46 protein-coding genes (2 of these 46 cut by a window edge) are annotated in these 57671 nt (G+C 44.7%); 32 read left to right on the top strand and 14 right to left on the bottom strand.

Annotation, left to right across the window (positions count from 1 at the left end):
* Positions 1–606, bottom strand: partial view of a chorismate synthase gene (gene aroC, locus DN53_RS00555; protein WP_129652481.1) — the 5' portion only. It extends 459 nt beyond the left edge of the window; 606 of the gene's 1065 nt are visible here — the first part of the coding sequence; the start codon lies at positions 604–606; the stop codon falls past the left edge of the window.
* 193 nt (positions 607–799) lie between these two features.
* On the opposite strand from aroC, the gene DN53_RS00560 reads away from it, so the two are divergent.
* Entirely contained in the window at positions 800–1711 is a 912-nt protein-coding gene (locus tag DN53_RS00560) for a UDP-2,3-diacylglucosamine diphosphatase (RefSeq protein ID WP_129652482.1), read from the top strand.
* Here DN53_RS00560 and DN53_RS00565 read toward each other — a convergent pair.
* Positions 1682–4597 carry an FAD-binding and (Fe-S)-binding domain-containing protein gene (locus DN53_RS00565; protein ID WP_129652483.1) on the bottom strand — a complete coding sequence of 972 codons (2916 nt, stop codon included), beginning with the start codon at positions 4595–4597 and terminating at the stop codon, positions 1682–1684. The genes DN53_RS00560 and DN53_RS00565 overlap by 30 nt on opposite strands.
* A 91-nt stretch (positions 4598–4688) precedes the next feature.
* Between DN53_RS00565 and DN53_RS00570 the strand changes: the two genes are divergently transcribed.
* Entirely contained in the window at positions 4689–5186 is a 498-nt protein-coding gene (locus DN53_RS00570; protein WP_129652484.1) for a hypothetical protein, read from the top strand.
* A 101-nt stretch (positions 5187–5287) separates the two neighbouring features.
* Positions 5288–6403, top strand: coding sequence for a TlpA disulfide reductase family protein (locus tag DN53_RS00575; protein ID WP_129652485.1), 1116 nt, complete (start codon positions 5288–5290; stop codon positions 6401–6403).
* A 56-nt stretch (positions 6404–6459) separates the two neighbouring features.
* On the opposite strand, the gene DN53_RS00580 is transcribed toward DN53_RS00575, so the two are convergent.
* Positions 6460–7110 carry a rhomboid family intramembrane serine protease gene (locus DN53_RS00580; protein ID WP_129652486.1) on the bottom strand — a complete coding sequence of 217 codons (651 nt, stop codon included), beginning with the start codon at positions 7108–7110 and terminating at the stop codon, positions 6460–6462.
* A 53-nt stretch (positions 7111–7163) separates the two neighbouring features.
* Here DN53_RS00580 and DN53_RS00585 point away from each other — a divergent pair, with 53 nt between their 5' ends.
* The 3 genes from DN53_RS00585 to DN53_RS00595 all read left to right on the top strand — a co-directional run bounded on the left by DN53_RS00585 (position 7164) and on the right by DN53_RS00595 (position 9823).
* Positions 7164–8075: a lysophospholipid acyltransferase family protein gene (locus DN53_RS00585; protein WP_129652487.1), complete on the top strand. Its 912-nt coding sequence runs from the start codon at positions 7164–7166 to the stop codon at positions 8073–8075.
* A gap of 101 nt (positions 8076–8176) precedes the next feature.
* Positions 8177–9166: a sterol desaturase family protein gene (locus tag DN53_RS00590; protein WP_129652488.1), complete on the top strand. Its 990-nt coding sequence runs from the start codon at positions 8177–8179 to the stop codon at positions 9164–9166.
* Between the two features lie 117 nt (positions 9167–9283).
* Positions 9284–9823 carry a YybH family protein gene (locus tag DN53_RS00595; RefSeq protein ID WP_129652489.1) on the top strand — a complete coding sequence of 180 codons (540 nt, stop codon included), beginning with the start codon at positions 9284–9286 and terminating at the stop codon, positions 9821–9823.
* Here the strand turns inward: DN53_RS00595 and glmM are convergent.
* Entirely contained in the window at positions 9820–11211 is a 1392-nt protein-coding gene (gene glmM, locus DN53_RS00600) for a phosphoglucosamine mutase (RefSeq protein ID WP_129652490.1), read from the bottom strand. The genes DN53_RS00595 and glmM overlap by 4 nt on opposite strands.
* A gap of 90 nt (positions 11212–11301) precedes the next feature.
* Between glmM and DN53_RS00605 the strand changes: the two genes are divergently transcribed.
* The 3 genes from DN53_RS00605 to DN53_RS00615 are packed head-to-tail and all read left to right on the top strand — an operon-like array spanning position 11302 to position 14495.
* The gene (locus DN53_RS00605; RefSeq protein WP_129653323.1) at positions 11302–11895 is read left to right on the top strand and encodes an acyl carrier protein phosphodiesterase; all 594 of its coding nucleotides are present in this window, start codon (positions 11302–11304) and stop codon (positions 11893–11895) included.
* Positions 11883–13568: a gamma-glutamyltransferase gene (gene ggt / locus DN53_RS00610; RefSeq protein ID WP_129652491.1), complete on the top strand. Its 1686-nt coding sequence runs from the start codon at positions 11883–11885 to the stop codon at positions 13566–13568. The genes DN53_RS00605 and ggt overlap by 13 nt, the downstream gene beginning before the upstream one ends.
* A gap of 9 nt (positions 13569–13577) precedes the next feature.
* Positions 13578–14495, top strand: coding sequence for an ATP-grasp domain-containing protein (locus DN53_RS00615; protein ID WP_129652492.1), 918 nt, complete (start codon positions 13578–13580; stop codon positions 14493–14495).
* 3 nt (positions 14496–14498) lie between these two features.
* Here DN53_RS00615 and DN53_RS00620 read toward each other — a convergent pair whose 3' ends face one another.
* Positions 14499–15260, bottom strand: a complete 762-nt coding sequence (locus tag DN53_RS00620) for an XRE family transcriptional regulator (RefSeq protein ID WP_129652493.1) — start codon at positions 15258–15260, stop codon at positions 14499–14501.
* 216 nt (positions 15261–15476) lie between these two features.
* Between DN53_RS00620 and DN53_RS00625 the strand changes: the two genes are divergently transcribed.
* Together DN53_RS00625 and DN53_RS00630 are read left to right on the top strand one after the other, a co-directional pair.
* The gene (locus DN53_RS00625; RefSeq protein ID WP_129652494.1) at positions 15477–16739 is read left to right on the top strand and encodes a putative DNA modification/repair radical SAM protein; all 1263 of its coding nucleotides are present in this window, start codon (positions 15477–15479) and stop codon (positions 16737–16739) included.
* A 169-nt stretch (positions 16740–16908) separates the two neighbouring features.
* The gene (locus DN53_RS00630; RefSeq protein WP_129652495.1) at positions 16909–17685 is read left to right on the top strand and encodes a TIGR03915 family putative DNA repair protein; all 777 of its coding nucleotides are present in this window, start codon (positions 16909–16911) and stop codon (positions 17683–17685) included.
* 29 nt (positions 17686–17714) lie between these two features.
* On the opposite strand, the gene DN53_RS00635 is transcribed toward DN53_RS00630, so the two are convergent.
* Complete coding sequence (locus DN53_RS00635; protein ID WP_129652496.1) at positions 17715–18239, bottom strand: hypothetical protein; 525 nt, start codon at positions 18237–18239, stop codon at positions 17715–17717.
* 83 nt (positions 18240–18322) lie between these two features.
* Between DN53_RS00635 and DN53_RS00640 the strand changes: the two genes are divergently transcribed.
* From DN53_RS00640 to DN53_RS00665, 6 genes are all read left to right on the top strand, one after another.
* Entirely contained in the window at positions 18323–20071 is a 1749-nt protein-coding gene (locus DN53_RS00640) for an APC family permease (protein WP_129652497.1), read from the top strand.
* 105 nt (positions 20072–20176) lie between these two features.
* The gene (uvrA, locus tag DN53_RS00645) at positions 20177–23038 is read left to right on the top strand and encodes an excinuclease ABC subunit UvrA (protein ID WP_129653324.1); all 2862 of its coding nucleotides are present in this window, start codon (positions 20177–20179) and stop codon (positions 23036–23038) included.
* Positions 23039–23053: 15 nt separating this feature from the next.
* Entirely contained in the window at positions 23054–23740 is a 687-nt protein-coding gene (locus DN53_RS00650) for an LOG family protein (protein ID WP_129653325.1), read from the top strand.
* A 128-nt stretch (positions 23741–23868) separates the two neighbouring features.
* Positions 23869–26583, top strand: a complete 2715-nt coding sequence (locus tag DN53_RS00655) for a gluzincin family metallopeptidase (RefSeq protein WP_242502068.1) — start codon at positions 23869–23871, stop codon at positions 26581–26583.
* A gap of 159 nt (positions 26584–26742) precedes the next feature.
* A complete protein-coding gene (locus DN53_RS00660; RefSeq protein ID WP_129652499.1) occupies positions 26743–29154 on the top strand; it encodes an alpha-ketoacid dehydrogenase subunit alpha/beta in 2412 nt (803 codons plus the stop codon).
* A gap of 103 nt (positions 29155–29257) precedes the next feature.
* The gene (locus DN53_RS00665) at positions 29258–29635 is read left to right on the top strand and encodes a DoxX family protein (RefSeq protein WP_129652500.1); all 378 of its coding nucleotides are present in this window, start codon (positions 29258–29260) and stop codon (positions 29633–29635) included.
* A 2-nt stretch (positions 29636–29637) separates the two neighbouring features.
* Here the strand turns inward: DN53_RS00665 and holA are convergent, their stop codons facing one another.
* Entirely contained in the window at positions 29638–30639 is a 1002-nt protein-coding gene (gene holA, locus DN53_RS00670; RefSeq protein ID WP_129652501.1) for a DNA polymerase III subunit delta, read from the bottom strand.
* A gap of 27 nt (positions 30640–30666) precedes the next feature.
* Between holA and DN53_RS00675 the strand changes: the two genes are divergently transcribed.
* The 3 genes from DN53_RS00675 (at position 30667) to DN53_RS00685 (ending at position 33098) form a co-directional block, all read left to right on the top strand.
* Positions 30667–31113: a type I restriction enzyme HsdR N-terminal domain-containing protein gene (locus DN53_RS00675; protein WP_129652502.1), complete on the top strand. Its 447-nt coding sequence runs from the start codon at positions 30667–30669 to the stop codon at positions 31111–31113.
* Between the two features lie 12 nt (positions 31114–31125).
* Positions 31126–32127: a glycosyltransferase family 2 protein gene (locus DN53_RS00680; protein WP_129652503.1), complete on the top strand. Its 1002-nt coding sequence runs from the start codon at positions 31126–31128 to the stop codon at positions 32125–32127.
* A gap of 98 nt (positions 32128–32225) precedes the next feature.
* Positions 32226–33098 carry an OmpA/MotB family protein gene (locus DN53_RS00685; protein ID WP_116217782.1) on the top strand — a complete coding sequence of 291 codons (873 nt, stop codon included), beginning with the start codon at positions 32226–32228 and terminating at the stop codon, positions 33096–33098.
* A 52-nt stretch (positions 33099–33150) separates the two neighbouring features.
* On the opposite strand, the gene DN53_RS00690 is transcribed toward DN53_RS00685, so the two are convergent.
* Entirely contained in the window at positions 33151–33771 is a 621-nt protein-coding gene (locus DN53_RS00690) for an L-threonylcarbamoyladenylate synthase (protein ID WP_129652504.1), read from the bottom strand.
* A gap of 98 nt (positions 33772–33869) precedes the next feature.
* A complete protein-coding gene (locus tag DN53_RS00695; RefSeq protein ID WP_129652505.1) occupies positions 33870–36200 on the bottom strand; it encodes an ATP-dependent helicase in 2331 nt (776 codons plus the stop codon).
* Between the two features lie 132 nt (positions 36201–36332).
* On the opposite strand from DN53_RS00695, the gene DN53_RS00700 reads away from it, so the two are divergent.
* The 5 genes from DN53_RS00700 (at position 36333) to DN53_RS00720 (ending at position 41147) form a co-directional block, all read left to right on the top strand.
* Positions 36333–36872, top strand: a complete 540-nt coding sequence (locus DN53_RS00700) for a DsrE family protein (protein WP_129652506.1) — start codon at positions 36333–36335, stop codon at positions 36870–36872.
* 11 nt (positions 36873–36883) lie between these two features.
* Positions 36884–38158, top strand: a complete 1275-nt coding sequence (locus DN53_RS00705) for an amidohydrolase (RefSeq protein WP_129652507.1) — start codon at positions 36884–36886, stop codon at positions 38156–38158.
* A gap of 3 nt (positions 38159–38161) precedes the next feature.
* Entirely contained in the window at positions 38162–39736 is a 1575-nt protein-coding gene (locus DN53_RS00710) for an FMN-binding glutamate synthase family protein (protein ID WP_129652508.1), read from the top strand.
* A 40-nt stretch (positions 39737–39776) separates the two neighbouring features.
* Positions 39777–40550: a coiled-coil domain-containing protein gene (locus DN53_RS00715; protein ID WP_129652509.1), complete on the top strand. Its 774-nt coding sequence runs from the start codon at positions 39777–39779 to the stop codon at positions 40548–40550.
* Positions 40551–40625: 75 nt separating this feature from the next.
* Positions 40626–41147 (top strand): DUF7935 family protein, encoded by a 522-nt coding sequence (locus tag DN53_RS00720; protein WP_129652510.1) that lies wholly within the window; start codon positions 40626–40628, stop codon positions 41145–41147.
* Between the two features lies 1 nt (position 41148).
* Here the strand turns inward: DN53_RS00720 and DN53_RS00725 are convergent, their stop codons facing one another.
* Positions 41149–42063: a patatin-like phospholipase family protein gene (locus DN53_RS00725; protein WP_129652511.1), complete on the bottom strand. Its 915-nt coding sequence runs from the start codon at positions 42061–42063 to the stop codon at positions 41149–41151.
* A complete protein-coding gene (locus DN53_RS00730; protein WP_129652512.1) occupies positions 42060–44150 on the bottom strand; it encodes a M1 family metallopeptidase in 2091 nt (696 codons plus the stop codon). Before DN53_RS00730 ends, DN53_RS00725 begins: the two co-directional genes overlap by 4 nt.
* 46 nt (positions 44151–44196) lie before the next feature.
* On the opposite strand from DN53_RS00730, the gene recG reads away from it, so the two are divergent.
* Positions 44197–46302: an ATP-dependent DNA helicase RecG gene (gene recG / locus DN53_RS00735; RefSeq protein WP_129652513.1), complete on the top strand. Its 2106-nt coding sequence runs from the start codon at positions 44197–44199 to the stop codon at positions 46300–46302.
* A 46-nt stretch (positions 46303–46348) separates the two neighbouring features.
* On the opposite strand, the gene DN53_RS00740 is transcribed toward recG, so the two are convergent.
* Entirely contained in the window at positions 46349–47461 is a 1113-nt protein-coding gene (locus tag DN53_RS00740) for a DUF2911 domain-containing protein (RefSeq protein WP_129652514.1), read from the bottom strand.
* A 311-nt stretch (positions 47462–47772) separates the two neighbouring features.
* Between DN53_RS00740 and leuC the strand changes: the two genes are divergently transcribed.
* From leuC to DN53_RS00770, 6 genes are all read left to right on the top strand, one after another.
* Positions 47773–49182: a 3-isopropylmalate dehydratase large subunit gene (leuC, locus tag DN53_RS00745; RefSeq protein ID WP_129652515.1), complete on the top strand. Its 1410-nt coding sequence runs from the start codon at positions 47773–47775 to the stop codon at positions 49180–49182.
* Between the two features lie 95 nt (positions 49183–49277).
* Positions 49278–49874, top strand: coding sequence for a 3-isopropylmalate dehydratase small subunit (gene leuD, locus DN53_RS00750; protein ID WP_129652516.1), 597 nt, complete (start codon positions 49278–49280; stop codon positions 49872–49874).
* Positions 49875–49898: 24 nt separating this feature from the next.
* Complete coding sequence (locus DN53_RS00755; protein WP_129652517.1) at positions 49899–51416, top strand: alpha-isopropylmalate synthase regulatory domain-containing protein; 1518 nt, start codon at positions 49899–49901, stop codon at positions 51414–51416.
* Between the two features lie 35 nt (positions 51417–51451).
* The gene (leuB, locus tag DN53_RS00760; RefSeq protein WP_129652518.1) at positions 51452–52507 is read left to right on the top strand and encodes a 3-isopropylmalate dehydrogenase; all 1056 of its coding nucleotides are present in this window, start codon (positions 51452–51454) and stop codon (positions 52505–52507) included.
* Positions 52508–52701: 194 nt separating this feature from the next.
* Positions 52702–53460 (top strand): methyltransferase family protein, encoded by a 759-nt coding sequence (locus DN53_RS00765; RefSeq protein WP_129652519.1) that lies wholly within the window; start codon positions 52702–52704, stop codon positions 53458–53460.
* Positions 53461–53897: 437 nt separating this feature from the next.
* Positions 53898–54962, top strand: a complete 1065-nt coding sequence (locus DN53_RS00770; RefSeq protein ID WP_165357206.1) for a putative metal-binding motif-containing protein — start codon at positions 53898–53900, stop codon at positions 54960–54962.
* A 183-nt stretch (positions 54963–55145) separates the two neighbouring features.
* On the opposite strand, the gene DN53_RS00775 is transcribed toward DN53_RS00770, so the two are convergent.
* Both DN53_RS00775 and ilvA read right to left on the bottom strand, forming a co-directional pair.
* Entirely contained in the window at positions 55146–56738 is a 1593-nt protein-coding gene (locus DN53_RS00775) for an NADP-dependent glyceraldehyde-3-phosphate dehydrogenase (protein WP_129652521.1), read from the bottom strand.
* A gap of 147 nt (positions 56739–56885) precedes the next feature.
* Positions 56886–57671, bottom strand: the 3' portion of a protein-coding gene (gene ilvA, locus DN53_RS00780) for a threonine ammonia-lyase IlvA (RefSeq protein ID WP_129652522.1). 480 nt of this gene lie beyond the right edge of the window; 786 of the gene's 1266 nt are visible here — the last part of the coding sequence; the start codon falls outside the window, past its right edge; the stop codon is at positions 56886–56888.

Genomic DNA, 57671 nt, shown 5'->3' on the forward strand with positions numbered 1-57671 from the left:
ATCGCCTTCCTTTTTAATGGATTTAATATACTCTTCCATCTGCGTAGCCATTTCCATATCCGCACAACGAACAGGATTGGACTCGATTACGGAAAAATCGAGTTGATCGTAACTCTTCCCCAACTTGAGCGCACCTACTTGGGAAACATAGGCGGTTATTTTAATATCACTCAACAATTGCTTGGCAATGGCCCCGGCCACTACCCTGCTCGCTGTTTCCCTGGCCGAACTCCTACCTCCCCCGCGATAATCGCGAAAGCCGTATTTTTGATCATAGACATAATCGGCATGGGACGGGCGATATGAATCCTTGATATGGGAATAATCCTTGGATTTCTGGTTGGTGTTCCGAATGGCAAAACCAATAGGCGTTCCCGTGGTCTTTCCTTCAAAAACCCCCGAAAAAATCTCTACCGTATCAGGTTCTTTGCGTTGGGTAACTATGGCCGATTGTCCCGGCTTTCTCCTGTCCAGTTCTTCCTGGATCTTTTGAAGGTCCAGTTCAATTCCCGCAGGACAACCATCAATGACCCCGCCCAAGGCAACACCATGCGATTCCCCAAAAGTGGTCAGTCTAAAAAGTTGTCCAAAAGAATTTCCAGCCATCCGGTATAAAATTTAAGAAGTCCAAAGGTAAATGTTAAAAATCATATTCAAAAACAACCTGACCACTTAATGTTATTGTAACATATTGCCCTGGAGATTGATGTTTATTTAACGATATGCTCATGAAATATTGATTTGAATTTGATTTTAAGTTTATTCCTACATCCTTAATTTGTAATTAAACCCTATAGGATTGAAAAAAAGGAAGATAGAACTTGCAGTCATATCCGATGTACACTTGGGCACCTACGGTTGTCATGCCCACGAACTCATCGCTTACCTCAACAGCATACAGCCCAAGAAACTCATTTTAAATGGGGACATCATCGATATCTGGCAGTTTAAGAAACGGTATTTCCCGGCAGCCCACCTAAAGGTGCTCCGAAAAATAATTGGAATGGCTTCAAAAGGTACTGAAGTTTACTATATTACTGGAAATCACGATGAAATGCTCCGTAAGTTCAGTGATACTTCAATGGGGAATTTCAAAATTTCCAATAAATTAGTGCTGAACCTGGATGGGAAAAAAGCTTGGATTTTCCATGGCGATGTATTTGATGTTTCCATACAAAATGCCAAATGGTTGGCCAAACTGGGCGGGTACGGATACGACTTACTTATTCTCATCAACAGTTTTATCAATTGGGGCTTGGTGAGAATGGGCCGTGAAAAATATTCCCTTTCCAAAAAGATAAAAAACAGCGTAAAACAAGCTGTGAAGTACATCAATGACTTTGAGCGAACTGCAGCCGACCTCGCCATTGAAAATGACTACGATTATGTCATCTGCGGACACATCCATCAACCCAAAAAGGAACGCTACGAAAACAAAAAAGGAAGTTGTGTCTATCTAAATTCTGGGGATTGGGTGGAAAACCTCACCGCCTTGGAATATTCCTTTAAACGTTGGAAGGTCTATCATTACAACCATGACCGACTATCCCCTTTCTTTGCCGATGAGGACCTCAAGGAAATGGACATGAACGAACTCATTGCCTCCATTACCGACAAGGAAGTGGAGATTGAAAACGTTTCCGAAGAATACGAAGGCGAAAAACTGGAAAGTGAAAAATCCTTAAACGACCAAAGCTTGTCTCAAGATTGATACCGGATGCTGGGCATCCCGTTCCGTTCCATCCTTGATTTGATGCCTGCAGCTGGTTCCGTTGGCCGAAATCAATGTGTTGGAATCACTTTTCCGTACCGCTGGAAACAACTTTAAGCCCCCAACCTTCATACTGGTGTCATAATGCTCTTTCTCGTACCCAAAAGACCCCGCCATTCCACAACATCCTGATGCGATGATGGAAACCTTGTAGTTTTTGGGCAGATTAAGCACGTCAAACGTAACCTTTTGGTTACTCAATGCCTTTTGATGGCAATGGCTGTGAATTTTTACCGTTCGCTCATCTTGGGTGAAACTATCCGAGGTAATATGTCCTGTGGCAATTTCCGAAGCCAAGAATTCCTCTATCAAAAATGACTTGGATGCCAACTTCTCCACGAGCGGCTTGTCTTCGTAAAGTCGTTGGTACTCATCCCGGAAAGAAAGGATTGCCGAAGGCTCCAATCCCACAATAGGGATGTCCCGGTCCAAAATCCCTCTCAGTTCCTCCATATTTTTTGCCACCAACCTCTTGGCCTGCTTTAAAAAGCCCTTGGATAAATATGTTCTACCGCTTTCAGCAAAAAACAACTCCACATCATAGCCTAGTTTGCATAACAATTCTATGGCGTCCTTACCCACTTCAATATCCAGATACTTGGTAAACTCATCCAAATACAACACCACCTTCTTCTTGGAAAGGTCCGTATTTTTCAAGTTGAATTGCTTCAGGTGTTTCTCGAAATTGAATCGATATACTTTGGGTAAACTACGCTCTTGGGCCACTCCCGAAGTTTTCTTTATAAATCCTCCGATAAGCTTGGAATCGTACATAGCATTGGTCAAACCGGAAAGTTGACTTCCCAAGGCATTCAGTTTGGTGTTGTAGGCAAACAGCTTGCCGCGCAACGGATATCCGTTGCTTTCTTGATACTGATACAAAAATTCAGCCTTTAATGTTGCCACGTCCACATTGCTGGGACATTCGCTGGCACAAGCCTTACAGCTCAAGCAAAGGTCAAAAACTTCCTTGAGTTCTTTTTGATCAAACCGATTGGTTTTCTCCGTATTCGTCAAAAACTCACGTAACGCATTGGCCCTTCCCCGCGTGGTATCTTTTTCATTTTTGGTGGCGTGGAAACTGGGGCACATCCCTCCGGACATATGATGACTCTTTCGACAATCCCCACTTCCATTACATTTTTCGGCCGCCTTTAGGATGCCTTCACTATCTGAAAAGTCCATCAAGGTATCCACTTCAGGCTCCTTTCGGTCCACTTCATACCTCAGGGATTCATCCATGGGATAGGCATCCACAATTTTCCCTGGGTTGAAAATGTTATTAGGGTCAAACAACGACTTTACCCGTTTGAGCAATTCGTAATTTTGCTCCCCGATCATCAAAGGAATAAACTCGGCACGGACAATACCGTCTCCATGCTCCCCGCTGAAACTTCCTTTATATTTTTTGGTGAGTTTGGCCACATCGGTGGTGATGGAACGGAACAGCACCACATCCTCTGACTTTTTCAGATTGAGAATGGGCCTTAAATGCAGCTCCCCCGCTCCGGCATGGGCATAATACACCGCGTCTTGGTTGTACCCCTTCATGATTTGGGAAAATTCGCCAATGAAATCTTTCAAATCTTCCAAAGCCACGGCAGTATCCTCAATACACGCCACCGCTTTGCGGTCCCCCACCATATTCCCCAAAAGTCCCAAGCCCGCTTTGCGGAGCTCAATGGCCTTGTTGATATCATCTCCCATCAAAACGGGACTGGCATAGCTCAATCCTGATTTTTCTATGGTATCCAATAAACCTTTGAGTTGTTTTTGTAGCTCTTCCTCGGTATGGGCCCTCACCTCCAACATGAGGATACCTGCCGGGTCCCCATCCACAAAAAACCGATTGGCCAACTGCGCCCTGTTGTTTTTGGTGCAATCCAAAATAACCTTATCCATCATCTCGCAGGTATGCAGATTGTGCTGCATTACGGGAGCCACATCACTCAAACAGTCCTCCAAAGTACTATAGTGCGTCGCTACCATGGCTGACATTGGCGGAGGTAAGTCATCCACCTGCAGTGTAATCTCTGTAGTGAAGGCCAAAGTACCTTCACTCCCGGACAATAACTTGCACAAATTAAAGTCTTCCTTAAACTCACCGAACAAGTTGTTTTTCAACAATTCGTCCACTGCATATCCCGTATTTCTACGGTGAATACTGGCTTTTGGAAATTCTGCCTCAATGTTGTCCCGATTCTGTTTATTGGAAAGTTCTTTCTCCAGATTAGCATGGATGGTCCCTTCCAAAGAATCTTCCTGTTTTTTCTTGTCAAATGTTTCTTTTGAAATTTCCGCAAACGAAGCTTCACTACCATCGGATAAGATACAGTTCAAAGCTACCACCTTGTCCCGAGTAACCCCGTATTGAATGGAAGTTGTTCCGGAAGAGTTGTTTCCGACCATCCCTCCGATCATACATCGATTGGAGGTGGATGTGTTCGGCCCAAAAAACAAACCAAATGGTTTTAAAAATTGGTTGAGTTCGTCCCTAACCACCCCAGGCTGCACACGTACTTGCTTCTTTTCCTTGTCCAGATGAAGAATCTGTGTAAAATTCCGCGATACATCCACAACAATGCCTTCACCAACACATTGCCCCGCCAATGAGGTTCCTGCGGTTCGAGGAATCAAACCTACCTTGTTGGTATTGGCAAAATGAATCAAAGCCTTGATATCATCTGTATTTTTCGGGTAAGCCACCGCAGTGGGCAATTTTCGGTACACCGAAGCATCCGTGGCATACAAGGCCCTGCTAAGGTCGTCCATCAACAATTCTCCATCCAATTTATCCGACAGAGATTTTAACAAAGATTTATCCAATCTGGAACAATTTTTGGTGACTGAAAGAGTTTCAAAAGTGTCATATAGACACTACAAAATTATTTTAATTTTAATTAAAAAAGAGAACCTCATGAAAATTACCTCATTATTTGCTATGCTTTTTTTATTTGCCGCAACCGCAGTGAGTGCGCAAGATATTGCCAATCACGCCCTTGGACTCCGTTTAGGGGATAGCGATGGCTTTGGGGCAGAAATATCATATCAGAAATCCATTGCGCAGTACAATAGGGCGGAATTTAACTTAGGCTGGAGGGACAGCCGTCATTTTGACGCATTCAAACTCAGTGGTGTATACCAGTGGGTACACCAGTTAGACGGCAACTTTAACTGGTATTACGGTGTTGGTGGCGGACTTGGAAGTGTAGACTTTGACCCAGAACCCAACTTTGACAATGACAACGATGGCGTCTTTGTCTTCGCCGCCGGAGATATTGGGGTGGAATACAACTTTGACATTCCATTGCTCCTTTCCTTGGACTTTAGACCCGAAGTGGGCCTAGTGGGCTACGATGGGTTCAGTGACAACTTTGACTTTGACATTGCGCTAGGTATACGATACCAATTCTAAAAAAGAGAACTTTACATAAAAAAAACCTTGGCATTTGTAAAGTGCCAAGGGTTTTTTTATGCCATAAGGAATGAATACCTTAGCAGCTTAAACAACAAAACATGAGAAACGCATTAGCAATCTTCCTAGCAGTTTTATTTTTAGCCTCGTGCCAATCGAAACCTAAAGGATATACCCTAAATGTTACCGTAACCGGAGAACCTGAAAATGGCACCACCGTCTTTCTAAGAACCACGGACTCCCTTAACCAATTGGTGGACTTGGACACCACTACCATTGAAAATGGCGCCTTCAGCTTTACAGGAACACAAGCCGAACCCAGATTATCTTATATTTTTCTGGAATCTGGAAGAGGAAACGTTCCGTTGATTTTAGAGAATGGGGATATCAAAATCAGGTTTCCAAAAGACAGTATGACCCATGCCAAATTAGAAGGCACACATCAAAATGATCTTTTCATGAATTTTTTGGATGGTTCAAGAGTACTGACTGAAAAAGGCATGTCCATGCAAAATGATATGCGGATGGCCGCCCAACAGAGGGATACGGCAACGGTAACCGCCTTGCGTGAAGAGTTCATAGAATTTCAAGAAGAGGCCAAAAGTTTCAATGTGGAGTTCGCAAAAAACAATCCGGATGCTTTGATATCTGCATTGATCATTGGAAACCTTATGGCTGGCAAAGCATTGCCCCAAGAAGAAATAAAGGCCATGTTCGAAGGACTTTCCCCAGAAGTAAAAGCTTCTGAACCCGGAAAGCGAATTAAAGAACAATTGGACAGGATGAAATCCACCGAAGTTGGAGTGAAAGCGCCAAACTTTTCTGCTCCCACTCCAGATGGGGATGTGTTGGCTTTGAGTGATGTAACCACAAAGGGAAAACTAACCTTGGTCGATTTTTGGGCTGCATGGTGCAGACCTTGCCGTGCCGAAAACCCGAACATTGTTTCTGTATACAACAAGTACAAGGACAAAGGCTTTAATGTAATCGGGGTTTCCCTGGACAATCGTGCAGAAGACTGGAAACAAGCCATTGAGTCCGATGGATTGGCTTGGAACCATATCTCCAACCTAAAGCGGTTTCAAGACCCTATTGCCCAATTGTACAATATCAATGCCATTCCTGCTGCCTTCCTTTTGGATGAAAACGGGGTAATCATTGCCAAAGACCTTCGCGGACCTGCCTTGGAACAAAAAGTGGCCGAAGTTCTTAACTAAAGAAATACTCCACTCAGATAATAAAAAGGCCCCTGATCAGGGGCCTTTTTATTGGATTATATTTTTCCCAGTTTCTCCAAAATAAAGAGAATCACTATAGGCACGGCCAATAAAACCACGATGAAGGTATCAGTTACAAAAAGTTCGGGCATAAAGAGCAAGGTAACCAAATAGCCTCCTATGGCACCACCAAAGTGTGCAGTGTGTCCTATGTTCCCCAATCTACTTTTCATCCCATAGATGGAATACAAGAGATATCCGATCCCCAACACATAGGCCGGCAGTGGAATGGGAATGAACATAATGCCCAACTGCATGTCCGGGTTCAGCAAAATTGCGGAATATAGGATTCCTGTGACGGCGCCACTGGCCCCCACGGCACTGTAATAAGGTTCATCCTTATGAAAAAACATGGCCAACAGACTCCCTGCTATCAAACTGATAAAATAAATGATCAAAAATTTCCCTGGACCAAACCACCCTATCACCACATTGGCAAAAAAGTATAGGGTAAACATGTTAAAAAACAAATGGGAAAAGTCAACATGTAAAAAGCCAGAAGTCACAATTCTGTCGCGCTGTCCGGCCCGAATTCCACTGATATTGAACTTATATCGGTCAAAAAAGCCGATATCATTGAATCCCTTAAGGGAAACCATCACGTTGGCAGCCATGATGGCAATGGTGGCGATATGTAAATTGAACATGGTTATTAAGGTTTGGGTTCAAATATAGCTATATTTGCACACACGAATCGCCTATGCAGTTGACCATATTCATCCTTGCCTATCCCTTGCTCTGGTTGGTCTCCAGACTCCCCTTCAAACTGATTTACTTACTTTCAGATGGTGTGTATGTACTACTGTACCATGTTATTGGATATCGTAAAAAAGTGGTGCGCAGTAACTTAGCCTTGGTTTTTCCAGAAAAGACCCCAGCAGAACGCCTGGTGATAGAAAAAAAGTTCTACAAACATATGTGCGATATGTTTTTGGAAATGATAAAGACCTTGGGCATCAGTAAAAAAGAAATTCAAAAGCGATTTACAGTAAGTAATTTTGAGCTGATCCATGGCCTTGAAGAAAAAGGGACCAACACTATGCTTATGCTTCCCCACTATGCGAGCTGGGAATGGGTTTTGTCATTAAACCTTCAAATACAGTCCAAAGGCTACGGCATCTATCAAAAAATAGAGAATAAGTATTTTGATAGACTGATCCGTCAGATTAGGGGAAAATTCAACACCACTTTGATATCAACAAGGGAGTCCAGAAAAATCCTGAAAGCTGCAAAAGAGAGCAATGAGTTGTTGATGGTAGGCATAATCAGTGATCAATCCCCAATGGTCAGCAGGGCAAAGTATTGGACGGATTTCATGGGAATTGTGGTTCCTGCCCACGTTGGAGGTGAGGAAATCTGTAAAGCCAATGACATTGTTCCAGTATACCTTAAGGTTAAAAAGAAGAAAAGAGGATACTACGAGGGGACTTTCAAAATACTTTCCGAAAACCCTGCTGAAGTAGAGAACTACAAGATAACAGATGCTTTTTTGAGAGAGACTGAAAAATCCATACGGGAAGCTCCAGAGTACTATTTCTGGACGCATAAACGCTGGAAACATAGAAACAAGGTTCCCTTAGAGTTTCAGAATCAGAAGGTAAGGTCAAAATAGGCTTTTACTCGACGTAAGTGCGATGCAATTTGTTGTTGGTCGAAATTTTATAGAATATTTTTCCTAGTTTTCTACTTTCTAAACCAACTAAACAAACTTTCATGGAATTATTGCAAACACTATACAACGAGATTGTAGGCTTTCTGGGCATCTCACAGGCATGGGAAATTCTAAGTTCAGGTGATTATTCATCGTTCACGACCTATGATGGTATTGTTTCCCTGATCTATCCCATAATTCCCCTTCTGCTTATCCTTGAACTTATTTTGGGGTTGATCTATAAAAAACCCCAGGCCAAGGTGTACAAAGTGAATTTTCTGATCTACATCTTCAATCGGGTTGTAGGACGGTTCATTGCCATTGCCATGGTTGCCCTTTGTATTGGCTTGTTCCAGAAATATGCGCCTTTTCAGACCTCAATGACTTGGTATTGGTTCATTTACGGATATATCGTTTGGGAATTGGGTCATTTTGTCTATCACTATCTGGGTCATAAAGTTCGATTGTTCTGGTGCCTCCACTCTACGCACCACGCTCCGGAAGATATGAATCTGTCCGTGACCCATGCCCATTTTTTCTTGGAGGCACCCTATGCCGATACTATCCGGACCACCATCTGCATTCTATTGGGTGTACAACCCGAATTACTGTTCTTGATCATGTTCATTGATGGCACCTATGGCGCTTTCATCCATATTGGGGAGAATTTATTGAAGAATGGTCGATTGGGTTTTTTGAACAAAATCATCCTGACCCCTTCGCACCACAGGGTACACCACGCCAAAAACCCACTGTATATGGATACCAATTTTTGCAACCTGCTCAACATCTGGGACAAGGTATTCAAGACCTATCAGGAAGAACAACACGATATCCAAATTGAATATGGCATCACCCGTGAAATGGACTCAGGTAACTTTCTGGAAGTATATTTTGGTGAGATAGTGGCCTTGGCCAAGGATGTTTGGAATGCTCCGGGTATCCTCAACAAGTTTCGCTATCTGGTTATGCCTCCAGGATGGAGCCACACCGGCGACCACAAAACCGCCAAAGTGGTCAGAGGCGCCTATTTGGAGTCGGTACATAGCTAAATCATTCGGAGGCTTGCTCCTTTATTGGACAGCATCCAAAATCATATACTTTTCTTAAAAGAGAACCGCAAGTTGGTTCTCTTTTTTTATATTCAACAATCATTCAATCAACAAAAAATGAAACAGTTAACTGCTATGGTGCTCTTCTGCACTTTTGTGCTGTCTTATGGACAGCGACCTCCCAAAGACATTCCCCAGGAAGTTTTGGAAGCCATTAAAACAGAGGTTTGGATTCCTTTTATGGAAGCCTACGACCAATCTGACTCCCAAAAATTAAAGTCCATCCACACCCAGGATATTTTTAGGGTGACCCAAGATCAAAACCAAGTGGAGACCGGGGAAAGCTATTTGGAGGAATTTGGGGATTTTGTGGAAACCGTAAAGACCCGAGGTAGCCAAATAGGCATTGCCTTTGCCATTCGGTCCACGGCTCTCAACGATGCCGGGGACATGGCCTACCAAACCGGATATTATCGTTTCAGCTCCAAAAGAAGTGATGATGAAAGCCTAGTGGTAAGGGGGTATGGTGAATTCAATGTGGGATTACGCAAGGAAAACGGCACGTGGAAAATATGGCTGGATGCGGACAAGCACATCCAGCTATCGCCAGAAGATTTCAATGCGGAGGAAATCCTATACGAGTTGGGGAAATCCTAACTCAACCCTGCCACTTCCTTGATTTCATCAATGATCCTATCGGCAAGACCATCGGCTTCCGCTTGCGATTTGGCCTCCGTATAAATTCGAATAATAGGTTCTGTGTTGGATTTTCGCAAGTGTACCCAATTTTCAGGAAAGTCAATCTTTACCCCATCAATAGTGGATACTTCTTCGTCTTTGTACTTGTTGTGCATGGCATCCAGAAGCGCATCCACATCCAACTCGGGAGTAAGCTCTATTTTCTTTTTGCTCATGAAATAGCTAGGGTAACTGGCCCTAAGTTCGGCGACAGTACCTCCTCTTTCGGACATCAACATTAAAAAGAGAGCGGTGCCCACCAAGGCATCACGACCGTAATGGCTTTCAGGATAAATAATGCCTCCATTACCTTCACCGCCAATAATGGCATTATTGGCCTTCATTTTGGTCACCACATTCACCTCCCCTACTGCTGCTGCTTCATAGGTGCCATCGTGTTTCTCCGTAACATCACGCAAAGCCCGTGACGAGGATAGATTGGACACCGTATTTCCTTTGGTCTTTCCCAAAACATAATCGGCACAAGCCACCAAGGTATATTCCTCGCCAAACATTTCACCGTCATTGCTGATAAACGCCAAACGATCCACATCAGGGTCCACCACAATACCAAAATCGGCTTTTTCCTCCACTACTTTTTTACAGATGTCCCCCAAATGCTCCTTCAATGGCTCTGGATTGTGCGGAAAATGTCCTGTGGGGTCACAATACAATTTTACCACTTCAACCCCCAGTTCTTCCAACAATTTTGGAATGGCAATACCTCCAGTGGAGTTCACACCATCGACTACCACTTTGAATTTTTTTTCTCTGATGACATCGGCATCCACTAAGGAGAGTTCCAATACTTCATCAATGTGGATGTCGATATAGGAATCGTTTTTGGTGATGGTCCCCAAATCATCCACTTCAACAAAGTTGAAATCCTCTTTGTCGGCCAAGGTCAATATTTTGGCACCTTGTTCCGCATCCAAAAACTCACCCCGTTCGTTCAACAACTTTAAGGCGTTCCACTGCTTGGGATTATGACTGGCGGTCAAAATGATTCCTCCATCCGCTTTTTCAATAGGAACCGCAATTTCTACAGTAGGGGTTGTGGAAAGTCCCAAATCAATTACATCAATGCCCAATCCCACCAAGGTGGAGACCACCAAATTTTGGATCATCTCACCGGACAAACGGGCATCCCTGCCGATCACCACGGTCAATTTCTCTTTTTGGGAATACGCTTTCAACCAGGTACCATACGCTGCCGCAAATTTTACGGCATCCACCGGGGTCAGATTCTCATTGGTTCGTCCTCCTATAGTTCCTCGTATTCCAGAAATTGATTTGATCAGTGTCATATTGTTAAAAAAGTTTTTGCAAATATATAGGGCCCATCCGTATTCCATGTTTGGAATTTGTAAATTTCGATGGAAAAGAAATTTGCCCCGATGAACTTCCTCGCCCACATCTATCTGTCCTTTGATGACAAGGAAATTACCTTGGGAAATTTCTTTGCCGATCATATCCGAGGCAATAAATACAAACACTTTCCGGAACGAATCCAAAAAGGCATCTTGTTGCACCGGGAAATCGATACCTATACGGACTCCCACCCTATTCCCAAACAAAGCAGTAAGCGGTTACACAAGAATTACAGCCACTACAGCCGTGTTATCGTGGATATTTTTTACGACCACTTTTTGGCCAAAAACTGGAGCGATTATTCAGAAGTTCCCCTTGAAGACTATGTGGAAAACTTTTATGACCTATTGGAGGATAACTACAATCTGCTTCCACTGGGCACCAAACGGATGATGCCCTATATGATCACGGACAATTGGCTGCTCAATTATGCCAACTTAGCCGGTATTGGCAGAGTACTCAACGGAATGAACCGAAGGACGCAGAATAGGTCGAAAATGAATTTCGCCATTTTGGACCTCGAAGAACATTATGCTGACTTTGAAGCAGAGTTCACCGCTTTTTTTGAAGAATTGATTACCTTTTCCAAGCAAAAATTCATTTCCCTATGCGAAGAATAATACTCCTAGCCCCCCTCCTTTTCCTGTTCTTGAACTGTAAGCAGCAACCTGCGGTCCCTACGGGACTGGTCACGGAAAAAGCCATGGTGGTCTCGGCCCGTGAAGAAGCCTCAAAAATTGGAACGGACATCATGAAAAAAGGCGGAAATGCCTTTGACGCCATGGTGGCCACAGAACTGGCTCTCGCGGTTGCCTATCCCTTTGCCGGAAATCTCGGCGGCGGTGGTTTTATGGTCTATCGAAAGAACAACGGCGATATCGGTGGTATCGACTATCGTGAAAAAGCCCCGCTTGCCGCCCACAAGGATATGTATCTGGATTCCCTTGGGAATGTGATTCCGAATATGAGCATTGTTGGAGCCACTGCGGTTGGCATCCCCGGAACCGTGGCCGGCGTCATGGAAGTACATAAAAAATTTGGCTCCCTACCCCTGTCCGATATCATGGAACCTGTAATCGCTTTGGCCCAAAAAGGTGTGGTGGTTACCGCAAAACAAGCCAAACGATTGGAAGGTTACAAAGAACGGTTTATAGAAGTTAATGGGGATAGCACCAAATTTGCTGCCAATTTCAAGGAAGGAGACACCATAAAATATCCTGAACTCGCCAATACCCTAAAAAAGATTCTTGATAATGGAAAAGATGGCTTCTACAAAGGTGAAGTGGCCCAAAAACTGGCTGCCTTTGTGCAAGAAAAGGGAGGCTATATGACCGAAGAAGATTTAGCGCGGTATGAAGCCAAGTGGCGTGACCCAATTGTCTTCAACTATAAGGACCTACGCATCATTTCCATGAGCCCACCCAGTAGTGGTGGGGTCACCATTAATCAAATCTTTAAGATGATGGAACCCCATGACATTTCCAAATTTGGTCACAATTCCGTGCAGACGATTCAGCTCTTCACCGAAGCAGCGCGACGTGCCTACGCGGACCGAAATTATTTCTTGGGCGACCCTGATTTTGTGGATATTCCCTTGGAAACCTTGCTCAGTGATGCCTATTTACAGGAACGCATGTCCAATTTTTCATTTGACCAAGCCACTCCTTCTTCAGAGGTGAGCCATGGGGAGGTGGAAATTGTGGAAAGCTCCGAAACCACCCACTATTCCATTGTGGACAGCGAGGGAAATGCTATTTCGGCTACCACCACTTTGAATGGTGGGTTTGGCTCCAAACTCTATGTAGATGAATTAGGGTTCTTTTTGAACAATGAGATGGACGATTTCAGTGCAAAACCCGGAGTACCCAATATGTTTGGATTGATTGGTGCTGAAGCCAATAGCATTGCCCCTGAAAAACGTATGTTGAGCAGTATGACCCCTACCCTAGTGGAAAAGGACGGAAAGCTCTATATGGTCGTTGGCACACCAGGGGGCTCCACCATTATCACCGCAGTGGCCCAAACCATCCTCAATGTGTATGAGTTCAATCTGAGCATGCAAGAAGCGGTAAATGCTCCGCGGTTCCATCACCAATGGCTGCCCGACATGATTATCTTTGAACCCGAAGGGTTTCCCAAAACCCTTACGGACAAACTGAAATCGAAAGGATACCTCATCAATGAAGAAAGAACGCCCATTATTGGGAAAGTGGATGCCATCCGTGTGCTCCCTGATGGCCGATTGGAAGGCGGAGCCGACAAGAGAGGGGACGATACCTCTGTTGGATTTTAAGGTTTGCCTATGAGTTTTGATGTCGTTGTACTGACCGACCCAAGATATATCAATCCCAAAGAGGAAAGCACCTACATTCAGAATGTCCTTCTTGAGGACCGTTTGGTTTTGGAAGCACTGCAACGCCTTGGGTTGAATGCCACAAGAAAGTCGTGGGATGATCCACACTTTGATTGGTCGTCCACCAAATATGCGTTGTTCAGGACCACTTGGGATTATTTTGACCGATACCAAGAGTTCTCCAAATGGTTGGAATCTGCTTCAAAACAGACGAAATTTATCAATTCCAAGAGCCTCATTTATTGGAACATTGACAAACACTACCTAAAGGACTTATCGAATAAAGGGGTGAACGTCCCTAAAACCATTTTTATTGAAAAAGGGACCCAAACCACACTTGAAGACACCATTGAAGATGCGCTCAAAAGTCTAGGGTTCATGGATGACATATTTATCCTAAAACCTTGCGTTTCCGGAGCGGCCCGCCATACCTACAAAATCCTAAAGGAAGACATTCCAAAGTACGAAGACCTCTTTCAGAAGTTGATTGGCGGGGAGGCCATGATGCTCCAAGAATTTCAGGAAAACATTGTTAAGGAAGGAGAAATCTCCATGATGGTATTCAATGGGAAATTCACCCATGCGGTGCTCAAAATTGCCAAACCGGGGGATTTTAGGGTGCAGGATGATTTTGGTGGCACCGTACACGATTATATTCCCTCCAAAGAACAGATTGCCTTCGCCGAAAAAGCGGCTCACGCGGCACTGGAGCTTCCACTATATGCACGAGTGGATATTTTTAAGGACAACGACGGGGAATGGGCCTTGGCCGAGCTCGAAATTTTTGAACCGGAGCTTTGGTTCCGATTATATCCTGAAGCGGCCAACATTCTTGCCAAAGGTATCAAGGAAACCTATTTCGCGTAAGTCTTAGGTATTGACTTGCCCCATCTGGCGCTTGAGCTCTTCCATGGACTGCTGCAATTGCTTCAGCAAACCAGTTTCGGTAGTGGCATCCACGTTAAAGGTCAATTTGCTGCTCACTTCCCAAATTTCTTGGATTTGGAAGGGCTTAATATCGTAAGGCGGGTATGCTTCGTTCAAGGAAACCAAGGTGATGTTGTTGGAATTCGGGCGTTTCTCAATCTTTTTGACCATCACCGAATCCTGAAGCACCACCACGTACATTTTATTCGGGCTCACATGATCTATGTGTTCAATGGCACGGGCCAACACCCAATCATTGGGCTTTAGATTGGGCAACATACTGTCGCCTTCGACTTGAAAACCACGATAGGTGGCATTTCTAAACTCCGGAATGGGCAGGTCAAACGCTGGTAATTGTTGATACCAACTGGTATCTGCAATATTTTGGGGATACCCTGCCGCGGCCCGGGCATTCACCAACACCATATTATCCTGGTCTGAATTATCAACAGTGACCACTTTGGGGATCACACTGGTTTTGGAGGTGTCCAGATGTTTCTGATCACTTTCCCCAAACAGCCACATGGGATTGATCTTGAACTGTTTCAACAACTCCGTCACCACTTTCCCCGATAGCTTGGTCCTACCCCGTTCAATATCGGCCGTGGTATTCTTCACGCCCAACAATTGGGCAAACTCCGCTTGGGTAAATCCCAATTCGCGGCGGATATCCGTAAATCGCTTTAAGGTTAGTTCATTTTCCATGTCATCCGTACTTATATGAGATTGAGGCCTGAATTGTTCATTATTCAACTTAAAGAACAAAGACCTCTCGACTGCGCTCGAGGTGACCTTATAATTTCAAATATACATAATTTGGATTATTTCCAAAATATTTAATGGATTATATCCAATAATTGGAATATTTCCATATCTTTGATTGGAATATTTCCATATCTTTGATTGGAATATTTCCAAGTTATGAATTTTGAACGGATACGGGAAAAGTTGAACATTCTGGCGGATGCAGCCAAATATGATGTGTCCTGCGCCAGTAGTGGTAGTGACCGGACCAATAAAAGCCAAGGATTGGGCAATGCCTCTAAAATGGGCATTTGTCATAGCTACACGGAAGACGGCAGATGTATCTCTTTATTGAAAATCTTATTGACCAATCACTGTATTTTTGATTGCGCCTATTGCGTGACACGGAAAAGCAACGATGTGCAACGGGCCGCTTTCAAAATCCAAGAAGTGGTGGACCTCACCATTAATTTTTATCGCAGGAACTATATCGAGGGGCTGTTCTTGAGTTCCGGTATTTTTAAAGATGCGGATTACACCATGGAACGTTTGGTGGCCGTGGCCAAAAAGCTGCGGGAAGAGGAAAATTTCAACGGATACATCCATTTAAAATCCATTCCCGGGGCCAGTGATGAGCTTATGTACGAAGCGGGTCTGTATGCAGACCGACTTTCCGTGAACATTGAAGTACCAACCATTTCGGGATTAAAGTTATTGGCTCCCGACAAAAAACATGAGGATTTTACCAAACCCATGCTCAAGGTGAAAAATGAGATTGTCCGCTACAAAGCAGAACGAAAGATCATCAAGAGTACCCCAAAATATGCCCCTGCCGGCCAAAGCACCCAAATGATTGTGGGCGCTTCCGGGGAAACGGACAAGGACATCATGTATTCTGCCGTCCATTATTACAAGAATTACCAAATGCGCAGGGTCTATTATTCGGGCTATGTTCCCGTAGCGGATGATATGAGACTGCCCGCCATAGGTTCAAAAGTACCCATGTTGCGCGAAAACCGATTGTACCAAACGGATTGGCTCCTTCGGTTTTATGGCTTTGCCATTAACGAAATCCTGAACAAGGAACATCCCAATCTGGATATGGATGTAGACCCCAAACTCTCATGGGCGTTACGCAATCTGCACCATTTTCCAGTGGATGTGAACAGTGCAGACAGGACCTTATTGGCACGAATCCCGGGAATCGGGATGCGTTCCGTGGACAAGATTCTTAAGGCACGCCGCTTTCGAAGACTGAACTGGGACCACCTTAAAAAAATCGGGGTGGCCCTCAACCGTGCCCAATACTTTATGGTATGTGATTCCCGCCATTGGGAACGTAGGGATTTGGATGCGGAGAAAATCAAAGGCATGATCCTACAGACTTCCTCAGGGAAGTTTTGGAATCAGTATAGCACCCAATTGTCATTGTTCAATTAACAATGTGCAATTACTAACAGGAGTATGCCGGTACGAGTGCACAAAGAAATCTAGATTTCTCTGTCGTAAACTCACTCGAAATGACACTAAGTACAAATTGTCAGTTCGAGCGCAGTCGAGAACTTAAATTTGGAATTAAAAAAACAAAAATGAATTAACCGTGAACACTATGGAACCTTCAAAAACCCTAATTTACGATGGCAGCTTCAATGGTTTCCTTACTGCCGTCTTTGTCGCTTTCGATGAAAAAATCAATGTGGCCGATATCCAAAAAAACGGTCAAGGCCAAAACGGATTGTTTTCCGAATCAGAAACCATCTTTACCCATGTGGAAAAGGCCAAACGGGTCTGGAACGGAATCAGAAATAAGAGTCATAATGCCATTGCCAATGTGTACTTTGCTTTTTTGAGCGAAACCGAAGGGGTAGAATTGATGCTCTACACCTACATTCAAAAACTGATGGCCACCACCCTTGGAAAGCAAATGGATTATTCCGATGGGATTGTACTTTTCATTGACCAATTGGCCAAAAAAGTGGGTCGCGAGAAACACCGTATGGAAGCCTTTGTCCGCTTCCAACTGACCAAGGACGACATCTATTTTGCAAACATTGAACCTGATTTTGATGTATTGCCCCTGATTTCAAAACATTTTCGCAACCGCTACGCAGATCAACAATGGTTGATCTATGATGTGAAACGCAACTACGGCATCTACTACAATCTGGACCACGTGGAAATGGTTTCTCTCAATCTCAAAGAAATCCATTTTAATAAAATCCATAAAAGTGATGCCTTTGTGAGCGAAGAATACGATTACCAGACCCTATGGAACGATTATTTCAAAAGTACCGGTATCAAATCCCGCATCAATCCAAAATTGCACACGCAGCATGTACCCAAACGCTATTGGAAATACCTGAGTGAGAAAAAGCAGGCGGTTTAATACGGCTAAGAGATCTCTCTAAACCAATATCACTTGCTCTTCTCCCCTACAAAATGGTCGGTTTTGTTTTTGAACAGCACATTAAAGCTGGTCAAACTACCATAAACACGGGTGATGTATTGTTGCAGGTCTACTTTCTCCTGATCGTCCAGATTTTTACTGCTGTTGATCTTTTGTTCCATCACACGGATGCGGTCGCGCACCATCACGATTTTGTGGAAAAAGGTCTCAATGGGCATTTCCTTGTTCTGGGTGGCATCATCAGGTTGCAAAATCAACTTTCCGCCCTTCCATTTATCGGCAATGGCCACTTTCTCATGGGTATCACTCCATTTTTCCAAAATCTTCACCAAGGAACGCTCCACATCAAAAAAACTCACCGTATCCACTTCATTCTCTACTGCTTCAATCACCTCAAATTCGGAATCCAAATCAATCGTTTCCAATCCATTTTCCAAAAAAGTGACCCAATAGTGCTTGGATGATACGTTGGTCACCACCCCTTTTCCGTATTCAGGGTGGTCTATGCGGGAACCAATACCCAATAATTTCATAAATCCGGTTTTTTATTGCCCACAAATTTAGAATTTTTGAAACTTTGCCCTACTTTCATCCTTGGTTTTATAAACCATCTTTCATGGAACCACAAAAACTTAGGGTAAAACTCGGGGAGTTGGCCTCTACTTCCATCAGTGGTAACGACATCAGTTCTTCCTGTCTGTACGTATCCGCTCTGGCTGTACTCCACGCCGGACAATATGCTTGGATTTCCCTATTGATTGTTGGGGTAGTCCTTTTCCTTTTCAGAAAAATCTACGGAGAGGTTGTAGGAGCGCTTCCCATGAATGGCGGCGCCTATAATGCCCTTTTGAACACCACCAGTAAAGGAATGGCATCGTTGGCCGCTTCGCTTACCCTGCTTTCGTATATGGCCACGGCAGTAATTTCCGCCAATGAGGCTATGGCCTATCTAAAAAACATCGTACCGCATTTACCTGTTATTTTGGCCACCGTTGGTCTTTTGGCCATTTTTATGGGGTTGGTCATTATCGGAATCGGGGAATCTTCCAAAGTAGCCATTGGGATTTTTATTTTCCATTTGTCCTCTTTGGTGTTGCTTTCCTCATTTGCAGGAATCTATCTCTTTGAGCACGGATGGCAGGTGTTTACCGAAAATAATGCGCTTCCAGTAAAACACGGAGCGTTGCCCATGGCCCTGTTCTTTGGTTTTTCGGCGGCCATGCTGGGAATCAGCGGATTTGAGAGTTCCGCCAATTTTGTAGAAGAACAGAAAAAAGGCGTTTTCCCAAAGACCCTCAGAAATATGTGGGTGGTGGTCACCATTTTCAATCCATTGATTGCGTTTTTGGCTCTGGCCGTTCTCCCTATTCCCGAAATTGAAGGTAACCGGGAAGCCCTGTTGTCCATCATGGGCAATCAGGTCAGTGGTTCATGGCTTTCCTTTTTGGTTTCCATAGATGCCGTTTTGGTACTTAGCGGTGCCGTGCTTACCTCCTTTGTTGGGGTTTCCGGTCTTGTGGAACGGATAACCTTGGACCGTATCCTTCCTCCATTTCTTTTAAAACGGAATAAGAATGGAAGCACCTACCGAATCGCCATTGTATTTTTTCTGCTGTGTGTTTCCATCTTATTGATCACCGAAGGAAACCTGGAAGCACTTGCCGGAGTCTATACCATTGCCTTTCTAGCCGTGATGGCCTTATTTGGAATAGGCAATATTCTACTGAAGGTCCGACGCAAACATCTACCCCGGCCCGAACGCTCCGGTTGGTTGTCGCTCTTTATCGCCATCGTTGCCGTAATAACGGCCTTGGCGGGGAACATCATCCTCAATCCGGATTACTTGGCCGTATTCATGGAATATTTTATCCCCACGATTTCCGTGATTCTCATCATGCTTAATCGTACCGCACTTTTGAAATTACTCCTCCGTTTGATTCGCTATTTTTTAGACCCCATCAACCGCGTTTTGGTAAAATCGTATAGGGATATCAACCGAACCATAGACCGTATCAACGCCCAAGAGTTTGTGTACTTTACCAAAAAAGATGATGTGGCGGCCCTCAATAAAGTATTGCTCTACATCCGAAACAACGAGCATACCCGAAAGCTTAAAATTGTGTCCGTTTTTCCCGAAGGCGAACAGGCCACTCCAAATTTTGTATCAGACTTGGATGTGCTGGATCGGGAGTACCCTGAAATCAAAGTGGAGTACATCCAACTCCACGGAACCTTCACCCCTTCCTTGATCAAAAAACTCTCCATGGAATGGGATATTCCCATTAATTTTATGTTCATTGGAAGCCCCAGTGAAAAGTTTCCCTATCCGCTTCAGGAACTTGGAGGCGTGCGGTTGATCATCTAATTGGGATTGAATTGGTGAGCGTGTCTGTATTTAACAGAAACGAAACCTACACCTCTTTCTTTTTTACAGGTCAAATCGCTACTTTTGAAGCTTTGCTATGATTTTATGGTTAACTACGAAGAACATATTGAGGTTAAAGGCGCCAGGGTCCATAACCTGAAAAATATTGACGTTACCATTCCCCGTGAAAAACTCGTAGTGATCACCGGTCTTTCGGGTAGTGGAAAGTCCTCTTTGGCCTTTGATACCATTTACGCCGAAGGCCAGCGACGCTACATAGAAACCTTCTCGGCCTATGCCCGACAGTTCTTGGGTGGATTGGAACGCCCTGATGTGGACAAAATTGATGGTCTATCACCTGTGATTGCCATTGAACAGAAAACCACTTCAAAATCACCCCGCTCAACCGTGGGGACCATTACCGAGGTATACGACTTTCTCCGGTTGCTTTTTGCAAGGGCAGGTGATGCCTACAGTTACAATACCGGCGAAAAGATGGTGAGCTATAGTGATGAGCAAATCAAGGATTTGATCATTGAGGCCTATCTTGATAAAAAAATCAACGTATTGGCCCCCGTGGTCAAATCCAGGAAGGGACATTATCGAGAATTGTTTGAGCAGATCGGCAAACAGGGATTTGTAAAAGTGCGGGTTGATGGGGATATCCTGGACATCACCAAGGGAATGAAGGTGGATCGTTACAAGACCCATGATATCGAGATTGTCATTGACCGCTTGAAAGTTTCGGAAAGTGAAGATTTCCATAAACGTTTGGGCGAGACCATCAACACGGCCATGTACAGTGGCGACAATGTACTCATGGTCTTGGAAGAAGGGGAAACCGTACCCCGCTATTTCAGTCGGGACCTTATGTGTCCCTCCACGGGCATCTCCTACCCCACTCCGGAGCCCAACACCTTTTCCTTCAATTCCCCAAAAGGCATGTGCCCAGAATGCAATGGTTTGGGACATGTTCATGAAATCAACGAACAAAAAATCATCCCCAATCCAAAACTGTCCATTAAAGCAGGTGGATTGGCACCACTGGGCGAATACAAGAAATCTTGGGCCTTCAAGCAATTGGAGACCATTGCGCAGCGCTATGGTTTTGACCTGACCGACCCCATTGAAAAAATCCCTTCAGAAGCCATGGAAATCATTTTGAATGGCGGAAAGGAAAGTTTTGAGATAGATTCCAAGACCTTGGGGGTAAAACGGCAATACAAAATTGATTACGAAGGCATTTCCAACTTTATAAAGACCCAGTTCGAAGAGGCCAACTCCACATCCATCAGGCGATGGGCCAAAGAGTATATGGACAAGGTCCAATGCCCTTCCTGTGAAGGGGCACGACTACGGAAAGAATCGCTTTATTTTAAGATTGGGGAGAAAAACATTGCCGAACTGGCCCAAATGGACATTGCCGAACTGGCCACTTTTTTTGAAAAGCTTGAAAGTTCCCTGGAGGGCAACCAAAAGATAATCGCCGAGGAAATCATCAAGGAAATCAAGACCCGGGTGCAATTTTTATTGGATGTGGGCTTGGATTACCTTTCCTTGAACCGAAGCTCCAAATCGCTTTCTGGTGGTGAGGCACAGCGAATCCGTTTGGCCACACAGATCGGCTCGCAGTTGGTTGGCGTCCTCTACATTTTGGACGAACCCAGTATTGGTCTGCACCAACGCGACAACGAACGGTTGATCCATTCCTTGGAATCCCTTCGGGATATTGGAAATTCCGTAATCGTGGTGGAGCACGACCGGGACATGATCGAACATGCGGACCACGTCATCGATATTGGTCCAAAAGCGGGTCGTCATGGAGGGGAGATCATTTCTGAAGGCACTCCTGCAGAACTTAGAAACCACCATACCCTTACCGCACAATACATTACCGGGGAGCAAGAAATTCCCGTTCCGGCAGAACGCAGGAAAGGAACCGGGAAAAAGATTGTGCTTTCCGGGTGCACGGGCAACAACTTAAAAAATGTCACTGCCGAGTTCCCTTTGGGAAAACTGATAGGCGTTACGGGGGTATCGGGCAGTGGAAAGTCCACCTTGATCAACGAGACCCTCTACCCCATCATGAACGCCCACTACTTCAACGGAGTCAAAAAACCTATGCCCTATAAAAAAATTACAGGGCTCCAGCATATCGACAAGGTCATTGATATCAATCAATCTCCCATTGGGCGTACACCACGCTCCAATCCAGCTACTTATACGGGTGTTTTTAGTGAGATTCGAGCCCTCTTTGCCAAGACCACTGAAGCCACTATCCGAGGATACAAACCAGGACGGTTTAGCTTTAATGTGGCCGGGGGACGATGTGAAACCTGCCAAGGTGGCGGCCTAAAGGTGATTGAAATGAATTTTTTGCCCGATGTCTATGTGGAATGCGAAACCTGCAATGGGAAGCGTTTTAACCGGGAAACCTTGGAAATTCGATATAAAGGCAAGTCCATTGCCGATGTTTTGGATATGACCATCAATGAAGCTGTTGATTTCTTTGAAAACATCCCCAAAATTTATCGTAAACTAAAGACAATAAAAGATGTAGGATTGGGTTATATATCTCTGGGACAACAGTCCACCACCCTTTCCGGTGGAGAGGCACAACGGGTAAAGTTGGCCACAGAGCTTTCCAAGCGCGATACCGGAAACACATTTTATATCCTCGACGAACCTACAACTGGATTACATTTTGAAGACATCCGGGTGCTCATGGAAGTACTTGACCAATTGGTGGACAAAGGAAACACCATTTTGGTCATTGAACATAACATGGATGTAATCAAAATGATGGACCACATCATAGACATTGGCTATGAAGGTGGTCGCGGTGGAGGAATGGTCGTAGCCACCGGAACTCCAGAGGAAGTGGCCAAGGATACGAAAAGCTATACAGCCAAGTTTTTGAAGAAAGAACTGGAAAATACAAAACAGAAGATTGCACGGGCAGTTTAAATTATTAGTATGCAGATGCGAAAAGAACAACACACCAAAGGGTGGAACGAGATAAAGACAAACGATTCATGGGCCATATTCAAGATTATGGGCGAGTTTGTCAACGGATTTGAGAAAATGAGCCAGATAGGTCCCTGTGTGTCCATATTCGGCTCCGCTAGAACCCGTCCGGGTCAACCATATTACGACTTGGCCGTCAAAATCTCCCAAAAAGTGGCCGAATCCGGATACGGCATCATTACTGGAGGTGGTCCCGGTATCATGGAGGCTGGAAACAAAGGAGCCAACATGGCAGGAGGAACTTCCGTGGGATTGAACATTGACCTGCCCTTTGAGCAACATGACAATCCGTTTATCGATGAAGACAAGAGCTTGGATTTTGACTATTTCTTCGTAAGGAAAGTAATGTTCGTAAAATACTCTCAAGGGTTTGTGGTCATGCCAGGGGGCTTTGGCACCTTGGATGAGCTTTTTGAGGCCATCACACTAATCCAGACGCATAAAATACAGAAGTTTCCCATTATTTTGGTGGGCACGGAATTTTGGAAGGGATTACTGGATTGGATCAAGAATACCATGCTGGAAGCGGGCAATATTAGTCCAACCGATCTAGATCTCATCCAACTGGTGGACTCCGAGGAAGAGGTCGTTGAAATCCTCGATGCATTTTACAAAGGGCACGATCTTAGCCCCAACTTCTAAAAAATTCCTACTTGACGGCGCGTTTCTCTTTCATCCGGATTTCTTTGCTGTTCTTTTCAGTATGTTCCTCTTTATGGGGGCAACATACCAATGACATTACGGCAATTCTGGAGAATGAAACCCAAGAGATGCATATACGGCAAGAGTTCACCTACGTCAATACTTCCCAAAATGGGGTTTCCACCCTCTATTTCAATGATTGGAACCATGCTTACGCCAATAAAAATACCGCATTGGCCAAGCGCTTTGCCGAAGAATTCAACCGAAGCCTACATTTGGCCAAGGACAAAGAGCGTGGCTTTACCAACATAAAAACCATTGTTGGCAATGACTATTCCGGACTGGATTGGGAACGTGTTAAAAACAAGGATGTCATCGCCGTTAAATTGGACCGTGATTTAAAGCCTGGGGAATCCATTCAATTGTTCTTCACCTATACCGTACAACTGCCCAGTGCCAAATTCACTTCTTATGGATTTACAGGTCTGGGGTACAACCTTAAGGATTGGTATTTAACTCCTGCGGTTTTGAATGGGGAATGGCATTTATACGACAACATCAATCTGGATGATTTGTACACGGATGTCACCAATACCACAATCAACTTTACCTATTCGGATAAATTGTTTTTGGCCACCAATTTTGATGAATCAAACGCAACCAAATTTCCCGGAGGCCAATACGTGACCCTATCCGGAAAAAATCGGAAAAGCTGCGAAATCATTTTAAGTCCCTACAAAAAATTCACCAAACATATCACACCCTACCTCACAGTGACTTCGGATTTGGAGTCCAACAAATATGATGAGATATCCCAAGGTATTTCCATAAACAAGGTGGCCCAATTTCTGGAAGAAAATCTAGGAAAATATCCCCATGGCAATTTATTGGTGAGTGAGTTTGATTACAACAAGGCCCCTTTGTACGGCATCAATCAACTTCCCTCTTTCATAAGACCGTATGAAGAGCGCTTCCAGTTTGAAATGAAGTTTCTCAAAACGGCCATTAACAGCTATCTCAAAGAGACGTTGTTCCTCGACCCCAGAAAAGAACGCTGGGTAAACGATGCCATTGCATATTACCTCATGATTAAATACGTGGAGGACCATTACCCCAAACAAAAACTGGCCGGTAAACTGTCCAAAGTATGGGGAATTCGAGGTTTTCATCTGGCGCAAATGGACTTTAACGAACAATATGCTTTGTTAAGTATGTTGCCCATCCGCAAAAACATTGATCAAGCCTTGACCGTTCGTAATGATTCCTTGATCAAGTTCAACCAAAAAATCGCCAACGGGTATAAAGCTGGTTTGGGCATGTCCTACCTATCAGAATATTTGGGAGGGAAAAAGGTAGACAGCAGTATCATTGAATTCTACAAGCAACATCGTCTTGAGTCCAAAGTGGACGCCAAGGATTTCAGAAAAACCTTGGAACAGTTTGCGGACAAGGACATACAATGGTTTTTTGATGAATATGTGGGTACGGACAAAAAGATTGATTTTAAGATCAAAAGCGTGGACAAGACCGAAGATTCCATCTCTTTGGTCCTAAAGAACAAGAGAGGCACCAATGTTCCCATTTCCTTGTTCGGCCTTCAAAAAGATTCTGTTGTTTCGGAATATTGGTTCACGGACATCGACTCCACCAAGACCGTGACCATTCCCAGAAATGGGGAGGATCGGATGGTGCTGAACTACGACCAAAAAATACCGGAATTCAACCAACGGGACAATTGGAAAACCCTCAATGGCTTTTTCTCCAGCAACAAAAAGCTGAAATTCCAATTTTTCAAGGATACCGAAGATCCCTATTACAATCAGGTTTTTTATGTACCCATAGCCAATTTCAACATTTATGATGGGATTACTCCTGGAATGCGCATCTACAACAAAACCTTTTTGGAGCGCCCCTTTCAGTACGATATTTCTCCCACCTATTCCTTTTTGGAACGCACCATGGTAGGAAAGGCAACCTTCCATTACAGAAAATATCATCAAAAAACAGGGCTGTACGTGACCAATTATTCCATTACCGGTTCCACTTCCCATTTTCAGGTAAACTCTAGGTTCTCTACCCTTACCCCAGCAGTAAGTTTTGGGTGGCGACCCAATGACCTGCTTTCCAATCGTAGACAAAGTTTGCTTTTTAGATATAGGAATGTCTTTAGGAGTATCGATGACAATATTGCAGATCAAATTGATACCGAGCCTGATTATAGCGTGATGAACGTCCGCTTCATTGATGTGGACAACAATATCCTGAACTATAATTCTTGGTTTTTGGATGCCCAGCACTCCAGTGATTTCACCAAGCTTGCTTTTGAAATGGAGTATCGGAAACTTTTTCAGAGCAACAGACAATTGAACCTAAGGCTGTATGCCGGAAAGTTTTTACGCAACACAACCGAATCCAATTTCTTCAGCTTTGCCTTGGACCGACCAACCGATTATATGTTCGATCTAAGTTATTTGGGACGATCCGAAAGCACTGGGCTGTATAGTCAGCAAATCATCATATCCGAAGGAGGATTTAAATCAAAGCTGGACAACCCCTTTGCCAACGACTGGATCGTGACCACCAATGCCAGTACCAACATTTGGAGATGGATTGAAGCCTATGGCGATTTGGGTTATCTTAAAAACAAAGGGGAGGACGCCCGCTTTGTCTATGACTCCGGGATACGACTCAATTTGGTCACGGATTATTTTGAACTCTATTTCCCTGTTTACTCCAATAGAGGCTGGGAAATTGCCCAAAACAACTATGAGGAACGTATCCGTTTTATAGTTACCATCAGTCCCAAGACTCTTGTGGGCCTCTTTACCCGTAAATGGTTTTAATTTTATCAAATTCCCAAAAAATACCTTAAAAAAAAGGCTAATTTTAATATATGTTTATTTTTTAAACATATATTTATGGAATTGTCATTTTATTAACAGGGTTTCATATTGCTGTTTTGATTGTATTTTAGTACTTTCGCAGAAATCTTCAGATTGCCCATGAAACCTGACCCAAGCACAAGCAACGATATTTCTTTTGATGACTTTCAAACCCAAATCCTTCAGGATTATGAGGTTGCGGTCACCAGCAGGGAATGTAGCTTGCTCGGAAGACGGGAAGTATTATCTGGAAAAGCCAAATTTGGCATATTTGGGGACGGCAAAGAGCTGCCGCAGCTTGCCATGGCAAGGGCCTTTCAGGATGGGGATTTTAGAAGTGGGTATTACCGGGACCAAACCTTTATGATGGCTCTCGGATACCTCAATCCAAAGGAATTCTTCCACGGTCTTTATGCCACCACTGATTTGGAAAAGGAACCCATGAGTGCCGGAAGACAAATGGGAGGACATTTTGTGACCCACAGCCTTAACGAGGATGGCTCCTGGAAAGACCTCACCAAACAAAAGAACAGCAGTGCCGATATTTCCTGTACGGCCGGACAAATGCCCCGTCTGTTGGGGTTGGCGCAGGCCTCAAAGATGTATCGCAATGTCAAGGAAATGGACCAGACCAACTTTTCCAACAACGGGAATGAGGTCGCTTGGGGCACCATTGGAAATGCAAGCACCAGTGAAGGTCACTTCTTTGAGACCGTAAACGCCGCCGGGGTAATGCAAGTTCCCATGGTCATCTGTATTTGGGATGATGAATATGGTATTTCCGTACCCTCGGAATTCCATACGACCAAAGGAGATATTTCCGAAATGCTAAAAGGTCTGCAGCGCGATGAACATACGGCAGGATATGAAATATTGAAAGTAAAGGGATGGGATTATACTGCCTTGACCCATACTTTTGAAAATGCTTCGGACATAGCCCGTGACAACCACGTTCCCGTGCTTATCCATGTTACCGAACTCACCCAACCCCAAGGACACTCCACTTCCGGTTCCCATGAACGATACAAGTCTGCAGAACGCTTGCAATGGGAACGCGAAAATGATTGCAACAAGCGGTTCAGGGAGTGGATCTTGGAAAATGGAATCAGTACCGAGGAAGCGCTCAAAAAAATGGAGCGGGAAATAAAGCAGAAAGTCCGCGCCGCAAAAAAAGAAGCTTGGACCGAGTTTTTAAAACCGCATTTGATTGCCAAAAAACAGCTTGTACAATTACTGGCCAACGCTGCGGAGAAGAGTCCAAACCGCGTTTTCATCAACAAGATCAAAAACGACCTGATTGCCGTTGATGAACCGCTCAAAAAAGATTTGGCCTCCAAGTCCAGAACGGCTCTCCGTTATCTTTTGGGAGAGAACACTCCGGAAAGACAACAACTTCTACAGTGGGTACAAAGCTTTTTGGACGACTCCCAACCCAAGTACAGCTCACATTTATATAGTGAGCTTGGCAGCAATGCCACCCAAATTGAATCCGTGGCCCCCACCTACCCTGAAAAGGCGGAAGAAGTGGACGGCCGTATCATTTTACGGGACAATTTTGATGCCCTGTTCACCAAATACCCCAAAACCATGGTCTTTGGGGAAGACACCGGAAACATTGGTGATGTAAACCAAGGACTGGAAGGTCTACAGAAAAAATTCGGGGAACTTCGTGTAGCCGATACGGGTATTCGGGAAACTTCTATTATCGGACAAGGTATTGGACTGGCATTGAGAGGTTTAAGACCCATTGCCGAAATACAATATTTAGACTATATCCTTTACGGAATCCAGACCTTAAGCGATGATTTGGCATCTTTGATGTACAGAACCGTGGGAAAACAAAAAGCACCATTGATTGTCCGCACCAGGGGACACAGACTGGAAGGTATTTGGCATTCCGGGTCCCCAATGGGAGGTTTGATCCACTTGCTTAGAGGCATGTACATTTTAACCCCAAGAAACATGACCCAAGCGGCAGGATTCTATAACACCTTGCTAAAAAGTGACGAACCCGCGTTGATTATAGAAAGTCTCAATGGATATCGCCTCAAGGAAAAGAAACCTTCCAATTTAGGGGAGTTTTGCACGCCAATCGGCCAGGTAGAAACCCTAAAAGAAGGAACAGACATTACGCTATTGTCTTATGGCTCCACTTTACGAATTGTTGAAAAAGTAGCGAAGGAACTACTGGAAGTGGGTATAGATGCCGAAGTGATCGATGCGCAATCCCTACTCCCGTTTGACTTGAACCATGATGTTGTGAAAAGCCTTGAGAAAACCAATCGCTTGTTGATTATCGATGAAGATGTGCCTGGAGGGTGCTCTGCCTATTTATTGCAAGAGATTTTGGAGAAACAGGAAGGATATCGCTATTTGGACAGCGCCCCCCAAACCTTGACCTCAAAAGCACATAGACCAGCCTACGCATCGGACGGGGATTATTTTTCCAAACCCAATGCGGAGGACATTTTTGAAAAGGTCTACCAAATCATGCATGAAGCTGACCCCACCTCCTTTCCAAGCCTTAGGTAAATCGGTTTTTGTCGAAAATATCGAGTAAGGACGTATATTTATGCATCATTGTTGCATCGATTAAAAACATAATTAATATTTTCACGTCTGTAAAAACCCCCAAATGAAAAACAACACCTTAGTCCACTTGGGATTGGCACTGCTCCGAATAGTACCTTCAGTGTTCATGATTACCCATGGGTATCCAAAACTTTTAAAGCTTATCAATGGCAATACAGAATTTGCCAACCCTTTTGGTATTGGCGAGGCACCTTCCCTGTTTTTGGCCGTGATCGGTGAATTTATTTGTCCACTTTTAATGATCATTGGTTTTAAAACCAGATGGGCTGCCATCCCGACTGCGATTACCATGGCAGTGGCCGGCTTTTTCATCCATAGTGCCGATCCTTTTGGCACCAAGGAAAAAGCCCTACTCTATTTCGTGGTCTTTTTGGTGATTTTTCTTTTAGGGCCCGGCAAGTATAGCGTAGATAAGAAATAGCACTAGATGATTTCCGAAAGGAGTTCTTTCAATAAGTCGGCCTGATCCATATTATTGGCGCCGACTCCTTTGCCTTTTAAATCCAATTCACGAAGGCTGGACACGATACCACTTACCCGTTTCATGGGATAGTTTTTGGCAGCAACGGTATATTCCCTCACAAAATAAGGGTTCACACCCAATACCTTGGCCACATTCCCGGGGGAATGGTCGCTCAAACCATGGTATTGCAACAATTGGGTGAAAAAGGTGTTCAAGAGGGTCACGGTAACCACAAAAGGGTTGTCCTTGGGATTTTGCGCAAAATAATCCACGATTCGGGAAGCTTTGGCCACATCCCTTTCCCCAATGGCCTTCTTTAACTCAAAGTTGTTGAAATCCTTACTGATTCCGATATGTTCTTCGATGACTTCTGGGGTAATCTCCACACTTGGGGGTACCACCAAGGTCAATTTGTCCAATTCGTTATTGATTTTTCCCAAATCGGTCCCCAGAAACTCCACCAACAAGATACAGGCCTTGGGTGAAATCTTGTATTTTTTGCTGGCCAAGGTCCTCCGTATCCATTCCGATACTTGGTTTTCATAAAGTTTTTTGCTCTCGAAAAGCTCGCCTTTCTTTTGAATGGCTTTGTAAAGCTTCTTTCGCTTGTCCAATTTCTTGTACTTGTAGCAAAGCACCAATATGGTGGTGGGTTGTGGATTTTCGGCATAGGAAACCAAATTCTCTATGGTGCGGGACAGGTGCTGGGCCTCTTTTACGATCACCACTTGGTATTCCGCCATCATGGGGAAACGTTTGGCATTCGCAACCACCTCGTCCACACTGGTGTCCTTTCCATACAGAACCATCTGATTGAAACCTTTTTCATCTTCGGTAAGAACATTGTCCGATATGTACTTTGAAATCCTATCGATATAATAGGGCTCCTCCCCCATCAAAAAATAGATGGGCTTGGGGTTTCCCGCATCAATCTCAGCTACAATTTCCTTTATTCCGTCCATTCAGAAAAAAATCATCAAATTTGCCCAATGCAGTCATTGAACTTCCCAGCGTATTCATTCCGAATCAAAAATAGCCAAAATAGACACTACATTTTTGACGGTATCCGTAAAAAATTTGTGGTGCTCCAACCTGAGGAATGGGTCCGCCAGCATGTACTCCATTTTTTGGTCTTCACCAAAAATTACCCCAAAAGCCTCATCAATGTAGAGAAACAACTGACCGTGAACCAATTAAAAAAACGGTATGACGTGGTGGTCTTTAATCCGGATGGATCCATATTCCTGCTTGTAGAGTGTAAAGCACCGGAAGTAGCCATTGACCAGTCCACCTTTGACCAAATAGCCCGATATAATCTTCAATTACAATCCGATTACCTCATGGTGACCAACGGACTGGAGCATTACTATTGCGAAATGGACCATACTGAGGAAAAATACAGGTTTTTAAAGGAAATTCCTGATTTTAGCCGTTAATTTGCTGCCGTTTTGAAAGTCGCCGTAGTCATACTCAATTGGAATGGGGAAACCTTGTTGGAAAGGTTCCTTCCCTCTGTTGTAAGCTACTCGGAAGGAGCGGACATTTATGTTGTGGACAATGCCAGTTCGGACGGTTCCGTAGCCTTTTTAAAAGATGCCTACCCAAACATCCGTGTCATCCAGAATGAAGAGAATGGAGGATTTGCCAAAGGGTACAATGATGGTCTGCAGACCGTGGATGCCGATATCTTTTGCCTGTTAAATTCAGATGTGGAAGTGACCCCCGGTTGGTTGGAACCTATTATGGACTTGTTCCAATCCCATTCCGACATAGCCATTGTTCAGCCCAAAATTTTGGATTTGAACCAAAAAGACCATTTTGAGTACGCAGGTGCGGCCGGAGGGTACATTGATATGTTGGGGTATCCCTTCTGCCGCGGCAGAATATTCCAGGCCCTGGAAAGGGACGAAGGCCAATATAACGACACCAAGGAAATCTTTTGGGCCACGGGCGCCTGTATGTTTATTCGACGAAACGTGTTTGAATCACTTCATGGCTTTGATGAGGACTACTTTGCCCATCAAGAAGAAGTGGACCTCTGTTGGCGTGCCAAAAATGCTGGTCATAAAGTGTATTATGTGGGGCATAGCCATGTGTACCATTTGGGAGGTTCCACTTTGAAGAACATGAATCCCAAAAAAACCTTCCTCAATTTCAGGAACTCTTTGTATTCCATTACCAAAAACCTTCCCCGAAAAAAAGCGTTTCCCATTATCTTCTTGCGCTTGATCTTGGATGGCATTGCAGCCCTACGTTTTATCTTTCAATTAAAATTTGACCATTGTTGGGCCATTCTGCGTGCACATGTCAGTTTTTATGGTAACTTTATAAAAATGTACAAAAAGCGGGAAAAAGCTAATTTTTTATTAAAGTATCATACTACGACATCCATTGTATGGTCGCATTTCGTAAATCATATAAAGAATTTTAACATTTTAGTAAAAGATTAACTATACCTCAATGTAGAAAATTTGCATTTTATCTAATTTTGGTCGAGTTCTATTACTATGAAATATCTAACAATCCTTAAATTATACTCTGAACTATTATGAAAAAAGTTTTTCTAGGAACATTGGCGATGACTGTTCTACTATCATCTTGTGTATCATCAAAGAAATATGCGGATCTGGAAGCCAAACAAAAAGAAACCCAAGATTTATTAAACTCTGCCACTGTTAAGTTAAACGACTGCTTGGAAGAAAAAGCAACGGCAGACTCAAGACTTCAGACCCTCGAAGATCAAAACGCCTTCCTTAAGGCCAATAACCAAGAGCTCATCAACAACATGGGCAACTTGACCACCCTTACCACAAAAGGTGCCGAGAACCTTGAAAAATCTTTGGAAAGCCTGCGCGAAAAAGACCTTACCATCAGAAAATTGCAAGATGCCGTTACAAGAAGGGATTCTGTTAACCTTTCTTTGGTACAGAGCTTGAAAGGTGTATTGGGCAATTTGGATGACGAAGACATCGAAATCAGTGTTGAGAAAGGTGTTGTATTTGTTTCCATTTCTGACAAACTATTGTTCAGAAGCGGTAGCTACAACGTAACCAGCGCTGCCAAGGAAGTATTGGGCAAAGTGGCCAAGGTTGTAAACAACAAGCCTGACTTTGAATTTATGGTAGAAGGTCACACAGACAACGTACCTTACAGAAGCGGTGTTCTATTGGACAACTGGGATTTGAGTGCCAAAAGAGCAACTTCAGTTGTTCGTATCCTACAAAACGATTTTGGTGTTGACCCAGCTAGGATGACTGCTGCCGGACGTAGCTACTACATTCCTTTGGTAAGCAACGAAACCTCTGCCAACAGAGCCAAAAACAGAAGAACCCGTATTGTGGTACTTCCAAAAATCGATCAGTTCTACAGCATGATCGAAGAAGGCATGAAAGATCCTGCCATCGGTGGAAGTGGAAAATAAGAAATCAGTTTTTGACTGAATCAAAAAGCGGCCCAATGGGCCGCTTTTTATTTTAAAATATATCCAGCTCCCCCTTACCTTCCCGAACCACTTCAGGAACACCAGTGGATACATCAATGACCGTGGAAGCCACATTGTCCCCGTAGCCCCCATCAATGACCACATCCACCAAGTTCTGCCATTTCTCAAAAATGAGCTCTGGATCTGTGGTATATTCCAAGATATCATCCTCATCGTGAATGGAGGTGGAAACAATAGGATTGCCCAATTCCGTGACCAGTGCCCGGGCAATGTTGTTATCAGGCACCCGTATCCCCACGGTTTTCTTTTTTTTGAAATCCTTGGGCAGGTTATTGTTTCCCGGCAAAATAAAGGTATAAGGCCCTGGAAGCGCTCTTTTTAATATCTTGAAGGTAGCGGAGTCTATCTGCCGCACGTAATCCGATAAGTTGCTCAAATCTGCACAAACAAACGACCAGTTGGCCTTTTCCAATTTTATACCCTTGATGCGGGCAATGCGTTGCAATGCCTTGGAGTTGGTAATGTCACAGCCAAGGCCATATACCGTATCCGTAGGATAGATGATCAACCCTCCTTTCCTGAGTACGTTGCCAATTTTCTCGACTTGCCTCGGGTTGGGGTTTTCTTCATAAAGTTTGATGAACTCTGCCATATACCTCTAAAAATGGCTCCAATGCCAATCACAATGCAAGGTAACAAAGTTTACATTGAAAACATAAGCCTGAAAAAATGGGTGATGGATTATGGACATCAGTCCTTAATCACCTCTAGCTTGGCAAAACGGAGCAGTAGTTTTTTGATTCCGCCCTGGTCAAAAAGGATTTCCGCTTTCTTATCGTTCCCCACCCCTTCAATTTTAACCACCTTGCCCCTTCCAAAACGAGTATGGTTTACCAAAGCACCTTCGGCCAGATCAGAATCCGCTACCGGATTGATTGACGAAGGAGAAGCCAAATCAGGTTTCAGCTTTCTAAGTTTACGCAATTGATTCTCATTGGGGCGTTGTGTACTGGGAGGTGTTCCATTGCTTGGTTTCACCTGCCGCAGTTTACTCTTGTCCACTTCGCCGAAAATATTGGCGTTGATCATGGATTTATATCGATAGCCATCATTGACCGGGGTAAGGTTTTCCACATACTGTTCATCTATCTCCTCCAAAAACCTACTGGGTTCGGCATCGATCAATTTCCCCCATCGGTATCTATTCTGGGTGTAGGTAAGGAAAGCTTGCTTTTCAGCACGGGTCAACGCCACATAAAACAATCGTCTTTCTTCTTCCAGTTCGCTGCGGGTGTTCATGCTCATGGCCGATGGGAAAAGGTCTTCTTCCATTCCCACAACGTAGACATAAGGAAACTCAAGCCCTTTGGCCAAGTGGATGGTCATCAACGCCACCCGGTCATCGTCTCCCACATCTTTGTCCATATCCGTAGCAAGGGCCACATCTTCCAAAAACTCGGTCAAGCTTCCCGTGGCGTCCGCCAGTTCCTTTTGTCCTTCCACAAAATCCTTGATACCGTTCAAGAGCTCTTCAATGTTTTCCATTTTGGCAATTCCCTCTGGGGTTCCATCTTTTTTGAATTCCAACAGCAAACCGGTCTTCTTGGACACATGTTCCGCCAAAGTAAACGCATCGGAACCTTCATTCATAATCTGGAAGCTCTTGATCATGGTCACAAAATCCTGCAACTTACGCTTGGTCCCGGCATTAATACTCAGGTTGAGTTTTTCCAAATGCTCCATGACCTCATAGATGGAACGACCGTAATGATTGGCCGCAACAATGAGTTTGTCAATAGTGGTCTGCCCAATACCCCTGGCCGGAAAGTTGATGACCCGCTTCAGGGCCTCCTCATCCTTGGGATTCACGATCAACCGCAAATAGGCTAATACATCCTTGATTTCCTTGCGCTGATAAAATGAAAGTCCTCCATAAATCCGGTAAGGGATGTCACGTTTACGCAGTGCATCCTCAATGGCCCTGGATTGCGAATTGGTACGGTACAACACGGCAAATTCCCCATTCTGCATCTGATGTTGCATCTTGTTCTCGAAAATGGAACCTGCCACATACCGGCCCTCCTCTGCATCGGTAATGCTACGATGGATGATTATCTTATTGCCCGCATCATTGGAAGTCCACACCACCTTTTCCAACTGATCCTTGTTTTTTTCGATGATGGAGTTGGCTGCATTGACAATGTTCTTGGTGGATCGGTAGTTTTGCTCCAATCGATAGACCGCCACATCATCATAATCCCTTTGGAAATTAAGGATGTTGCTGATGTTGGCCCCACGGAACGAATAGATACTCTGGGCATCGTCCCCTACCACACAAATATTTTGGTAACGGTCCGATAAAGCTTTTACAATCAAATATTGCGAGTGGTTGGTATCTTGGTACTCATCCACCAAAATATAGCGAAACCGGTCTTGGTACTTCATCAGAACCTCTGGGAAACGCGTCAACAACTCATTGGTACGAAGTAAAAGATCATCAAAATCCATGGCCCCCGCCTTAAAACAACGGTCCACATAATTCTTATAGATTTCCCCCAAGCGCGGGCGTTTGGCCATGGCATCGGCCTCTACCAGTTCCGGGTTCTGGAAATAGGCCTTTACCGTAATCAAACTGTTCTTATACGAGGATATCCTGTTCTGAATCTGCTTGTATTTGTAGATATCCTTATCCAATCCCATCTCCTTGATAATGGAAGCGATCAAACGTTGGGAATCTTGGGTGTCATAAATGGTAAAATTGCTCGGGTATCCCAATTTATCCCCATCAAACCGCAGTAACTTCGCAAAAACCGAGTGGAAGGTTCCCATCCAAAGGTTTTTGGCCTCTGAGGTGCCCACAATATCCGAAATCCGCTTTTTCATTTCACGGGCGGCCTTATTGGTAAAGGTCAAGGCCAGAATATTGAACGAATCCACCCCCTGGTTCATCAAATGGGCTATGCGAAAGGTAAGTACACGGGTCTTTCCCGATCCAGCACCGGCAATGACCATCAACGGACCGTCCTTGTGCAATACAGGAGCCCGTTGCGCATCATTCAATTCATCCAAAAAATCACTCAAAAGCTCAGAAATTTAAAAGTAGGCGTGAAATTAGCCAATAATGCCCTCATGCTAAAATCAACCTATCAATATTTATAAACACGAAGGAGTTTTGAATTGAATTGAATATATTTAGCAACTCAACTTTTACTAATGAAATATTCCTTCTTGTTAACCATTTCCCTTATGGCCATGGTATCCCTAGGATTCTCCCAAGAAAAAAAAGCAGGACCTGTACTTGAAAATCACGGCGAAGTCTGGACCGTGGAAAATCCAGATTTCAAGACCGATACAAGCGCTGAATTCAAATTGGTGTTCGATATAATGGACAGTCCCGAATCCCACACCGAAATCAACAAAAAAATAGAAACAGCGGCACGTTTTCTGAACATGCATGCCCAAAGTGGGGTCCCGGTATCCCAACTTAAGGCGGCCTTGGTATTGCATGGAACAGCTGCCAAGGACATTATACACAATGAGGCTTACCAAGCTCGTTTTGGAACGGTCAACCCCAATTATGACCTGGTCAAGGAGTTGCTGAATGCCGGAGTGGAGGTCATTTTGTGCGGGCAGTCCTCAAAATCGCGCAACTACCCCAAAGAAGACCTTATTCCGGGCAGTAAGATTGCCCTTTCGGCCATGACGGCCCTTATTCAATTGCAAAACCAAGGATATCGACTAATAAAATTTTAAACTGATTTCTTATGAACAAAATGATCACCTTCGTGTTTTTGGTGTCCGGTCTAGGCCTTTGGGCACAGGACGCCAAATTGGAAAAAGACTATCAAGCCATTGAAAGCAAAGTCATTGAATGGCGGCGTGATATCCACCAAAATCCGGAGCTCAGCAACCGAGAGTTCAAAACAGCTGAAAAAATTGCAGCTCACCTTAAATCCTTGGGGATTGAAGTACAAACTGGCGTGGCCCACACGGGAGTGGTAGGTCTGCTGAAAGGAAAAAAACCAGGCAAGGTAGTCGCCCTTAGGGCAGATATTGATGCCCTTCCTGTGACCGAACGCAACGACCTTCCGTTCAAGTCTATCGTAAAATCAGAATTTTTGGGTACGGAAGTCGGGGTGATGCATGCATGCGGCCACGATACCCACACTGCCATTTTAATGGGTGTTGCCGAAGTACTTTCCAAAAACAAGGATAAAATAAAGGGTACGGTAAAGTTCATCTTCCAACCTGCTGAGGAAGGAGCGCCTCCAGGTGAAGAAGGCGGTGCCAAACTCATGGTCAAGGAAGGCGTACTTCAAAATCCGGATGTGGATGCCATTTTTGGACTTCATATCAACTCCCAAACACCCATCAACACCATCAAGTACAAGCCAGGAGGGGCTTTGGCTTCCGCCCAGCGCTTTGTAATCAATGTGAAAGGAAAGCAAACCCATGGATCGCAACCTTGGGCAGGGATTGACCCCATCATGATCAGCGCCAAAATTATCGATGGCCTACAAACGATTATCAGCCGCGAGACCAACCTTACCAACGAAGCTGCGGTCATTTCCGTGGGCAAGATTACCAGTGGGGTCCGGTTCAACATCATTCCCGAGAGTGCCGAAATGATCGGTACTATTCGAACCTTGGATTACGAGATGCAGAAACACATCAATACGCGTATGGAAGAAATGGTTCCAGCCATTGCCAAGGCTTATGGTGCTGAAGCAACCATAGAGATCACCACATCCACTGCCATTACATTCAATGATTTGGATTTGACCGCGCAAATGGCCCCTACCCTTGAAAAAGTGGCAGGAAAGGAGAATGTTACCATTCACAAAGCCATTACGGGTGCCGAGGATTTCAGCTACTTCCAAGAGAAAGTGCCCGGTATGTTTTTCCTTTTGGGAGGGATGACCCCAGGGACCACGGAATCCTTTCCGCACCATACCCCCGATTTCAAAATTGATGACAGTGGACTACTCTTGGGTGTAAAAACCATGACCCAATTGACTTTGGATTATTTGAACAAGTAAAACATGGAACCAATATTGGATTTTCTTGGAAGCATCCCATGGTGGGGATGGATTCTCATCTTTCTATTGCTGGTTGCCCTTAGGGATATCTTTTTTCAAAGAGCGCATACCATTAGCCATAATTTCCCCGTAGTGGGTCATTTGCGATACTGGTTGGAGAGCATTGGCCCGGAAATGCGACAGTATTTTGTGGCCAACAACCGAGAGGAACTCCCCTTCAACCGGATTGAACGGGGCTGGATCTATGCATCGGCCAAAAAGGAGAACAATTATGAAGGTTTTGGTACGGAAAGGGATATCTATGCCCATCAGCATATTTTTGTGAAGAACGCCATGATGGCCTACCAAATGCCACAAGGTCACCCCAATATCGACAATCCTTATTTCTTGCCCTGCGCCAAGGTCATTGGCGGCTACAACAAACGCAGAAAACCTTTTCGCCCGGCTTCCATCATCAATATTTCCGCCATGAGTTTTGGCTCCCTTTCCGCTGCGGCGGTAACAGCCATGAACCAAGGGGTGGAAAAATGTGACGCCTATCACAATACCGGGGAAGGTGGGCTATCCCCCTATCACAAACAAGGTGGGGACGTTATTTTTCACTTTGGGACCGGCTATTTTGGGGTGCGATCCCGGGACGGCAACTTTTCCATGGATAAACTAAAAATATTGGTGGATGAAAATCCTGCCATAAAAGGAGTCGAAATCAAACTTTCGCAGGGGGCCAAACCTGGAAAGGGCGGTGTTTTGCCCGGCGCCAAAATTACCCATGAAATTGCGGAGATACGGGGTGTTGAAGTAGGAAAGGATGTACTCTCCCCTTCAACACACAAAGCATTTAGTTCTATTCCCGAGCTTTTGGAACTTATTGAATCCATCGCAGAGGAAACCGGATTGCCCGTGGGCATCAAGGGTGCCATAGGAAAGCTGGACCAATGGGAAGAGCTGGCCGACTTAATGAAAAAATCAGGCAAAGGCCCTGATTTCATTACCATAGACGGTGGTGAAGGCGGCACAGGAGCAGCTCCACCCAGTTTTGCAGACCATGTTTCCCTACCATGGACCTACGGTTTTTCATCGGTTTATAAAGTTTTTGCGGACCGGGGGCTCACAGAAAGGATCGTATTCATTGGAAGTGGAAAATTGGGCTTCCCCGCCAAAGCGGCCATGGCCTTTGCCATGGGTGTGGACTGTATCAATGTGGCCCGGGAGGCCATGATGAGCATTGGTTGCATCCAAGCCCAGGTATGCCATACCAACCGTTGTCCCGCTGGTGTGGCCACCCAGAGCAAATGGCTGCAAAAAGGTATTGACGTGCCCCTAAAGTCAGATAGATTGGCCCAATACTTTAAAACATTCCGAAAAGAATTTTTGGAAATAACACATGCGGCCGGTTACGAACACCCTTGTCAATTTACCATGAACGACATCCAACTAAACGTGGATCATGACTATCTGAGCAGTGACCTTGAAGCCATTTATCGCTATAAAAAAATGCAGGTCCCTTTCGAGTCCATGCAAAACCTATATGATTGCGTACATTTGGGCGGAAAGCCAGTTCTAAAAAAAACATCATAATTTAGCAATCCATAAATAAACGACCATATATACACCACACATGAGAAAAAAGTTACCCCTAATTGTATTCTTAGCCTTGACCACCACCATGTTTTCCCAAAGAAAAAGTGACCTTTTGGCTGAGATTGACAACCTAAAATCGCAAATTTCAAGCGTTGAGCAGGATTTGGCCAAAGCCAAGCGCGAAATATCCTCCAGCAATGCCAAGGCTGAAACCTTGGAAGTGGAGAATGCCGGGCTTCGGGATGCCAATGCCACCCTTTTGGGCAACTTGAGCAACTTCTCGGAACTTTCCAAGCAAAATTCGGAGAATGTGAACCGGGCCATGGCCGCTTTGGCCAGAAAAGAAAAACAGCTCAGTGGTATCAACGATATGATATCGGCAAATGATTCCACGGCCATTGTTTCCCTGACCCGTATTAAACAAACCTTGGGTGAGAATGCAAAAGTAGCCGTTGGTGATGGAGTGATCGTTATCTCCAATAGCCTAAGCAGCCTTTTTGGTTCTGACACCTCCACTACCCTGACCGATGCCGGAAAGGAATGGCTTGCAAACGTTTCAAAGGTCATTTTGACCAACCCGAATTTCACCACAGAAGTTGAGGGACTCAATATTACGGGAGAGTTTGGCCCTACCTATGATCAAGCCGCGGCGGTTTCCAAAGAATTGGTGACTGTTCTGGGGGTGCCCAGTGGCAGTGTGTCCATCTCTGCCAAGGATGGCAATTTCAAGGAAGGGATAAACATTAAGTTGCAACCGGATTTTAAAGCATTTTACGCCAAGGCCAAGGAAAGTGCCAAAGCGGTCCAATAATCTCATGGGATAAATACTTTTTAAAAGTTTGGTTCGTTCTTGTTGTGTAAAATCAATAAAAAACCAAACTATCCCATGACTGGAGACAATATCCTTCAACTTTTCGCCTATTTGTTGCCCGCTGTTGTAACCGGGGCCGTTGCTTTTTATTTTTTTAGACTGCATACCCGGAACGAAGATGGTAGACGACGATTTCTTTTACATAAAGATTCCCAAAAAGACACCTTACCTGTCCGTTTGCAGGCGTATGAGCGAATGGTGCTTTTCTTGGAGCGGATTGCCATCAATAGCCTAGTGGTTCGTGTGGCACCCAAGGGAAAAAGCAAGAGTGATTACGAGAATTTGCTCATCAAACAGATTGAAACCGAATTTGAGCACAATCTTTCCCAGCAGATATACATGAGCGATGAATGCTGGAACATCATCAAAGCGGCCAAAAATGCCACCATACAGATTATCCGTTCCGCTGGCATGAGCGAAACCGATTCTCCGGACAAGTTACGGGAAGACATCCTTAACCAAACCATGGAAAAGCAATCACCTTCCAATACGGCCTTGGCCTATGTAAAAAAAGAGGTGAGCGAACTTTGGGATTGATCTATTCCTGATGCTCGGGATCTATAGGGCTTGTTTCCTCATTTTTATTCTTGGCATACAAATATCCCCGCTTCCACCACAAGGTCATACGCTCTTTATTGAATACCAATGAATTGGTGGTCAATACCGTAGGGGTGTAGTAAAAGTTGATGATGGCATCTTTCTGACCAGCTACCAGTTTTCCGATCCTAATGTTCTGGTTCTCTATCCGATCTAGCATAAAACTGAAGATGGTGGTGATCAAATCGAATGGATTTTTGGAGGACATTCGGTTGAGATAGTTCACTTCAGTATGCAGAACCACTACATCCACTTCGGTGGCACCACGGTTTAGGGCCTCCTCAATGGGTACGAGAGTTCCCAGCCCCCCATCGGCATACTCACAGCCTTCTTTTTTGACCAAGCTCATAAAGGGCGTGTAATTGGATGAAATCCAAATCCAATCACAAAACTCATCATAGGTACAATCGTTGATGGATTTATACTCCACCTGGTTCAAGGAGAGGTTGGATACCGTGACCACGACATCCATTTCACTTTCCTTCAATTCTTCAAATTCCTCAACGGTAATGGATTCCCTGATCAATTTTCGAAGGTTCTCACTTTCCCCGAATGTCTTTTTACCCTTGATAAAGTTTTTCACCACATTCCAGTGGTTGATGGCAATGATCTCTACTCCGTGCTTTTTTTTAATGAGAAAAGGGCAATTGTTGAAGATACTATCCTGGTTAACCGAAGAATAAATTTCCTTGATTTTGTCCAGCTTGTTGAGCGCCAAATGGGAAATCAGTAAACTTCCTGTGGATGTGCCCACAAAAATGTCGTATTTGTGTTGGGCCTCTTGGATCAGAAACTGTGCAACACCTCCTGCAAAAGCACCCTTGCTTCCTCCTCCCGAAATGACCAATGCCCTCATTTGCCCAAAGTTTTGTCCAAATATTGCTGTTCTTCTTGGTTTAACAAAGGATAAATCGCTTTTAATCGTGCGGTACTGCCTTCGCTTTTCAAGAATTCTTTCAACATGTTCCGGGATGTCTTTTTAAAATGCCATACATGATGGCTGCAGGACTCAATCAGGTTACGCAAGGTTTCATCATTGAAACCGCCAATGTTCTTCAAATATTGAAACGCCAACAACCGAACCTCAAAATGATGGTTGGAACTGGTATAAGAGCTCAATTCCTTAAAAAGCGCCGGTTTTGAATCCATTCGGTATTCTGGGGTCACCAAGGCCAATGTCAACCATAGCAAGCGAATGTTTTTGTTGGGAAACCCAATGATACCGTCTGTTTTGTCCAGATACGCTGCCCGCTTTTCGGGAAAATCTGTCCAAAGCCGGTACAATGCGGGTTCCAAGGTCGCATAACTCTTGTCCTGAAGCAACGTCTCAAAATCCATTTGAAGCCCTTGTGGCACCTTGGGCAAGGTAAGTGCCAACGCCTGACGGGCCTTTCCATCCTCTGTTTTTAGGACTTTTGCAATAAAACTTATAGGCAATACATCCCCATAATCCAACAATAAGCGATGTTTCAGTTTGCTGGAATGCCATGCGCTCCAGTTATTCTTCAATATGGTTTGGGCACTATCCTTGGACTCCCCTATGGTTTCCTTGATCTCAAAATAGGTTTTGATGGATGGGCTCTTCTCCACCAAAAAAGCTTTGACCTGTTCGAATGGGAAATCTGACTCTTGCAGCCAAAGATTTTCAAAATTGGAGAGATTCTTCCCCGAGGCTTTTTCCATCTCTCCCATAAAATCGGGGATGGTCACATTTTGAAAAGCGTACTTGGCCAAATAATTCTTTATACCCTGTTTAAAATTGGCATCCCCAACCCGGTCGCGTAGCATCACCAATGCCCATGCCCCTTTTTCATAAAAGGTCAAACTTCCTGCTCCGGAATTGGTAAGCTCCTCCCCGCTGCCATCTTGGGAAAACCTTTCCAAGGCCTCTGCTGTTTCCAATAAGTGCCAGTAGAAATATTCCTCCCCGAAAATATCCTTCTCTGCCAAGTAGGCATAATAGGTGGCAAATCCCTCATGCAACCAATGGTGGTTTCCACTCTGCTCCGTCACCAAATTCCCAAACCATTGATGGGCGAGTTCATGGGCATTGACATTTACGTAGTTTTTATCCGCAAAAGCCACGGAATCCACTACAAAGGTGTTGGAAAAAATGGTTGCTCCGGTATTTTCCATTCCAGCATACAAGAAATCCTGTACCGGAACCTGTTTATAGTTCTGCCAAGGATATGGCACTCCGATTTCCTGCTCTAAAAAGTCAAAAATATGCTGGGTAAATCTATAGGTCGGTTCTGCCTTTACACTGTCTTTGTGTTCATAATACAGCTCTATGGGCACCCCAGATGTGGAATGAATGGTCTCCTTTTCAAAATTCCCAATGGCAAAGGCCACCAAATAGCTGCTCATGGGTTTTTGCATATCAAACTGCCACAAATATCCATTCGCATTGGGCAAGGTTTCCTTTTTGACCAGTTTTCCGTTAGCAATCACGGTGTAGTCCTGCTTTAGGATGATATCAAGGTTAAACTCCACCTTTTCGGTCATATCATCAAAACTGGGCAACCAATGGCTGGTATATTTCCCTTGACCTTGAGTCCAAATCTGCTCATCTCCTTCAATAGCATCATCCCAGCCCAAAAAATAAACGGTTTGTTTGGGACGGGCCACATAATCCAAGGATAGAATATGGGAGTCTCTCTTCTTCATCTTTTTTTTGATGACAAGCTTTCTCCCGTTGTATTCGTAGTCTGCTCTGTTCCCATCCAAATACACCGCGGAAAAATCAAGGTTTACCGCATCAAGATAAATGGAGTCCACATCTTCGATCACATTGTATTGATAGGCCACACTTCCATTTATACAACTTTCGGATGGAGTGGGTTCAATCAAAACTTCGGCCCGGATAAAGTCCACCTTATCCTGAACCTGGGCAGAAAGCAATTGTATAAAGAGAAAAAAAATAAGTGCGGGGGTAAGCTTCATACCATCATCCTATCAAAAGTCCTTCCAAATTACATATTTTAGTTCGATGAATCCCAATTTTCTGCAAACTCCCATCCCATATCTAAAAGGTGTCGGCCCCAATCGGGCAGATACCCTCAAGGCAGAACTGGGCATAGAGACCTATCGAGACTTACTCCATCTGTTCCCAAATCGGTATCTGGACCGGACCCAATATTACAAAATCGCCCAGCTGCAACCCAGCGGTGCCGATGTCCAGATTGTTGGGAAGATCATCCATCTTAAAACCGTGGGACAGAAACGGGGAAAACGCTTGGTGGCCACTTTTGTGGACGAAACAGGACAAATGGAACTGGTCTGGTTCCGCGGCCACAAATGGATACGGGAGAATCTGAAAATCAATGAGCCTTATGTGGTTTTTGGGCGGATTTCCAAGTACGGAAGCACTTTTTCCATGCCCCATCCAGAGATGGAGCTCCTTTCCGAACACCAACAAGGGGTTAAAATTGCCATGCAGCCCATCTACCCTTCCACGGAAAAACTTGTCGCCAAAGGCATTACCAATCGGGTTGTGGGCAAAATGATGCAGCAGTTGTTTATCGAATCCAAGGGGCAATTTCCAGAATCGCTGTCCAACAGCATCTTGGAGGAGTTACTGTTGATTTCCAAAAGTGAAGCCCTTTTCAACATACACTTTCCCAAAAACCAGAATTTACTGGCCAAGGCGCAGTTTCGACTCAAGTTTGAGGAACTGTTTTTTGTGCAAATGCAACTCATCTCCAAAAAACTGCTTCGTAAACAAAAAATCAAGGGGATGCCCTTTGAAACAGTTGGTGAAAAATTCACCGGCTTCTTCGAAAACCACCTTCCCTTTCAACTCACCAAGGCCCAAAAACGGGTCATCAAGGAAATACGGAACGATTTGGGAAGCAATGCCCAAATGAATCGACTCTTGCAGGGCGATGTGGGTTCGGGAAAGACCATTGTGGCCCTCATGTGCATGTTGCTGGCCATAGACAATGGGTTTCAGGCCTGCTTAATGGCACCCACGGAGATTCTGGCCAGTCAGCACTATACGGGTTTAAAGGAGTTATTGGGCAATATGGATGTGAAAATTGCCCTATTGACCGGTTCCACAAAAAAATCGGAACGGACTTTATTGCATAATCAATTGGAAAATGGCAACCTGAATATTTTGGTGGGTACCCATGCGGTTTTGGAGGATAAAGTGCAGTTTAAAAACCTAGGTTTGGCCATTGTGGACGAACAACACCGGTTTGGTGTGGCGCAACGCTCCAAGTTGTGGCACAAAAATGAAATCCCTCCCCATGTTTTGGTGATGACGGCCACGCCCATTCCCCGAACCTTGGCCATGAGCCTATACGGGGATTTGGATGTTTCCGTGATCGATGAGCTACCCCCGGGCCGAAAAGCCATTAAAACGGTCCATAGATATGATGGGAATCGATTGAAAGTCTTTGGGTTCATCAAAGATGAAATCCAAAAAGGACGGCAGGTTTATATCGTATATCCTTTGATCCAGGAATCCGAAGCCTTGGACTATAAAGACTTAATGGACGGATACGAAAGCATTGTCCGGGATTTTCCACAACCAGAATACCAGATATCCATTGTTCATGGGAAAATGAAACCTGCGGATAAGGATTATGAAATGGAACGTTTTGTAAAAGGCGAAACCCAGATCATGGTGGCTACCACAGTAATCGAAGTTGGGGTGAACGTACCCAATGCCTCGGTCATGATCATTGAGAGTGCGGAACGCTTTGGACTTTCCCAACTGCACCAGCTTCGTGGGCGTGTGGGCCGTGGTGCAGAACAAAGTTTCTGTATTTTGATGACGGGGCACAAACTATCAGAAGAAGCCAAAACCCGACTACAGACCATGGTTAGTACCAACGATGGTTTTGAAATTGCCGAAGTGGACCTAAAACTCCGTGGCCCGGGGGATTTAATGGGCACCCAACAAAGTGGTATGCTCAACCTTAAGATAGCCGACATCGTCAAGGACAACCAAATCTTAAAAACGGCACGCTACCACGCCCTACAATTGCTCAAGGAAGATCCTAGACTGGAAAAGGAAGAAAACATCCCCATCAGAAAGGCTTACTCCCGAATGATGCAAAACAAGACCATTTGGAATTATATCAGCTAAAAAAAGCCCGATCAATGTCGGGCTTTATCTTTTTATCAGCTGGTTTTTAGTTGATATCCGTACCTTCTTGAAGTCTGGCAATGTAGGCTGCAATGGCATCCTTATTGGGTTGGTCCGGAGCCCTACCCTCTGCTATTTTGAGGTGTTTTAGAGCCGTTTTATACTCTCCAACCGCAGAATACCCTCTGGCCAACCCAAAATCAACCGGCCAAGTATTTTTATGGTTTTTGGCATTCCATTGGAACACCGCCAAGGCCTCATCCTTCTTTCCCTGGGCAATCAATTGCCGTCCGTAGGTATGAATTTCTAACACAGAACCCAAGGGCATGGCCTCATCCATCACTGTTTTGGCCTCAGCTGTTTTTCCCTGTCGTTCCAAAATCTGGGATTTGATGCTAAGGTTGTTGAAGTTTTTCTGACTGAAAAACTGTCCTTCAATGGCCGAGTTGACCCACCCAAGGGCCTCATCCAAATTGCCCCCATTGTTCAAAGCATAGTTGGCAGCCTGCTCCCAGCTTTGCCTATTGAAGCCCGGCGAGGTCTGCAATTGTTGACGGATTTCCGCCAAAACATTTTGGGTGACATCCGTTTCAACCGTAAAAGGTATCTTCTTTTTCTCCCAGCTTAATGACACTACGGCCGAGTTGGCATCCACCTGGTCAAAACCATAGGTCAATAATTCCACATGGGGCACTTCCTCGGTCTGGACATCCACTCGAAGGGCATCTTCGGAAGGGTCGTAGAAATAGCTTCCCCAAGCCCCATGGTTTTGGGAAAAGATTACCGTGGCCGTGTTGTCTTCGTTCACGATCATGTGCAGTCCATATTCCCCTGCGGCAAGTGTTTTACCTCCAATGGTGAGGTCATGGGTGGTCTTGAATATGGTGTTCTCATTGGCGCCTGCCCTCCATGGGGATTCGGCTGCCGTTCCAAATCCAAGATTGTTCATGCCATAGGGGACCAATGCACCCCAAACTTCCCTATCGTTGACGCTGGGCCTGGAATAGACGATGGTGACATCCGTAGTTCCTATCCGTTGGGACACCTTTGCCATCTGGCTCCCCCTCGGCAAAAAGTCCAGCTGTGCAAAAGCGGTACTGGACATAAGAAATACGGTCATTAGAATTGTGGCCGAAATGGCCGGGTAAAATTTTCTCATGGTTCGTTTTTTTGATGTAGTTAATGAATAAACTTTTAAGTTGATGCCCTAAAGTATGTTGCTTCACGTTGGGATAGCGTTACAACAATGTTAAATAAAATTGGAACATGTTAAATTTCAATTAGTTACCATATTCAATTCAAAATCAAGGGAATCCATCAGTGATATTTGAAAATCCCCCGGCAACTTTTGTTAACATTCCATGTATTCTAGGAAAATGAACGTTGAACATCGTAATTTTACATCCAACCCAAAGGTGGGTTTTTATTGATATTTTAACTTTGTAGGCTTACAAATTATTGAATGTAACGATGAGCAAAACACTATTTGATAAAGTTTGGGATTCCCATGTGGTCCAACATATTGAAAATGGTCCCGATGTCCTTTTTATTGACAGGCATTTGGTGCATGAAGTAACCAGTCCCGTAGCTTTTTTGGGATTAAAGAATAGAGGCATCAAGGTATTGTACCCAGAGCGTACGTTTGCCACGGCAGACCATAACACCCCTACCCGAAACCAACATTTGCCCGTCAAGGACAAATTATCGGCCAATCAGCTTAGGGCCCTTGAGGAAAACTCCAAAGCCCATAACATCCCTTATTGGGGGCTTGGGCATAAGAAAAATGGTATTGTTCACGTCATCGGCCCGGAAAATGGGATTACCGTTCCCGGAGCAACCATAGTTTGTGGGGATTCCCACACTTCCACCCATGGTGCGTTTGGCGCCATTGCTTTCGGAATCGGGACCAGTGAAGTGGAAATGGTACTTTCCACCCAATGTATTATGCAGCCCAAACCCAAACGGATGCGTATCAATGTGGATGGAGCCCTCAGCAAAGCGGTTACCCCAAAAGATGTGGCCTTGTTTATCATCTCCCAATTGACCACTTCCGGAGCAACCGGATATTTTGTGGAGTATGCTGGCGAGGTGTTCAGGAACATGTCCATGGAAGGTAGAATGACCGTTTGCAATTTGAGTATTGAAATGGGCGCACGAGGGGGTATGATCGCTCCCGATGAAAAGACTTTTGACTATATCAAGGGACGTGAGTACACTCCCAAAGGTCAGGACTGGGATACCGCCATGGAATATTGGAAAACTTTGTATTCTGATGATGATGCTGTTTTTGACAAGGAGCTTTCCTTCAATGCCAGCGATATAGAACCCATGATCACCTATGGTACCAATCCAGGTATGGGTATGGGCATCCAAAAATACATTCCGCTTGCAGAAGCTGTTGAAGGCGGTGTGGCCACCTATAAAAAATCCTTGGAGTATATGGATTTCAACGAAGGTGAAGCCATGATTGGAAAACCCATTGATTTTGTCTTCTTGGGAAGCTGCACCAATGGTAGGATTGAGGACTTTAGAGCCTTTGCTTCCATCATCAAAGGAAAAAAGAAAGCAGACCACGTTACAGCATGGTTGGTTCCTGGCTCCCACCAAGTGGAAGCAGCCATTAGGGAAGAAGGTATTTTGGACATTCTTCAGGAAGCCGGTTTTGAGCTTCGTGAACCGGGATGTTCAGCCTGTTTGGCCATGAACGATGATAAGATTCCCGCTGGAAAATATGCCGTGAGTACCTCCAACCGAAACTTCGAAGGAAGACAAGGTCCCGGAGCACGTACCCTATTGGCCAGTCCTTTGGTTGCCGCCGCTGCCGCTGTTACCGGTAAGGTCACCGACCCACGGGAACTCATGGAAGAAGCATTCGCATAACAAGATACAATTGGCAATAAACAATGAACAATTATCAATATACAAAGGAACAACCTATTGTCAATTGGTAATTGTCAACTGAAAATTGAAATAACATGGCATACGATAAATTCAACATATTAAAAAGTTCAGCGGTACCCATGCCCATTGAAAATGTGGATACCGACCAAATCATCCCAGCCCGATTCCTTAAAGCCACGGAGCGTAAAGGTTTTGGAGACAATTTGTTCCGCGACTGGAGGTACAACTCCGATGACAGCCCAAAAGAGCATTTTGTATTGAACAACCCTATCTACAGTGGACAGATATTGGTAGGTGGAAAAAACTTCGGTTCCGGTTCTTCACGGGAACACGCCGCATGGGCCGTATACGATTACGGATTCCGTTGTGTGGTATCCAGTTTCTTTGCAGATATTTTCCGAAACAACTGTCTGAATATCGGAGTATTGCCCGTTCAGGTAAGTCCTGAGTTTTTAGACAAAATTTTCACGGCCATTGAGGCCGACCCCAAAGCGGAGTTGGAAGTAAACCTTCCCGAGCAAAAAATCACCATTTTGGCAACTGGGGAAAGCGAAAGCTTTGACATCAACGGGTACAAAAAACAAAATATGCTCAACGGTTTTGATGACATCGACTATTTGTTGAACATTAAAAACGATATTGAGCAATTTGCCGGGAACACTCCCTTATAGACCCTACCCAACCCTACACTGAAAATGAAAGCACGCACTGTTGAAATCATGGACACCACCCTAAGGGATGGTGAACAGACCTCTGGGGTTTCCTTTTCCGCTTCGGAAAAACTCACTTTGGCCAAACTTCTTTTGGAAGAACTCAAGGTGGACCGTATTGAGGTGGCTTCGGCCCGTGTTTCCGAAGGGGAGCTCAAAGCGGTCAAAAGTATCACCGAGTGGGCCCACAGCGAAGGGTATATCTCCAAAGTCGAAGTGCTCACTTTTGTAGATAATGGGGTTTCTTTGGACTGGATGATAGAGGCTGGCGCCAAGGTGCAAAACTTGTTGACCAAAGGGTCTTTGAACCACCTTACCCATCAGCTCAAGAAAACACCTGAACAGCATTTTTCGGATATTGCCACGGTCATACAAAAAGCGCAAGAATTGGGTATTGAAACCAATGTGTATCTTGAAGATTGGAGCAATGGCATGCGGAACTCCAAAGAATATGTGTACCAGTTTTTGGATTTTCTTACCACCCAACCCATTAAACGCATTTTGTTACCCGATACCTTGGGCGTATTGACCCATGGCGAGACCGGCCAGTTTTTTAAGGAGATCATTGAGAAATATCCGAACACACATTTCGATTTTCACGGGCACAACGATTATGACCTGAGCGTAGCGAATGTCATGGAAGCCCTCAAGGCAGGTGCCCACGGGCTACACCTTACCGTAAATGGTATGGGGGAACGGGCCGGTAATGCCCCCTTGGCCAGCGTAGTGGCCGTAATCAATGACTTTATGCCCGAGATTTCCATCGGGGTCAAGGAATCCTCGCTGTACAAAGTGAGTAAACTGGTATCAGCTTTTACCGGATTTGGGATTCCTGACAACAAACCTATCGTAGGAGATAATGTGTTTACCCAAACTGCTGGTATACATGCCGATGGAGATAGCAAGAAGAATCTTTACTTTAACGATTTATTGCCAGAGCGCTTTGGTAGAAAGCGCAAATATGCCCTAGGCAAAACATCGGGCAAGGCCAACATCCAAAAGAACCTTCAGGAACTGGGGCTGACCTTAAACGATGAGGAGCTTAAAAAAGTTACCGAGCGCATCATAGAACTGGGCGACAAAAAGGAAAGGGTCACCAAAGATGACCTTCCCTATATCATTTCCGATGTGTTGGACAGCGACCTCCATCAACAAAAGGTGTTTGTAAAGTCCTATGTGCTCACCCACTCCAAAGGATTGAAACCCTCCACTACCCTTTCCATCGAAATTGAAGGAAAGAGCTATGAGGAAAATGCACAGGGAGATGGACAATTCGATGCCTTTATCAACGCCTTGAAAAAAGTGTACAAAAAAGAAGGAAGGGAACTGCCCAAGCTGGTGGACTATGCCGTTAGAATCCCTCCTGGGAGTAATTCGGATGCGCTTTGCGAGACCATCATCACCTGGCAGACCAAGGAGAACGAATTCACCACACGTGGATTGGATTCCGACCAGACCGTATCGGCTATAAAGGCCACAGAAAAAATGCTCAACCTAGTATAGATAATTGTGTTTATTGAAAACTGATAATTAAAGAAATGAAATTAAACATAGCCCTATTGGCCGGGGATGGAATCGGTCCCGAAGTAATAGACCAAGCCGTAAAAGTATCCAATGCCGTAGCAAAAAAATTCGGACATGAAATCAATTGGACACCTGCACTTACCGGTGCTGCCGCCATTGATGCCGTAGGAGAGCCCTATCCAGACGAAACCCATGAGGTGTGTGCCAATGCCGATGCCGTACTTTTTGGAGCCATAGGACACCCTCGTTTTGACAATGACCCATCTGCCAAGGTACGTCCTGAGCAAGGCTTGTTGAAAATGCGTCAAAAATTGGGGCTTTTTGCCAATGTTCGACCCACATTTACTTTTCCTTCATTGATTGATAAGTCCCCATTGAAAAGAGAACGTATTGAAGGTACGGACCTTATCATTCTTCGTGAGCTTACCGGAGGGGTCTATTTTGGGGAAAGAGGGAGAAAGGATGACGGCAACACTGCCTTTGACACCATGACCTACCAACGCTTTGAAATAGAGCGGCTGGCCCGCAAAGGTTTTGAAATGGCCCTAAAGCGTTCCAAAAAGCTTTGCTGTGTGGATAAGGCCAACGTATTGGAATCTTCTCGTTTGTGGAGGGAAACTGTCCAAAATATGGAAAAAGAATACCCGGAAGTGGAAGTGTCCTATGAATTTGTGGATGCCGTGGCCATGCGTTTGGTACAATGGCCCAAAGCCTACGATGTCATCATTACCGCCAACCTATTTGGGGACATCCTCACCGATGAAGCTTCGGTAATTTCCGGATCCATGGGATTGATGCCTTCTTCTTCCGTAGGAAGCAAGGTGTCGCTTTATGAGCCCATTCACGGTTCCTACCCTCAGGCAGCTGGAAAGAACATAGCCAACCCACTGGCAACGGTATTGTCTGCCGCCATGTTGTTTGAAGATTTGGACCTTGCCGATGAAGCTGAGGCCATTCGTGCCGTGGTCAATAAATCTTTGGCCGAAGGCGTGGTCACCGAGGATTTGGCCGAAGGCGGCAAATCATTTGGCACCAGTGAGGTGGGTGATTGGTTGGCTTCCAACTTATAATCCATTTCAAAACAAAATTCCAAGAGCCCCTTTATGGGGCTTTTTTTATACCTAAACATCCCACTTCCCAATTGCTCTTCAATTCAAACCCTGTTTACGTCAATCCATAAGGGGCATCCGTCAATTGCACCCTCTTTCTTGATTTGGACCATACTAGTTTTGGTGCCCAACAACAATCTCAAAAGGAATTTAAAATGGCACTACAGGAAGAATTTGAACAACAGGGAATTTGGCTGTTCCGGTATCGAAGCTTTTTGCCTTTGATCTTTATCGCAATCGGTATTGGCCTGTACATCAATACAGAAATCCACCCCGAAACCTTTTTCATCAAGAACACCCCTTACGAAATACATTATGAACTTTTCTGCCTATTGGTTGGGTTGTTGGGGCAGCTTATCCGAATATTCACCATTGGCCACGCTCCAAAGAACACTTCTGGTCGAAACGTAAAGGGTCAGGTGGCCGATACGCTCAACACCACCGGCATCTATTCCGTTGTGAGACACCCTCTTTACTTGGGGAACTTCTTTATGTGGTTGGGGCCGGCCCTACTGACCGGAAACTTTTGGTTCGTTACGGCCTTCTGCCTCCTGTTTTGGGTGTATTATGAACGTATTATGTTCGCTGAAGAGCAATTTTTGCGTAAAAAGTTTGGGATGACCTATTTGCATTGGTCCGAAAGGGTTCCAGCCTTCATCCCCAATTTTAAGCAATACAGACAACCCATTATGACCTTTAGTTGGAAGAAGGTATTGAAACAGGAAAAAAATGGTCTTTTCAATCTCTTTATCATCTTTTTTGTGTTTGATATGGCCGGGGAATTCATCAATGGAACTGCCAATTATAACTTGACCTTTTTGGTAGGCTTTGTACTTGCCAGTATCAGCTTTCTAGTATTGACCTTCTTGAAACGACGAACCACAGTCCTTGATGAGGAAAATACGTTACGATAAAGAATTTTCATTTGCCCTTCACCTATTTCTAAGCTCGTGTAAATCCATTACCTAAGAGCGATCATCACCCATCCCTTTATAAATATAATCTCCTGGTGTGACAAAAAAACACCTTGGAGGAATATCAAAGGAGATTTCTCGTCGTCCCGAAAACCGTCGGGACTCACTCGAAATGACATACACCCATTTGCAGTCATTTCGAACTGTCATCCTGAGCGCAGTCGAAGGGGAATGTGAGAAGTCTGCTGCTATTAATATAGTCCGTACTCAAAAAGTTGTTCACTTTGCCCTCCAGCAACTGCTCAATGGTCTCGTTGCTAATTTTACCCCGTCAACCCAAACCAAGCACACATCAACCCGAACAGGGCATCCGTCAATTCATCCGCCATATAAAGTAGGTTATGGTTTTCCTTTGGAAGAACAGTAAAAAATTCACAATGAAACATCCAAAACTCTTGGGCCCCATGGCCTTGGCCCTTTTCCTTGTCTTGAACAACTCTTGCGGCAAGGACGACCCCTGCAAGGAAACCACCTTTTATCTGGACAATGATGGGGATGGCGAAGGCGACTCCGCCAAACCCCAAATGGCCTGTGAAAAGCCGGACAAACATGTGGCCAATGCCAATGACCCTGATGACACCAATGCCAACATCTTTTCCAGTTGTACCAAAGTGACCTATTATTTGGATAATGACGGCGACACCTTTGGTAATCCCGACCAATCTATGGAGCTATGTGATGGGGTGACCGCTCCGGACAAGTATGTAACCGACAATACCGATTGCAACGACACCGACTCGGATATCCATCCTAGTGCTCAAGACACCCCTAATGATGGAGTGGATAGTGATTGTGATGGGACTTATGAAAGTATAATTTGGACAGGCCCCAACAAAGTATTCTCCAAAGACAAGAACGATGACTGGACCGACCCGCAATACCAAGATATGATCACCGAAAAAGTCACCTTTACCCGGCAGGACAACGACTATCTATTTAACCTTACTTGGTGGGAGGACAATATAGGCAATGCCCCTGTTCATGGGCAAGATGCTTCTGACTTGGCCTGGGAATTCTGGGGACCACCAGTCAATTCTGTGTCAAATATTACAGGACATAATCCAACCGGAGGCACCAAGGGCGTACGTTGGACCCTATTGGATATAGACACCCCGAATACGGCATCTTGGAACAATTTCCAGTTTTATGGCACCTTGGGGGACAACACCCATTTTTATAGCCTCAATAACATAGCAACCATGGCTCGTAACATGAATTATTCACCGCTCAATAACGTGACCGATATTATAAACGACTTTACCATAGAAGTGAATTCACAAAGTGAAAACCAACAGGCCCATATGGCAGAACTAGTAGGAAGAACCCTCGGAGTTTGGCTTGTTGAGGAAGATATTTATTTCACCCTTAAATTCACGGAATGGACCACAGCTGCCAATGGCGGTACCATTACCTATGAACGCTCCACGCCCATCACACTCTGATATAACTATAAAAAAACAGCAAAAGCCTTGGAAAAATTCCAAGGCTTTTTTTGTTAAACTTCATTGGAGATTTCTCGTCGTCCCGAAAACCATCGGGACTCACTCGAAATGACATACACCCATTTGCAGTCATTTCGAACTGTCATCCTGAGCGCAGTCGAAGGAGCTGTGAGAAATCTGTTGTTATAAAATATAATCCGTACTTAAAAAGTTGCTCACCTTGGCCTCCAACAACTGCTCAATGGTTTCGTTGTTCAAGTCGTTGTCCTTAAAGGCCACAAAAGTCCGTATGGAGAACGAACGCAGGGCATCGTGCACACTCAAGGTGGACTGTGCGGAATCCTTTCGTCCGGTAAACGGGTACACATCCGGGCCACGCTGGCAAGAACTGTTCAAGTTTACCCGGCAAACGAGGTTCGCCAAGGAATCAATAAGTGGTGAAAGGGTATACACATCTTTCCCGAACAGACTCACCTGTTGTCCATAATTGCTTTCCGCCATATCGTCCAAAGGTTCTTCAATATCCTTAAAGGATAGTACAGGGATGACGGGGCCAAATTGTTCCTCCTCATACACTCGCATATCTTTGGAAACCGGATACAATACCGCTGGCCAGATGTAATTATCAAAATGCTTTCCTCCTTTTTTGTTAAGGACTTTGGCTCCTTTGGTTTTGGCATCGTCCAACAGTTCTTGGATATAGGCTGGCTTTCCTGGTTCTGGTAATGGTGTAAGGCTCACCCCTTCATCCCATGGGTTCCCAAACTTGAGGGCATCCACTTTTTCGGAGAATCGTTTTAAGAATTCTTCCCTGATATCTTCGTGCACATAAACTACTTTGAGCGCAGTACACCGTTGCCCGTTAAAGGACAGGGTCCCGGCAATACATTCATTGATGGTAAGGTCCAAATCCGCATCGGGTAATACAATGGCTGGGTTTTTGGCTTCCAAGCCCAATACCAAACGTAATCTGTTGCTCTTGGGGTGTTGTTCCTGGAGCGCATTCGCCGATTTACTATTTCCAATAAGGGCCAATACATCCACCTTTCCGGTTTTCATAATGGGGGCGGCAACGGCCCTACCCCTGCCGAAAAGAATGTTCACCACGCCTTTGGGAAAACTGCTCTTAAAGGCCTCCAAAAGTGGTGTAATCAATAAAACCCCATGTTTTGCGGGTTTAAATATGGTGGTGTTTCCCATAATAATGGCAGGAATCAACAACGCGAAGGTCTCATTCAAGGGATAATTGTAAGGTCCCAAGCAGAGTACTACGCCTAAGGGTCCCCTGCGGATATGGGCATATACCCCACTGTTTTTTTCAAACTTGGCACTATCCCGATCCAACTGCTTATATTCCTCTATGGTGTCATAGATATACTCCACGGTACGATCAAATTCCTTGTAGGAATCCGGTTGTGACTTGCCAATTTCCCACATCAACAATTTTACGACCTCCTCGCGCTTTTGCTCCATCTTCTTGACAAAGGACTCCATACATTCAATACGGTCCTTTACCTTCATCGTGGGCCAAACCCCTTGTCCTTTGTCATATGCCACCAAGGCCGCATCCAAAGCCTCCATGGCCTCGGGTTCCCCCATATCCGGGATACTGCCCAAAGTAGTGGGGGCATATTCCTTGGTAGAGGAAATGGTGGAGACCACGGGAGTGGTATTTCCCTCCCATTTTCGCAATTCCCCATTGACCAAATAAGTCTTTTGGTGAATCTCTTGCTCGATTTGAAATGCTTCAGGTATGGTACTTTTTATTGCTGGCATATGTTGTTCTTTTATGCTATTAAAGTTCTATAAAACAGTCGTGTTTTCCTAACAAAGCTAACACAAAAAAGGCTTTGATTCGCTTTGTTTTCAAAGGTTTCGCATCGAAAACGATGGAGTAAATAAGCTGTGGTTATGCGGAGTGAATCATACTAAATACCGAAAAAGATCGGGCTTGTCATTCAGGTAGTCCCCAAAAAAGTTGTTGGCCTTCATGCGTTGGATCAAAGGCTCCAAATCTTCGGATGATTTAAGCTCTATACCCACTACTGCAGGTGCATTTTCCCTACTCGATTTTTTGGAGTATTCAAAGTGGGTAATATCATCATTGGGACCCAAGATATCGACCACAAATTCTTTCAATGCACCTGGACGCTGGGGAAACCTCACTATAAAATAGTGCTTTAAATTCGCGTACAACAACGCACGCTCCTTAATCTCTGCGGTGCGGGTAATATCATTGTTGCTTCCGCTGATGATGCAGACTACATTCTTGCCCTTGATCTCTTCCGCAAAATCATCCAATGCAGCTATGGTCAAAGCCCCTGCGGGCTCCACCACAATGGCATCCCGATTGTATAGGTCCAATATGGTCTGGCAGACTTTCCCTTCGGGAACGGTCATCATTTTGTGCAGATAGTCCCTGCAAATGGGAAAGGTCAATTGTCCCACTTTCTGGACAGCAGCGCCATCTATAAACTTATCGATCTGTTGCAACTCTACCAGCTCTCCGGCTTCAATGGCCTTTTTCATGGAAGGCGCCCCTTCGGGCTCCACGCCAATGATTTTGGTCTTGGGCGATAGCGCATTGAAGGTCGCACAAAGCCCGGAAGCCAATCCCCCGCCGCCAACGGCTGCAAACACATAATCAATGGGAGTATCAGTCTGTTGAAGTATTTCCAGTCCTACCGTAGCCTGCCCTTCAATGATTTT

Origin of the sequence: Flagellimonas olearia (assembly GCF_004150225.1) — a bacterium.
GTDB lineage: Bacteria > Bacteroidota > Bacteroidia > Flavobacteriales > Flavobacteriaceae > Flagellimonas > Flagellimonas olearia.

Excerpts from the sequence above, each read along its gene's own strand:
- DN53_RS00710 (WP_129652508.1), top strand. The coding sequence starts at position 38,162 with ATGGAACCAATATTGGATTTTCTTGGAAGCATCCCATGGTGGGGATGG.
- recG (WP_129652513.1), top strand. The coding sequence starts at position 44,197 with ATGAATCCCAATTTTCTGCAAACTCCCATCCCATATCTAAAAGGTGTC.
- leuD (WP_129652516.1), top strand. The coding sequence starts at position 49,278 with ATGGCATACGATAAATTCAACATATTAAAAAGTTCAGCGGTACCCATG.
- DN53_RS00725 (WP_129652511.1), bottom strand. The coding sequence starts at position 42,063 with ATGAGGGCATTGGTCATTTCGGGAGGAGGAAGCAAGGGTGCTTTTGCA.
- DN53_RS00675 (WP_129652502.1), top strand. The coding sequence starts at position 30,667 with ATGCAGTCATTGAACTTCCCAGCGTATTCATTCCGAATCAAAAATAGC.
- DN53_RS00705 (WP_129652507.1), top strand. The coding sequence starts at position 36,884 with ATGAACAAAATGATCACCTTCGTGTTTTTGGTGTCCGGTCTAGGCCTT.
- DN53_RS00605 (WP_129653323.1), top strand. The coding sequence starts at position 11,302 with ATGAACTTCCTCGCCCACATCTATCTGTCCTTTGATGACAAGGAAATT.
- leuB (WP_129652518.1), top strand. The coding sequence starts at position 51,452 with ATGAAATTAAACATAGCCCTATTGGCCGGGGATGGAATCGGTCCCGAA.
- glmM (WP_129652490.1), bottom strand. The coding sequence starts at position 11,211 with ATGACACTGATCAAATCAATTTCTGGAATACGAGGAACTATAGGAGGA.
- DN53_RS00575 (WP_129652485.1), top strand. The coding sequence starts at position 5,288 with ATGAGAAACGCATTAGCAATCTTCCTAGCAGTTTTATTTTTAGCCTCG.
- DN53_RS00655 (WP_242502068.1), top strand. The coding sequence starts at position 23,869 with ATGCATATACGGCAAGAGTTCACCTACGTCAATACTTCCCAAAATGGG.
- holA (WP_129652501.1), bottom strand. The coding sequence starts at position 30,639 with ATGGACGGAATAAAGGAAATTGTAGCTGAGATTGATGCGGGAAACCCC.
- DN53_RS00775 (WP_129652521.1), bottom strand. The coding sequence starts at position 56,738 with ATGCCAGCAATAAAAAGTACCATACCTGAAGCATTTCAAATCGAGCAA.
- DN53_RS00585 (WP_129652487.1), top strand. The coding sequence starts at position 7,164 with ATGCAGTTGACCATATTCATCCTTGCCTATCCCTTGCTCTGGTTGGTC.
- DN53_RS00590 (WP_129652488.1), top strand. The coding sequence starts at position 8,177 with ATGGAATTATTGCAAACACTATACAACGAGATTGTAGGCTTTCTGGGC.
- DN53_RS00580 (WP_129652486.1), bottom strand. The coding sequence starts at position 7,110 with ATGTTCAATTTACATATCGCCACCATTGCCATCATGGCTGCCAACGTG.
- DN53_RS00660 (WP_129652499.1), top strand. The coding sequence starts at position 26,743 with ATGAAACCTGACCCAAGCACAAGCAACGATATTTCTTTTGATGACTTT.
- DN53_RS00635 (WP_129652496.1), bottom strand. The coding sequence starts at position 18,239 with ATGAAATTATTGGGTATTGGTTCCCGCATAGACCACCCTGAATACGGA.
- DN53_RS00730 (WP_129652512.1), bottom strand. The coding sequence starts at position 44,150 with ATGAAGCTTACCCCCGCACTTATTTTTTTTCTCTTTATACAATTGCTT.
- DN53_RS00770 (WP_165357206.1), top strand. The coding sequence starts at position 53,898 with ATGAAACATCCAAAACTCTTGGGCCCCATGGCCTTGGCCCTTTTCCTT.
- DN53_RS00715 (WP_129652509.1), top strand. The coding sequence starts at position 39,777 with ATGAGAAAAAAGTTACCCCTAATTGTATTCTTAGCCTTGACCACCACC.
- DN53_RS00665 (WP_129652500.1), top strand. The coding sequence starts at position 29,258 with ATGAAAAACAACACCTTAGTCCACTTGGGATTGGCACTGCTCCGAATA.
- DN53_RS00685 (WP_116217782.1), top strand. The coding sequence starts at position 32,226 with ATGAAAAAAGTTTTTCTAGGAACATTGGCGATGACTGTTCTACTATCA.
- DN53_RS00690 (WP_129652504.1), bottom strand. The coding sequence starts at position 33,771 with ATGGCAGAGTTCATCAAACTTTATGAAGAAAACCCCAACCCGAGGCAA.
- DN53_RS00595 (WP_129652489.1), top strand. The coding sequence starts at position 9,284 with ATGAAACAGTTAACTGCTATGGTGCTCTTCTGCACTTTTGTGCTGTCT.
- DN53_RS00615 (WP_129652492.1), top strand. The coding sequence starts at position 13,578 with ATGAGTTTTGATGTCGTTGTACTGACCGACCCAAGATATATCAATCCC.
- uvrA (WP_129653324.1), top strand. The coding sequence starts at position 20,177 with ATGGTTAACTACGAAGAACATATTGAGGTTAAAGGCGCCAGGGTCCAT.
- leuC (WP_129652515.1), top strand. The coding sequence starts at position 47,773 with ATGAGCAAAACACTATTTGATAAAGTTTGGGATTCCCATGTGGTCCAA.
- DN53_RS00765 (WP_129652519.1), top strand. The coding sequence starts at position 52,702 with ATGGCACTACAGGAAGAATTTGAACAACAGGGAATTTGGCTGTTCCGG.
- DN53_RS00755 (WP_129652517.1), top strand. The coding sequence starts at position 49,899 with ATGAAAGCACGCACTGTTGAAATCATGGACACCACCCTAAGGGATGGT.
- DN53_RS00700 (WP_129652506.1), top strand. The coding sequence starts at position 36,333 with ATGAAATATTCCTTCTTGTTAACCATTTCCCTTATGGCCATGGTATCC.
- DN53_RS00720 (WP_129652510.1), top strand. The coding sequence starts at position 40,626 with ATGACTGGAGACAATATCCTTCAACTTTTCGCCTATTTGTTGCCCGCT.
- DN53_RS00740 (WP_129652514.1), bottom strand. The coding sequence starts at position 47,461 with ATGAGAAAATTTTACCCGGCCATTTCGGCCACAATTCTAATGACCGTA.
- DN53_RS00570 (WP_129652484.1), top strand. The coding sequence starts at position 4,689 with ATGAAAATTACCTCATTATTTGCTATGCTTTTTTTATTTGCCGCAACC.
- DN53_RS00630 (WP_129652495.1), top strand. The coding sequence starts at position 16,909 with ATGGAACCTTCAAAAACCCTAATTTACGATGGCAGCTTCAATGGTTTC.
- DN53_RS00625 (WP_129652494.1), top strand. The coding sequence starts at position 15,477 with ATGAATTTTGAACGGATACGGGAAAAGTTGAACATTCTGGCGGATGCA.
- DN53_RS00620 (WP_129652493.1), bottom strand. The coding sequence starts at position 15,260 with ATGGAAAATGAACTAACCTTAAAGCGATTTACGGATATCCGCCGCGAA.
- DN53_RS00650 (WP_129653325.1), top strand. The coding sequence starts at position 23,054 with ATGCGAAAAGAACAACACACCAAAGGGTGGAACGAGATAAAGACAAAC.
- DN53_RS00640 (WP_129652497.1), top strand. The coding sequence starts at position 18,323 with ATGGAACCACAAAAACTTAGGGTAAAACTCGGGGAGTTGGCCTCTACT.
- ggt (WP_129652491.1), top strand. The coding sequence starts at position 11,883 with ATGCGAAGAATAATACTCCTAGCCCCCCTCCTTTTCCTGTTCTTGAAC.